This is a genomic window from Actinomyces sp. zg296, assembly GCF_009829695.1.
Lineage (GTDB): Bacteria > Actinomycetota > Actinomycetes > Actinomycetales > Actinomycetaceae > Actinomyces > Actinomyces marmotae.
The window spans coordinates 1-57,671 of the sequence record NZ_VWPG01000001.1; the positions used below are offsets into that span (position 1 = coordinate 1).

A 57,671-nucleotide genomic window follows, 5' to 3' on the forward strand; every position below is an offset into this window, starting at 1 on the left:
ATACAAGCCCAGAAAAAAAGACCAGGCCCAACCCACACCACCACCAAAACAGCAGCAGCACAGGCCAAACAAAAAACAAGACATAAACAAGCATGACACGCTATCGAGTTCTCAAACAACACACCCAGGAGAGCGATCCAAAGAGCCTTTCGCTCCTCGCGTCGCTCTCAAGGCGACTCGACCAACTTAACCAGATGATCGCGGTGATTGTCAATCTCAGGCTCTGTGATCCCGATCTCGACCCCGGATCGTTCGTGAACGATCTGGGCGATAGGAGACCCGAGCCTGACAGCCCGGGTCTCTACCGGTGGAGCTAGGGGGATTCGAACCCCCGACCTTCTCATTGCGAACGAGACGCGCTACCAACTGCGCCATAGCCCCAGGTGCCGGACGATACTAGCACCAGCACTCCGGTGCGCCGCAAGCTGACGCGCCGTGAGCCGCGCCACCGAGCGGTTTCAGCGGGCCGTCACGCTCCAGCGGCGCGGCGCCGCTCCAGGACCTCATCGAGGTTGATGGGCTTGAAGGCCTGTTCCTCGTCGAGGACCGGTGCCGGCACATAGGCGCGCGCGTTGCGCGGCCGCACCGGGGATGGCACCGATTCCGCCTCCGGCAGGTCCAGGTCCGGCACCGCACGGCGGCGGGCCCGCGCGGCGAGCGTGTACGTCGGCGCGGGCACCGCCACAGGACGCCAGCCCTGGGGAGGGGTCGACGTCGCGTCGCGGCGGACCGGCGGGGTAGTCACCGATCGTGGCGCCGCTGACTCGGGGCTAGCCGCGCCCTCCTGTCGGCGCTCCGCCGAGGGAGCGCCGTCGGACTCGATGCGCCCGCTCGCGGCAGCGGTCGCGACGCGGCCACGATCGATCGTGGCCTTTTTACCGGACTCAGCCTCGTCGCGGTCAGCGCGATCGATGTCGGCCGCCTCCAGCGGGCGAGGCTCCATCATCCATTCCATGGGCTTCGCCGCATCAGCCGCGGCCGGCGCTGTTGCAGCGGACGGGGCCAAGGACGTCAACGAGGCCTCGACGACGCCGCTCGCCGGCTCCTCCGTCTCACCGGGAGCGACCGGCTCAGCACCGCTCGCGGCGCTGAGCGCGGCGGCGGTCGAGGCGCCGGCGGGCCCAGCGGCCTCCTCTTCCACGAAAGCGGCCCGTCCCAACTCACTCGACCCGAGGATGGCCCCGGCGGCGGGCGCGGCCACGGGCCTGGGCGCGGCGGGCTCGATCCTGGTCTTGGGGCGGGCGCCGGTGAGGGTGTCGAGCTCGCGCTGCAATGCGGCGATGCGGCGCCGCTCAGCGCGGTCAGCGGCGCGGGAGGCCTCAGCCGCTTTATGCCCGGCGACCATCGACCCCATTAGCAGCGCCGTCGGCAGCAGCGCGGGCCACCACGGCATGACGGTCATGAATCCCACCAGCCACAGCCCGAGGCTCACCCCGAGCAGGCCGGCGGCCACACGCGCGCGGTTGGCGGCGGCGTCCTGGCGGCGCGCGCGAGCGGCATCGCGCGCACGTCGGGCCTGCACGAGCTCACGCTCGACGCGCAGCGCGCGGACGTTCCTCACAGCTGGCCTGTTCATCGCCCTCACCTCCGGGAGCTGTCGGAAGATCCTCGCGTGCCCGCCCTGCTCGCAAGCCTCGTCGGAGGCCGCGGCCGCGTCGCCGGTCGCCAGGATCCGCAACTCGGCGGAATAGCGATCCTCGGAGCGGGACAGGCTCATCACCTCGCGGCGCCCGACCAGAAAGGGCAGGAGATACGCGGTGAGAACGACGACAAGGGCGAGGAGCGCCCAGACTTCAATTCCCACAGCGCCACGGTACGGGCCGCCGAGCCCCGGTCAGGAGAGATTGTCGGCGTGTTGTCACCCGGAATGACACCAATCCAGCCACGGCAGTCCCGCTATTCCCAACAGTCACTCAAAGCGCATGGGCCACTCCCCGAGCGCGCGCCGGGGCTCTCGGGCATCCGGGCTATCTCGCCCCCACGGAGACCGTCACCCCGATCTCAGTGGCCGGGCATCAGGCATCGAGGAGGAGGCAGTGGAGCGTGTCCCCGACCGACACGCCGCGGGCCTCCTCTGGGACGACGGCGATGGCGTTGGCCCGCGCCAGGCCCATGAGGCGGGTGGTGCCGGGCTCCGCCGTCGGCTCGGCGCGGTAGCCGCTGGAGGGCGAGCCGGTCAGGCGCACGGGAACGAACTCTCTCCTACCGGCGGGCGAGGCCCACCCCCGCGTCATCTCGGCTGGCAGGCTCGAGCGGTGAAGCCCCTGCCAGCCGGCGATCTCTCGCAGCACAGGCCGCACGAAGGTCTCGAAAGCGATCTGAGCGCTCACGGGATCACCAGGGAGGCAGAAGATCGGCGTGCCCTCCACGGTACCGACGCCGAGCTGACGCCCGGGGCTCATGGCGACGGCGTCGAAGCGCACCGAGCCCAGGGGCGCGAGGGCCTCCTTGACGGTGTCCCCCTGCCCCACGGACAGGCCCCCGGTGGTGATGAGGACGTCGGCGCGCACGAGCTGATCCTCAAGGGTCTCGGTCAGGGCGCCGAGCTCGTCGGGGACGGCAGCGACGCGGAATGCCCGCCCGCCGGCATCGGTAACGGCGGTGGCCAGGGCGTGCCCGTTGGCGTCGTAGACGCTGCCGTCCCGGCCCGGCGATCCGGGCTCGACAAGCTCGTCGCCGATCGACACGATCACGACGCGCGGCGCGGGATGCACCTTGACGCGCAGCCGCCCCACCCCGGCCAGGAGCGCGATCTGCCGGGCGGACACGCGCGAGCCCTGCGGCAGAACCGTCGTCCCGGCGGCGACATCGTCAGCGCGCCGCCTCACGTTCTCCCCCTCGACGACGACGGAGCGGACCTCTACCCGCTGGGCGCCGCGGTCGGTGTCGATCCAGGGGACGACGGCATCAGCGCCGACGGGCAGGGGGGCGCCGGAGTCAATGAGCATGGCGGTGCCGGGGACGAGCCGGGCGCTGCTGGTATCGCCGGCGCGCACGGCGTCGATGACGTCGAGACGGGCGGGCTCGCTCGCCGTCGCTCCCCGGATGTCGGCGGCGCGCACCGCGTAGCCGTCAAGGCCAGCCAGGTCCGCGCCGGGAAGGTCGAACTCCGCAACGACGTCCTCAGCCAGGACGCAGCCGACGGCGTCGAGAAGGACGACGTCGAGCGGCGGCGCCGGCTGCGCGATCTCGAGGCACGATGCGAGGTGCTCGGCGACGGTTCTCATGGGTTCCTCCCTGCCCGCAGGGCCCGGGACCTCGGGGCGGCACCGGGGTGAGGCCTGCGGCTCCAGGCAGTCAGGCTACCCGCAGGGGCCCATCTCCCCACCCCAGGGGCGGCTCGGCGCGCCCGGAGCGAAAGAGAACCTGAGAGAATCGGGGGGTGAGTTCTCAGGCGCGCCCATCCCCTGCTCCCGCTGGACTGGAGACCAGTCATGACAAGGGCCGCTGGCGCCAGATCCTGCGCCAGCGGCGCCGCAGAGAACACCCCCACCCCAATGCGGGCCACTGCCCTGCCTGCGAGAGCCTCATGGAGCACGCCCTCCAGGCCGTCGAGGGCATGAGAACCATCGCCGCCTACGTCTCGGTGGGCAACGAGCCCTGTACCCGGCTCCTGCTGGAGCACCTGGAGGCCGAGGGCCGCGAGGTCCTCCTGCCCGTCCTGGGCCCGCAGCTCTCCCGCGGCTGGGGGCGCTTCACGGGCATCGCTGATCTGGCCGAGCGCGCGCCGGGGCGCCCTCCCGAACCAGGCGGCGCGCCCCTCCCGGCGGAGGCGGTCTCCGACGTCGACGCCCTGATCATCCCCGCGCTCGCCATCGACCGCGCCGGCAACCGCCTCGGTCAGGGCGGCGGCTGGTACGACCGCGCCCTGCCGCTGAGGCGCGAGGGGGCGCTCGTGCTCGCCGTGGTCTACGACGATGAGCTCACCCCGCACCAACTCCCCACCGAGCCGCATGACCAGCGGGTGGACGCCGTCATCACGCCCGAGCAATGGTTCCTCCTGGAGCGCTCCGTCTTCGCCTCCGGGTCCTAACGGGGCGGCGGGGAGGCGGCTCGCGCAACCACCCCGGGAACCACAGGCGCGCGTGCGCACACCCGCGGCCGCGCCCTGTGGACGAGGGGAGCCGTCTTCCGGATGGAGGGCCCACCCTGGGGTCATGAGCCCCCACCCGCGCCTGAAGCGCTCCCCCGCCATTCGCCCATCGTTGCGCCTGTGGAGGGCGCGCCACCTAGTCATCGCCGCCTGCGTGGGGGCGGCCGTACTGCTCGCGCTCTCCGTGCTGCGCCCCTCACCGCAGGAGGACGGCAGCGCGCTGGTCGTCGCCCGGACAATCGGCGCCGGGGAGCGGATCGAGGCCCGTGACGTGGAGCGGCGCCCGATCCCAGGGGCGGCGCTGCCCGCCCGGGGGAGGGCGGATGAGAGCATCATCGGGAGCAGGGCGGCGGTCCGCTTGGAGGAGGGCACCGTCCTGACGGAATCGATGACGAGCTCGGCGCGCGCCCGGGGGATCGCCGACGACGAGCGGATCGTCCAGGTTCCTGTCGCGGTGGGGGGATCACTGGCGGAGCCGGGCGCGATCGTCGACATCATCGGCGAGAGCCCAGTCACAGCCGCGAGCGCGCCCGCGAGCCCCGCCACGCCCCGCGATCAGGCGGTTGATTCCGCGCCATCGCCGGTTTCGACGGGTGAGGGGACCAGGATCCTCTGCTCCGGCGCACGGGTCGTCGCTACCACAACAGAAGGTGACACTTCTAGGTTACTTTCAGGGAATAAGATCACAGTAGTAGAACTTGCCGTCCCAGCGGACACCGTTACCCTAGTCGTCGGTGCGGCAACGCAGGGCGCCCTCGGCCTCGCGCTGAGCCCCTGACGACCTCATCACAGTCGGGATGATCATTGATCCGATCATTGATCCGCCGGCGCGTTCAGCCGGCGCCGACTGCCCGATGCAGCCAACCGGCTGTCGATCATCGTCCCGGCCTCGCGCCTGTCGCCCCTGCGGGGCGCGCACTCACCGAAAGGTTCTCCCCTCATGATCAAGGGATTCAAGGAGTTCATCGCTCAGGGCAACGCCCTGGAGCTCGCCGTCGCCGTCATCATCGGTGGCGCTTTCAAGCCCATCGTTGACTCGATCACCAAGGTGATCCTGGACATCGTTGGTCAGATCGTCGGCTCCCCGAACTTCGACTCCGTCCTTCAGTTCAAGATCGACAGCGGTTCGGGTACCTACATCCAGCCCGGTACGATCCTGACCGCGCTCATCAACTTCATCCTGGTCGCCGCCGCCGTCTACTTCTGCATCGTCGTCCCGATGAACAAGATGAGGACCCTGCAGAAGAAGCAGGAGGAGGAGAAGCCCGCCGCGCCGACCGACGTCGAGCTGCTGGGCGAGATCCGCGACCTGCTCGCCGCCCGCAACCACTGAGAGCGAGCGCGCCCGGCAGCGCCGGAAGCCGCGCCCCAGTGACCCTCTGAGCCCCGCCGACCCAAGTGGTCGGCGGGGCTCAGTGCTATCCGCTCCGCTTCGCCCCCGCCGCGACCGGTCTCGCTCATGTTTTCGACCGGTCTCGCTCGTAATTTCGACCGGTCTCGGTGAAGGGGGCGGGGTCAGGACCAGTGGGGCGGAACCTCGGCGCGCAGGCGCGCGTCGTTGGCGCTGCCGCCGCCGGGCGCGTCCTCCCGGCGGGCACGGGCCTCGGTGAGGGCATCGATTCCACGGCGCCGCGCGTTCTCCTCGTCCTCCTCAGTCATCTCGCCACGCGCCACCCGCGCGGCGTCCTGAGGGGACAGCAGGACCACTCGGCGCCTGCGGGGCCCACCCGCCGCGGAAGCGCTCATCGGCCCCGCCGCACGGCGTTGCCGAGGACGGCGTCCACACCGGTCCCCCGGCGGGTCAGGGCGAGGGCGGCGCGAAGCTCGGCGAGCTCCTCCTCCTCGCTGCGCGCCATCCCATCGGAGCGGATCCAGGCGACGAGGTCATCGAGCTCGTCGTCGGAATAAGCCTGGAGGGGCAGCCCTTGCGCGATCGGCGGGCGAGCCCTGCGCGCATCCGCCCGGGCAGCGCCCGCGGACGCGCCCGGGGCAGTGGCACTGGCGGGCGCGGCCTCCCCGGGAGCGGGCGCCGGCCGGTCGCCTGCGGGCTCCGTCTCGCGGGCCCCGGCGACGCCCGGGGAGGAGGCGCCCTCACCGGCGGTGTCGTCGATGCGCTCAGGGAGCTCGGGGCCCTCCGGGCGGGCCTGGGCGGCGGAGCGCTCATCGAGGAGCTCATCGATCATGATCTCGATGGCGCGGGCCTCGGCCTCCGGGTCAACGAAGACGCCGGCTGAAAAGGAGCGGTGGACCCGCCAGCCGCGGTGCTCAAGGCGCTCCACCCAGTGGCGGTCGCGGCGCCGCAGGCTCGGCTCGGCCACGTAGTCGTCGTCATCGGTCAGGACGGCGACGAACAACTCCTCGGGATAGTCGGGGTGGCCGATGGCCAGGGGGATGCGGGGGCCGCCGTCGGCTCCCCACTGGGGGACCACCACCAGTCCCTTGCGCCACAGGTGCCAGGCGAGATCCACCAGGAGGCGATCGGGCTCGGCGTTCTCCGTCGGGCCCACGGGGGTCCCTCCCCCGGCGGCGCGGGCGAGAACCTCGCGCAGCAGTTTGGCGCCGGGCGCCCGCAGCCGATCGGGATCGAGGTCCTCGGCCCCGATGGAGGAGATGACGGTCGTGGCGCCCCGGGAGGCGCACAGGGCCTCGACGAGAGCGACCATGCCGCCCTGCTCGCCGAGCTCGCCGAAGGCGTGAATGGTGCGCCCGTGCGGGGTCTTCGCGAAGCCGACGGAGAGGATGACGCGGTCGCGGCGCAGGGAGCGGGCCTCGCGCAGGTCGATGACCGTGAAGGGCTCCTTGACGCCGACGGAGAAGAAGTCGTCCAGGGCGGGGGACTCGGCGGCCGCCACAGCCACCGCTCGACGGATCTCGTCGGCGTGGCGGGTGTTGAGGGCGATGACGCCCAGGCTCTCGTCGGGGCGGGTCAGCGCGTGCTCGATGACGACGTCGACCACCTGGTCCACCTCGTCCGGCACGGTCTCCACAGCGCTCTTACCGGGCGCGGGCATGCCGCGGCCATCGACGCGGATAAGGGACAGGGTGGACTCGCCCGGCGGCCCGGGGATCACCTCGACAATGCCCTCATAGCCGTTAGAGGCGAGGAAGGAGGCGATCCCGGCGTCGAGCTGGTTGCGGCCGGTGGGCAGGGTCACCGAGGGCAGGAGCGGCCCGAGCTCAGCGGCGAGCCCCTTCTCCGCGCGGCGCGGGTCCCCGATGACGAGGACCTGCTCGGCGCGCACGAGGGCCGGCAGGGCCTGGGCGACCGGCATGCTCGCAGAGGCGTCGAGGATCGCCAGATCCACGACGGCGCTGGGGGCAAGCACCTGCGGCACGAGGGTCGGTGGGACGATCCAGACGGGGCGGGCCAGCCAGGCCACCGGGTGGGCGTCGAGGATGTCGCGCAGGGGGACGCCGTTGTCCTTGGACAGGGCGATGTACAGGGAGCGGGCCTGCTGCTTGTCGGCCTCGACAGCGGAGCGCACGCGGCGGGCGCAGGCCTGCGCGACGGGACCGGACAGGGAGGCGGACTGGGCGGCGTCAAGCCGGCGCAGGCTCTCGGAAAGTTCGTTGAGGGCCTTGGCGTCCAGCCCGCCCATATCCGGATCCTCCCGCAGGGCCTGGGCGAGCACGGAGGACCACCAGCAGTAGGTGAGCTCGTCATCGAGCTCGTCATCGGGCACCTGGCGGGCGCGCAGATCCGCGACGAGCGGGCCCATGCCCAACTCGTCGATGGCGATGGTGGTCTGGTTGCGCTCAGGTTGGGCCTGCGCGGTCTCCGGGTCATCGGCGAGAGCCCGCACACGGGTGGTCAGCTCCGCGAGGGGCGTGTCCACGAGCGCCGGGGAGCCGTCGTGGCGGTCGAGGAGGGACTGGAGCTCGGTGAGCGCGTTCATGGCGCGCTCGCAGGTGCGGCGCATCTCGTCCAAGCCCTGCGGGAGGGTGGGCCAGCCGCCGTCGGGATCGTGGTGGCGCCACTCCTCGCGACGCCGCTGCACCTTGACGAGCTCGGCGTGCAGGTCCTCGACGACGCGGCCGGGGCGCACGAGGTCCTTGGCCTGCCGGGTGAAGCGACGGCGCGCGGAACCGCTCATGACGATGCTGCGCTCCTCGCGCCACCGCTTGGTGGCCGTGGCGATGACGAGGTCGGCGGCGGAGCGCTCGAAGACCTCGGGGAGGAAGACATCGAGGGAGTCGCGCACGCCGTCGAGCATGTCGAGCTGCTCGGACCACATGGCCGGCGTCGTGGCGCGCCGCAGCCCGGTGTAGGAGGAGACCTCGCGGCTGTGGGTCTCGATGGCGGGCAGTATGTCGTCGGCGAGGCGGCCCAGGCGCCCCAGGGCGTCGGTGACCTCGTCGAGGTCGGTCAGCGCCAGACCGCTCCAGGGCGAGGGCGCCTGGACCGGGTCGAGCATCCCGAGGGAGTGGGCGCGGTGGAGGATGCGAGAGGCACGCTCGCGCCCGGCGTCGTCGAGGCGCTCAAGCCGTCCGGGGACGATCCTCGCGGTGGTGCGGGCCTTCGAGCGCGACGAGGTGAGTTCAGCGAGTGTCTGAAGCGCCTCGTAAGCGGAGACGTTCCAGGGCGCGCGCCGCGTGTGCAGAGCCGTCACGTAGCGGGACAAGCGCTTGCGCACGGCGGTGAGGCGCTGGCGGACCCGCAGGATCTCGGGGACGTCGATCTGGGGCGGCTGGGAGCCGAGCCCGGATTGGACGGCCTCGGCGGCGTGACGGCGCCAGCTGGCGTCCTCCGTGAGATCGACGACGAGGTCCCCCAGGCCGAGGTCCTCCAGGGCCTGGGCGACGGCGTGGCCGTCCCCGCTCGTGGCCGGGATGTGGATGGCGGTGCGCCCGGTGGCGGCGGCGTCGGCGAGGACGGCGGCCAGCGTGGCGGCCACATCCGATCCGGGGGGCGCGTCGAGGAGGAGGGAGGCGCCCAGGCTGACGGATTCGACGACGTCGAGCTGACCGGGGTCGAGATCGCCCGCGCCGCGCTCGGCGTCGGGGGCGCGGTCCTCGCGCCGGAGGGCGGGCAGATCGACGGCGAGGGCCCGCTGGGCGGGCTCGACGCCGGCCAGCGCGGCCACGATCGCGGAGAGGCGCGCGCGGTCGACGACGGCGTCGAAGTCCTCGACGAGCGCCTGGCCCGGGTGAACGAAGGCGCCGACGACGAGCCGCTCGCGCAGTTCGAAACCGGGCAGGTAGTCGCGGCAGGCGGCGGCGATGCGGGTGAGGGCGGCGCGCGGGGTGAACCCCTCCGCGGTCAGGGCGGCGCGGGCCAGGGCCTGGATGTCGGCCGTCGATCCATAGCGGCGCAGGGCGCGCGTAAGAACGGGGTTGACCTCGATGGAGGGGTCGACGGCGATGGTCGCGTCCGCGGAGGCGCTGGCCAGGCGGACCGGCCGCATGAGCACGGGGGCGTTGACGGTGCGGACGGTTCCCGGGGGCCCCGCCGGCCGCGAGGAGAGCGCGCTCTCCAGGGCCGAGGCGAGGACGGGGTCGGAGATCTCATGCCCGGGCGCCTCAGCCTCATGGTCGGCATCGGAGTCGCCGGGCCCGCCTGGGCCGCCGTTCTGGGCGCCCCCTGCGCCGCCGGCCGCCGCGGCGCCGGTGCGCCGGGAGTCCTCCCGGATGGTCTCAGTCCAGGTCGCGATCCCGATGGCGAGGTACACGGGGGCGACGCCGAACTGCCTGGCGAGGATGTCGGTGCGCCCGGCGACCTTGCGCACGGACTTGCGGGCGGCGGCCAGGGCGGTGGGCTCGCGGATGAGGCTGGACAGGGGGGTGGGGCGCCCGGCGTAGAGCTGAGCGAGCCCTGAGGGATGCGCGGTGGTGAGGTCGACGGCGCCGTCAAGCAGGGAGACGTCGTCGAGACTGGCCACTCCCCCGAGCCCGACGAGTTCCTCTCGCCATCCCGCGAGCGCGGCGTCCACGCGGGCCCGGCTGGCGTCGTCGAGGTCCGTGGGGGACGCGGGGGCCTCCGGCGCCGTCGGCGCGGGCTGGGGGCTGATGGCACCGGGGACGCGCGGCTCGCGCCCGTTCCCGTTGGCTCGCCCCTCGGCGGTGCCCACGCGATCGCCTGCTGCGTGGCCCGCGCTGTGCCGAGCGCGGCCGAAGGAGAAGAGTGAAGGCGCCATGCTCTGACAATATCCGCGCGCGGCGCGCTCCTGCCCGAGGCGCCCCGGGGTGGCGCCGCGTCAGCACGCGAGCGGGCGCTCGGCGACGACGACCGCGGCGGGATGGCGGGCGCGCCCCTCGGGTCATGGACCTGCTGCCGGAGCGCGTCGGCCTGCCCGCGGCGCGTTGGCGAGCCCTGCCGCCAGGGGCGGACCACGGGCCGCGAGGGCTTCCACGGCCCCGGACCCCGATCCGTGTGATAGGCCGTGCAAAGCGCCGTCTGGAGGCCTTGGAGGGGCGCATGACATGGACGACCGTCGGGCGGGGCGAAGACTCTCATCGCGATGGCCACGCTCGGCGGGGTCACTGGATTTACGCCGGTCGCGGGGAGGCTCGCAGTACGGCTGCGTGACGAGTTCGGCTCGTGTTGAGAGAGAAAGGAGGTGAGGGCGGTAACAAGACCCTGGTCACCGCCACGGCGACCGCGGGTTCCTTCAGTCTGGACACTGCGTGACGGTAGGCCCGGAAAATATCTATCGCCACTAAAGTAGATCTTTGTCTAATACACTTGGTCTCATGCATGAGCCACCGTACGCACACGAGGAGATCGCCCCTCTCCCCACCGTTGAGGGCGGGTTTCAGACCATCTTGGCCGATCCTCCGTGGCGTTTCACCAACCGCACGGGCAAGGTTGCGCCAGAGCATCGTCGCCTCGGACGCTACGGCACTATGTCACTGGACGAGATCAAGGCTCTACCAGTAGGCGATGTCACCGCCAAGTCCGCTCATCTGTACCTGTGGGTGCCCAACGCCCTCCTACCCGAGGGTATCGAGGTGCTCCAGGCATGGGGTTTCCGCTACGTCTCGAATATCATCTGGGCAAAGCGTCGTAAGGACGGCGGCCCCGACGGCCGTGGAGTTGGATTCTACTTCCGCAACGTCACCGAGCCGATCCTGTTCGGCGTTAAAGGATCGATGAGGACTCTCGCGCCCGGACGCTCGACGGTGAACATGATCGAGACCCGCAAGCGCGAGCACAGCCGCAAGCCCGACGAGCAGTATGGTCTCATCGAGTCCTGCTCTCCAGGACCCTACCTGGAGATGTTCGCACGATATGCACGTCCCGGTTGGTCCGTGTGGGGCAATGAATCCGACGATGAGATCGAGCCTCAGGGTAAGGCACAGAGGGGCTACGGCGGGGGCGAGATCGCTCGATTGCCGATGCTGGAGCCGAATGAGCGCATGAGTGACTGGCTTTCTGAGCGCGTGAGCCAGATCATGGCGGACGAGTATTCTCGCGGCACCTCCGTCCAGCAACTTGCCAAGCAGTCTGGGTACTCGATTCAACGAGTGCGCACGCTCCTGACAAAAAGTGGGGTGCCCCTCAGAAGGAGGGGTCACCCAAAGAAGCCGGAGAAACTGTCCGCGTAGGCGAATTCTTAAGATTCGTCGTTGTCGTCATTGCAAGCATCTTCTTTGCTTCAGACTCAGACATGCCATAATCCTAATATCGCGATCCAGATTGCCGTCCTTAGCGTTCCATTCCAGATCGAGGGCCACTCGCCCCTTGAAGTTGTCAACCTTGCAGCCCTTGTTGGACACCGGACTTGAGGTCACCGTTGGCTTCGTCTCACCAGCGGGCTTGTACGGCATGATCCGGAGTTTGAGTTCAATGTCAGTGTCGACGCGAGCCTCACGCCATCCCAGACTACGGAATCCTTCATTGAAACGGCGTGCGAGCGTTGATTCCTGCCCACCCGCCAGAAGGAGATCTTTCGAAAGAATCTCAAAATCGTTGAGCGCCTTGACGAGCTCATCGAAGAGGTTGGGGTTCGTAGCTCGGACGATGAAGACGCCCAGGTTCAGGGCTTCAACGACGGTGCAGCCGTGACAAGAGTCTTACTCCCACTTCTCCCAGTCGAAGTACCTCATAGCCTCCTCGGGCCAGCCGTAGAACATCCCGCAGTCGTCGGCCCCAGGCGGCTGAGCCACACGCCGAGCTGGACCTTCGCGGCCGCGTCGTGGCTCGTCGGATTCAGAACTACGAACGTGGATCGGGGTCCCGATCGCTTCCGCGACCCGAGACCCCGACCCGTTCTCCCTGGTGAACCAGGGTTTTGGTGCCCCCGAGACGATTCGAACGTCCGACACCCGCTTTAGGAGAGCGGTGCTCTATCCCCTGAGCTACGAGGGCTGGGCGCGATAAGCCTACCAGCGTGCCGCGCCGATCGGGGACCGACGTGCCCCTGCTCGCTCAGGCGCGCTCCCAGGGCACGTTGGAGCGAGTGACCGCCGAGTCGTCGTCCTTGGCGCGGGCGGGCACCACCATGATCGGACAGGCGGCGTGCGAGAGCACCGCCTGGCTCGTGGAGCCCAGGAGGAGTCCCGTGAAGCCGCCGCGACCGCGCGAGCCGACGACGACGAGGTCGACGGCCGTGGAGAACTCGGCGAGGAGCTCAGCGGCGTTGCCGTCCAGCGCGTGGCGGCGGACCGTCACCCCGGGGTGCCCCTCGAGGGCCTCGGCGACGGCGTGGTCGAGGCCCGCTCGCACGTCGGCGAGGACCTGCTGGCGGTCCACGGCGGCCGGCAGCCATGCGAGGGCGCCAGTGCCGGTGCTCATGGGCACGGCGGCCACGGCGGTGAGCTCAGCGCCCCAGGCCTCGGCCTCGCGCACGGCCCGTCGCGCGGCCTTGCGGGCGGAGCCAGAACCGTCCACGCCGACGACGATCCGCTTGACCGGCGTGAAGGCCGCGCCGGTGGTGTGGCGGGGGACGATGACGGTGGGGCACTTGGCATGCGCGGGGAGGGCGGAGGAGACGGTGCCGAGCAGGCGGTCGGCGAAGCCCCCGCCGCCGCGGGTGCCGACGACGGCCAGGGCGGCATCGGAGGAGAGGTCCACGAGCACTCCGGCGGGGTCGCCCGTCTCAAGCGAACTGCTCACCGCGACGCCGGCCTGCTGGGCGCGGGCCACGGCCTCGTCGACGACGGCCTGGGCGCCGGCGCGTATCGCGGTGTCGTCCAAGGCCGCGTAGCCGCCGTCGAGCGAGGCGGCGGTGAAGGACGGAAGCGAGTAGGCGCACAGGATGTGGACCCTCCACCCCTCGCGCGCCGCGCGGGCGACCGCCCAGTCGACAGCGCCGAGAGACTCGGGCGATCCGTCGACGCCAACGAGGACGACTTTGTCTTCAGCCATGGTTCCCTGCCTTTTCCATCGGAGGCCCCGGCCCTCCGGGGTCCGGCGAACCAGGTGCCCCCAAGCATACCTGTGGCGCAGCGCACGGCGGTGAGGTTCAGTGGACGTTGCCCCGGCACGCGCTTCGAGGGGGCGGCCGCCGTGGCGGTCGCCCCCTCGAAGCGGTGGCTGAGGTACGAGCCGGTGTCAGCCGATCCGGATGAACGAGGTCGGGCTGCCCCAGATCTCGCGGTACACGACGCCGGTGGACTCGTTGCCGGCGTCGATCATCATGCCGTTGCCGGCGTAGATGCCGACGTGGTAGCCGTAGTAGACGATGTCGCCGGGGCGGGCCTCGGCCATGGAGACGGCCCTGCCCGCGGCGGCCTGAGCGCCGGAGGTGCGGGGCAGGCTGATTCCGGCCTGGGCGTAGACGTACTGGACGAATCCGGAGCAGTCGAAGCCCGAGGGCGAGGAGCCGCCGTAGACGTAGGCGGCGCCCACGTACTGCATGGCGATGGAGACGATGCTCGAGCCGGAGGCGGCGGGGGCGGCGGCGGGCCGCGCCTGGGCGGCCGGGGCGGCCTGAGCGGTGGTCCGCTGGGCCGAGGAGCCGCCCTGGGCCGCGCCCTGCTCCGGCTGGGCGGCCGGTGCCTGCTCGGGAGCCGCCTCCTCGACGACGGGCTTGGGAGCTGCGGCGACGGCCTCGGCCGCCTCTGAGCCGTGGCTGAAGGCATCGGCCTGGACATCGGCGCCCACGACGATCGCGGCGTTTGTCGTCGCGGCTGCGTGGGCGTCCAGGCCGAGGTAGTTGAGGCCGGAGGCGTCAAGGGAACCCGCGGAGGCCTGGGCGGGCTCCGCGACCGAGGCGGTGGCGGCACCGGAGGCGACCATGGTCAGGGCCAGGCCGGAGGAGGCGGCCAGCGCGAGACCGCGGCGAGTGGCGGGCACGACCTCGGCGAGGGGAGTCGTGGGGCGCGTCGCGGCGCGGTGACGAGCCGGGGAATGGGTGGTCATGTTTCTCTCCTATGGCCGCCGAGGTGAACTGTCTGGTTCGGGCTGGAGACGCCCTCGCCGCGTCAAGCGGGACTCGCCCCGAGGGCCGCGTTCAGGGCCGCGACCCATGAAACGGTTCCCCCGTCCCCATCGCTGGTTGTTCGCCAGCCCGGGCCGGACGATGGGACTGGGCCCCGGCTCGGGCGCCGCGAGGGGGAGGCCCCGCGACACCTGAGAGGCTACCGGAGCGCCGACGGCAAGTCACGGAAAGGTAAACGACACGATCGTGACCTGCCACACAATACCACCCCTCTTTCCCCGTCGTTCCAACGGGTTCCAACCAGTTCAGAGCCCCATTCGGGCACTCTCGAATGAGCGGCTTCACGATGAGAGCAACACCACATAAAACATCTCGGCCCCGCTCCCACGGGGGAAGCGGGGCCGAGAGCGGACTCAGAGTCGATGCGGCCCGACCGCCGGTTCGCTCAGAGGCGGAGGTACGTGGCGCCACCGCGGACGGCCAGGTACTGCACGCCGACGCTCTCGGACTCGGCGGAGACCATCATGCCGTTGCCGGCATAGATCGCGACGTGGCCGGGCCACCAGAGGACGTCACCGGGCTGGGCCTCGGCGGCGGAGATGACGGTGCCGACCGAGCGGATGCCGCCGGAGGAGTGCGGGACGCTGATGCCCGCGACGTTGGCGTACACGTAGGAGACGAGGCCCGAGCAGTCAAAGGCGCTGGGGCCGCCCGCGCCGTAGACGTAGGCCTTGCCGACCTGCGCCATCGCGAGACCCACGATGGAGTTTCGGGCGACAGGGGCGGCGGCCGGGGCGGCCGCGGCCTGGGAGGTGCGGGCCTCAGCGGTCGCGGCCTGGGTCGCCTCAGCGGTGGAGGCCTCAGCGGTCGCGGCCTGGGTCGCCTCAGCGGTGGGGGCGGGAGCCGGGGCCTCGGCGGCGACGGCCTCGGCGGTGTGGTTGAAGCCGTCCACCTGGGCGTCACTGGCGACCTTGACGGCCGCGTTGGCGATAACGGCCTCGTGCGCCGGGGCGGCGAGAGCGGCAGTGCCGACATTCTCTCCGAGGGAGCCGGCGGACTCGCTGAGCTGGGTCGTGTCGCTCGCGGCATTGGCGCCGGAGGCGATCATGGTGAGAGCCAGACCGGAGGACGCGACGACGGCGATGCCGCGACGCGCGGCCGGACCGGTGCTCGACAACGGGGTGATCGGTCGAGTGGCTTTGCGGTGGCGTGCCTTGACGCTGGAAGTCACTGGATTTTCTCCTGGAGAGCCGTCGAGGTTAGCTGTCGGGTTCGGGCTGGAGACGCCCTACCCGCCGAGGCGGGATTCACCCCAAGGAGGAGCGAGCACGAGGCTCGTTCTCATCCGGGGAATGGTTCCCCCGTCCCTGCCGGTGATCTGGGTGGGAATCAGGAGTGAGGGGCGCCGGCAGGGTTTGGCTCCGCCCGTCTCTCCACAACCGGGGCATCGGCTGCACCGCTGACACTAGTCGAAGTCCCGCGCCAGAGTGAAGCCTTGATGTCCGCGACCCCGTGTGGCATCCCTCTCCTAGGGGTCCCATAGGCATATTCACACTGGTCAGGCCCACTGACGGCCTGACCGGCCGCGGGCGCTCACCACCCGGGCTTCAGACAGCGGGAGCGCCCTGCTCCAGGAAGAGGTGGCGGGCGACATCGTCCGGCAGCACGATCGGCATGCCCGTGGGCCCCACGATGCGCACACCCCCGGCCGATCCGCGCAGCTCCACGCGCGCGCCCGCGCAGATCCCTGCGTCCTCCATCCGGCCCAGGAGCTCGCCGTCGGCCTGGATCGGCTCGCCGATCCGGCGCACGACGGCAGATCCGACGCCGTCGCGGACCGCGCGGTTGGCGCTTGACTCGTCCTTCCCCGGCGCGGGGTGGTCGGCTCGCCTGCCGGGGATGGGATTGCCGAAGGGATCGGTGGCCACGTCCCCGAGGATCTCGGCGAGCCGGTCCTCGACCCTCTCGCTCATCACATGCTCCCAGCGGCAAGCCTCGTCGTGGATGTAGCGCCGATCGACGCCGACGACGTCGAGCAGCAGCCTTTCAGCAAGGCGATGCTTGCGGATCACCTCCGTGGCCCGGCGCCGGCCCTCCTCGGTGAGCTCCAGTGAGCGGTCCTCCGTGACCCTGATGAGCCCGTCGCGCTCCATGCGCGCCACCGTCTGGGAGACCGTGGGGCCCGAGTGGTCGAGACGATCGACGATCCGCGCGCGAAGAGGGGTGACGCCGTCCTCTTCCAACTCGTAGACGGTCTTGAGGTACATCTCGGTGGTGTCGATGAGTTCGCTCATATTCGCTCGCGCCTCCTGCGACGACGGTTCCCCACCCAGGCGGGCGGCCAGGCCCTCGCGCCGCCGCTCTCGTAGGGCGCGGGGACTAGGAGAAGGATATCGGTCACTCGCGCGCGGGGTCCTCCGCGAGCGCGGAGGACCCCGGGGTCGTGCTGGCAGTGCTGGGCGGCTCAGGACAGGCCGAGGATCTCCTTGATGGGCGCCGTCGTGAAGTAGACCGCGAACAGCGCGGCGGTCAGCCACATGAGCGGGTGGATCCTGCGCGCGCGGCCGACGGCGGTCTCGACGAGCACGTAGGTCAGGAAGCCCGCCCCGATGCCGTTGGTGATCGAGTAGGAGAACGGCATCATGATGATGGTCATGAAGGCGGGGATGCCCAGCTCGGGCCGCTTCCAGTCGATGTCGGCCACCTGGGTCATCATCAGGAAGCCGACGACGACGAGCGCGGGGGTGGCCGCCTCGTAGGGGACCATCGCGACGAGCGGCGACAGGAAGACCGAGGCGAGGAACAGGGCCCCGGTGACGACATTCGCCAGGCCCGTGCGCGCGCCCTCCCCGACGCCCGCCGCGGACTCCACGTAGGAGGTGTTGGAGGACACCGCGCCGACGCCGCCGACGATGGCGCCCACGGAGTCCACCACGAGGATCTCGCGGGTGCGCGGCGGGTTGCCGTTCTCATCGAGGAGGTCCGCCTCGGCGCCGATGGCCACCATCGTGCCCATCGTGTCGAAGAAGTCGGCGAGCATCATGGAGAAGACGAGCAGGACGATCGACACGACGCCCGCCTTCTCGAAGGAGCCCAGCAGGGAGAAGTGGCCCAGGCCCGACAGGTTCGGCACGGAGACGGGACTGCCGCTCAACGAGGGGACGCTCAGCGCCCAGCCCGTGGGGTTGGAGCCCTCCTCGAAGGCGCCCAGGCCCTGGATGGCCTCGATGATGACGGCCAGGAGCGTGGCGCTGACGATGCCGATGAGGATGGCGCCGCGGACCTTGCGGATGTGCAGGATGATCGTGAGGAACAGGCCGAGCAGGAAGACGACCACGGGCCAGCCCTTGAGGGAGCCGCCCAGGCCGAGCTCGAGGGGCGTGCCGCCGGCGCGCACAACCTTGGCGTCCACCAGCCCGATCAGGGCGATGAACAGGCCGATGCCCACGCTGATCGCGGTGCGCAGGAAGGGCGGGACAGCCCGGAAGACGGCCTCGCGGAAGCCGGTGAGGACGAGGATGAGGATGATGACGCCCTCGATGACGACGATGCCCATGGCATCGGCGAAGGTCATGCCGTGGTTGCCGACGATCGTGTAGGCGACCATCGCGTTGATGCCGAGCCCGGCGGCCATGGCCAGCGGGTAGTTAGCGACGACGCCCATGAGGATCGTCATGACCCCGGCGATGAGCGCGGTGCCGGCGGCGATCTTCGCCTTAGCGCTGGTCACGTCGCCGTCGCCCGCCAGAGCGCCGCCGAGGATCAGCGGGTTCAGCACGAGGATGTAGCTCATCGTGAAGAAGGTGACGACGCCGCCGCGGAGCTCGCGGGCGACGGTCGAGCCGCGCTCGGTGATGCGGAAGAAGCGGTCGAGGGCTGGCAGGGCGGTGGAGGGGGTGGGGCGTGAGGGCGCGGCGCGCCCGGGAGAAGTGGTGCTCACGTTGCCTCATTGTCACAGACCCCGGCGTCGGCCACGAGACCGTATCAGGAGTCGAAAGCGGCACGGGCGAACCATAATGGGCCCATGAAGATCCTGCTCACGTCCACCTCCCACCTCGATCCATCGCCGCTGGTCGCCGATGGTCACGAGGTGGTCGTCTTCGATGAGGCCGCCCCGGTTCCTCCCGAGCACCGCGATGCGGAGGCGATGATCCTGTGGGGCATGGGCGGAGCGCGGGCCCTGGCGGCCCTGCGGGACACGGCCGGCCGCATGACGAACCTGCGCTGGATCCAGACCCTCGCCGCCGGGCCGGACGCCATCCTCGCCGCGGGCTTCCCCGACTCCGTCGCGATCACCACCGGGCGCCACTTCCACGACGCGACGGTGGCCGAGCACACGCTGGCGCTGGCCCTGGCCTGCGCGCGATCCCTGCCCCGGGCGCTGGAGGCTCAGCGCGAGCACCGGTGGGACCGCGAGCTCGGCGGGGCGAAACCCCTGCACGACCCCGACCGCCTGACCACCCTCATCGGCGCCCGCGCGCTCGTCTGGGGCTTCGGCGCGATCGGCCAGGCCACCGCGCGGCTGCTGACCGCCGTCGGCGCCCAGGTGCGCGGGGTGGCTCGCAGCGCGGGAACGCGGGCGGGCTACGAGGTGATCGCCGTGGACGACATCGACGCCGCCCTGCCCACCACTGACCTGCTCGTCTTGATCCTGCCCGCCACGCCGTCCACGGCCGGGGCCCTCGATGCCCGACGGCTGGCCCTGCTGCCCCGGCGCGCCATCGTGGTCAACACGGGGCGAGGATCCACGGTGGACACGCCCGCGCTGAACGCCGCGCTGCGCGAGGGGAGGATCGCCGCCGCCGGCCTGGACGTCACCCATCCGGAGCCGCTCCCAACCGATTCCCCGCTCTGGGACGCCCCGAACCTCATCCTCACCCCGCATGGCGCGGGCGGGCGCCCCGTGGGAGCGATGGAGCGGATCGTGCGCAATGCCAGGATCGTGGCCAACTCGCCCGCCGGCGAGCCGATCGAGGGGCTGTCATGACGCCGTCGCCCACGGCCCCCGCCCGGCGCCCCTCCGCCCGGCCGGTGCGCGTCCAGCGTCATGATCCCGCCCAGCGCCCGATGCTCGTCACCTGGGAGGCCACCCGCGCCTGCGCCCTGGCCTGCCGCCACTGCCGAGCCGAGGCCGTGCCGCTGCGCAGCCCCTTCGAGTTGGGCCTGGATGAGGCGAAGGCGCTCATGGATGAGGCGGCCGCCTTCGGCAAGCCCGCCGTCATCTTCATCATCACCGGGGGCGACTGCTTCGAGCGGCCGGACCTGGCCGAACTGGCCGCCTACGGGACGGAACTGGGGCTGCATGTGGCGCTCTCGCCGTCGGGGACGGACAAGCTCACCAAGGAGGCGCTCGCCGAGCTGCAGGAGGTGGGGGTCAACGTCATCTCCCTGTCCGTCGACGGCGCCACCGCCGCCACTCATGACTCCTTCCGGGGGCTGGAGCGCACCTTCGACCGCACGATCGCCGGCTGGGAGGCGGCCCGCGAGTTGGGAATGAAGGTGCAGATCAACTCCGTGGTGGCGCGCCACAACGCCCATGAACTGCCGGATATCGCGGCGCTCGTGCGCGAGCACGGGGCGATGACCTGGTCCGGGTTCCTCCTGGTGCCCACGGGGCGCGGCGTCGACTTGGGCGCTCTGGACGCCGATGAGGTGGAGGACGTGCTCGGCGCCTTCTACGACATGGGCGAGGCCGTCCCCGTGCGCACCACCGAGGGGCACCACTTCCGGCGCGTGTGCTTCCAGCGACAGGTCCTCGCCGATCGGGGCGTCCCCGACGAGGAGATGATGCGGATCATGGGGTACGGACCCCTGTACCGCCAGTTGCGCGAGCAGATCACCGAACTCGGGCTCGACTCGGGGCCCCGGCGGCGGCGTCCGCCGATCACCGTGAGCTCGGGCAGCGGCTTCGTGTTCGTCTCCCACACAGGGGAGGTGACGCCCTCGGGCTTCCTGGAGAAGAGCGCCGGGAACGTGCGCGACTCCTCCCTGACCGAGATCTACCGCCGCTCCGAGGTGTTCACCGGCGTGCGCGACCCGGGGCTGCTGAAGGGCCGTTGCGGCGCCTGCGAGTACAAGGCCGTGTGCGGCGGCAGTCGGGCGCGCGCCTACAACACAACCGGCGATCTCCACGCGGAAGACGCCTCCTGCAACTACCGCCCCGGCAGCTTCCCCTTCCCCGACGAGGTCGCCGCGCTCATGAGCGGGGTCGGCGGGGGCTCAGGCGCGGGTGGGCATAAGGGCCTCAAGGTCGGCGAGGCTGTTCACGCCGGCCACTGAGTCAGCCGCCTCTTCCTCGGCATCGGGCCCGTCCGAGGGCCCGGCGGACGCTGCGGAGCGCTCCTGGCCGAGTTCGTCGGCCAGGCCCGCGACGGCGTCGCGCGCGGCGACGGCGCGGTCCTCGCCGGCATCAGCGGTCTCCGGCGCGTCATCGACCGTCGGATCCGCCTCGGCCCCGGGCGCGGCGCCGACGGGGGCCTGCGGGGCCCGCGGGGCCTCATCAGCGGCGGGTTCCGCGGCAGCATCCTCGGCAGAGCCCTCGGCGGCCGGCACCGCCGCCTCCTCGACGGCGCCCCCGGCGATCTCGTCCAACGGAACGCCCCCGCGCAGGTCCTGGCCGTCGGAGGCGACGACCTCGATGCGGCCCTCGTCGACGCGTGAGGGCGTCACCGGCCACTCCGGCCCCTGGTCGGGCACATCGGTCTCGGAGTGGGCGCCGCAGCCGTGGTCGAGGGAGACGACGACGCCGTCGTCGGGGGCCCACTCGTTGGCGCAGATCCCGAAGGCCTGCCGGAAGGGCCCCGCCATGGGGATGAAGAAGCCGCATGTGGAGCAGGTGGCGTGGGCCTTGCGGACACCGTCGGCATGGGGGCCGTGATCGCCGTCGTACCAGCGCTGGGCGGCGCGCTGGACGCCCTCGGGGCTGAGGACCCGCGCGCGCCCGAGGTCGAGCTCATCGAGGGCGACCCTGTCCCCCTCCTCGTCGCCAGTGGCCTCCCAGCCCGGCTCAAGGCGCTCGTCGGTCTCGCGCAGGGGGAGCCGGTCGGAGCGGCTGACATCCCCGGGGGCCAGGCGGTCCGCCCAGGGCACCCACACGGGGGCGAGGAGCGCGTCCTCGCCGGGCAGCAACTCGAGCTCGACCACGGTGGCCGTCCGCGAGCGCGGCGCGCGGCTCATCGTGACGGCCCAGCGCCAGCCGCTGTAGCCGGCCAGGGTGCACTCGAAGAGGTGGGTGACGAGGCGCTCGGCGTCCGCGCGGGCGGCCGTGTGGGCCCCGATGGTCTCGGGGATCGTGATCTCCATGAGGGCGGTCCGCGCGAGCTCGACGGCGGTCGCGCTGGTCAGCGTGCGGTCCTTGGCGGCGAGGGCGGCCTGGGACGCCGTGGGCAGCGAGCCCCCGCGGACCAGGGCGGCGGTGGCGGGGTCGGCGGCGGTCCCGACGCTCCCCCGGGGGACCTCGGGGGCCTCAGGGCTCTGCGGGGTCGCGCTCATCTCGGGGGAGGTCGCGCCTGCCACGGCGCTCTCGGTTCCAGTCACGCGCCCCAGTGTAGAGGGGGTGTCCACGCCCCGCCCGCCAGCGCTCCCGTCGCGGGACGCGCCCCAGAGGCCCGGGGGCTGGTCAGTCCCGGCTGAGCGGCTCCACGGAGACGATGCGGTGGACGGCGACGGTTAACTCGGTCTCGCGCGCGACGTCGGCGAGCCTGACCCGCCCGGGCTCGACGGAGCGCACCCGCACCCGCCTGTCCTGGACCTCGCCGTCGGGCCCCGCCAGACGCAGGCGCAGCAGGGAGCGGTTGGCCTGCCCCTGCCGCAGGACCGCCAGGGCGTGGACGGGGTCGTTCGCGGCAACGGCCGGCCCGGCGGCGTCGAGGGCCTCCTGGCCGGCGCGCATCCTGCCGACCATGACGGCGAGCTCCCGGCTGGCGGGGACGCGGCGCCGGGAGGCGATGACGTGGCCCGGCCGGGTGGGCTCGGGCGCGGCGCCCCGGCCGCGCGCGCCAGCAACACCGCCCGGGGCGCCGTCGATGACGAGGCGGCCCTGCCCGTCCTCCAGGACGGGAGCGAGCCCCGCGGCCCGCAGCTCGCGCAGGACCTGCCCGGCGCTGGCGGTCGCGGTGATGATCCCAGGGGCGGCCTCGTCCAGGCCGAGGCCGGCCAGCCGGGGCTCGGCCAGGAGGCCCGCGGCGGCGGCCGGGTCGGGGACGCGCAGGATCGAGGCGATGGGGCGCACGCGGATCGCCCCGTGGCGGCGGGCGGCGTCCTCGACAAGGGCCTCCAGCGCCCCCGGCAGGGGGGCGGGGCTGTAGGCGCCGAGCGCGTCGAGGAGCTCGGTGGCGCTCAGACCAGCGTCGAGGGCGCCTCGCACCGAGTCGGGGGTGAAGCGGAGGGTGAGGGCACCGCCGCGCGATTCGACGACGGCGCTGCGCTCCAGCAGGGCGGCGAGCGCCGCGACGGGGCGGCCCGGGACGATCGCGGTGAGGTCGGATTGGACCAGCAGCATGGGCACCGGCTCGGGCAGGTCGGCGGCCAGCGCGTCCTCCAAGGGCCCCAGGGAGGCCGGATCCGCCTCGGCGTCCAGGGACTCGCGCTCGGCCAGGGCGCGGCCCGCGCGCGAGAGCGCTCCGGCGCCCGTGATCCCCAGGAGTTCGGCCTCGGCGAGGATCGCGGTGATGGCGCCGTCGGGGATGGGGCGGCGGGGGCGGGCCGCGGTGAGGGTCGCGCGCACGAAGCCGGGGGTGGCGGAGGCGCCGTCGGGCAGCGCGGCCAGGAGGCGCAGGACGCGGTGGCGCAGGGAGCGGGCCCAGGGGGCCTCGGCGGCGTCGCCGAGCACTGCTCTCAGGGCCCCATCCTCACCGCGGCTGCCGACCAGCCACGGGGCGCGGGCACTGGAGGCCCAGGCGGCGGCGAGGGCGGCCCAGCGCTCGGGCAGGGGCGGGGCGTCGTCGTGGGAGAGCCAGGCCAGGGCGGGGGCGGCGGGGAGCCAGGCGGCGCCGTCGTCGTCGAGGCCGAGGAGGCCCGCGGCGGCGGCGATCTCGATGACGGTGGCGGCCTGGGCGGGGGCCAGGCCGAGGGCCTCAGCGGTGCGGGCCAGGGGGCGCACGCCGACGCCGCCGGCGCGCAGGAGGGGGCCGGGCTCGCGCGACCACTCGCGCAGGAGCGCGGTGACGAGGCGGACGGCCTCCTCGGCGCGCTGGGCGGACTCGGCGGCGATGGCCCGGGGCTCGATGATGGTCAGCGAGTCGGGGCTGGGGCCGGTGAGGCTCTCGGCGGGCGGGGGCCAGGAAGCGGTGCCGGGCGCGAGGGCCTCGGCGAGGCCGGGGGCGGGCCGGTTCGAGATCGTCAGGGCGAGGCGGGAGAGCTGGGAGAGCCGGTCGGTGACGGTGTCGAGGGGCAGGGAGAGGCGGTCGGCGAGGATGGCGGCGAGGTCATCGACGGCGCCAGCGGTGCCGGCGGCGCCAGCGGGCCCTGCCAGCCCGGCGACGGGGCCGACGAGGCCCTCGGCGACGGCGATGGCGGCCGCGTCGAGCTGGGCGAGGGCGAGATCGGTGCTGGTCCGCCCGGCGGCGCGGGCCGCGAGCGCGGTGAAGGAGGGCGAAGGCGGGGAGAGGAGGTCGGGGCGGGCCAGGAGGAGGGCGGCGATCTCCCGGTCGGGCAGGCCGGTCAGGCGCGCGACCAGGTCCTCCACCGTCGCTGGGCCTGGTGCGCTTGCCTCGCGCCGCTGCGCCTCCTCACCGCTCATCCCACCAACGGTACAGCCCCGCGCCACCGGGCCCCGCGCCGATGACATCTACCGTCGTCTACACGTGTATCTAGACACAACATTCTAGGCTATACTCCTGCATACGCGCTATGCACCAATATACTCAGCTAGAGACCTAGAGATTCGGAGGGTGTCATGGACCCTGTGCTCAACCCCTATGTTCCCGGGGCAGGCCGTCGTCCCGCCGCGCTCGTGGGACGCGATGACGTCATCAGCGTCTGGGACGTCATGCTGCGTCGCGCCGAGCGCGGGACGACGGACCAGCCGCTCGTGCTCTACGGGCTACGAGGAGTCGGCAAGACCGTCCTCCTCACCCGCCTGCGCCACGATGCGGACACCCGCGAGTGGATCACGGTCCAGGTCGAGGCCGGAACCAGCAGGGGCCTTCGCGAGATCGTGGGCGAGGGGCTGTACGGCCCCCTGAGCGACCTCGCGCGCCCCTCCGCCGGCACGCGCCTGCTGCGCGCCCTCAAGACCGCCCTGTCCTTCAAGGCCTCCTACGACCAGACGGGCTCATGGTCCTTCGGCATCGACCTGAGCGGGCACAGCGGCGGCGGCGCCGACTCGGGAGTGCTTGAGACGGACCTCAAGAAGATCCTCAAGGACGTCTCGCTCGCAGCCGCGGAGGCGGGCAGCGGGCTCGCGCTCCTCATCGACGAGGCACAGGACCTCTCAGCCGAGGATCTCACCGCGTTGGTGGCCGTCTCCCACGCCGCCGCCCAGGACGACTGGCCGGTGCTCTTCGCGCTCGCTGGTCTTCCCAGCCTCCCGCAGACGCTCGCTCAAGCGCGGTCCTACTCTGAGCGCTTCCGGTTCGTCAAGGTTGAGCGCCTCGACCCGGACGGTGCTGCCGCAGCGCTCGCCGATCCGGCCACGGCGGAGGGCGTGACGTGGGACGACGACGCTCTGTCACACGTCGTGGACCGCTCCGGGCGCTACCCGTACTTCATCCAGCAGTTCGGGCAGGAGGCGTGGAACGCCGCATCCGGCACACGCATCGACGCTCGGGCGGCTGAGCTCGGCGTCGCCTCAGGTCTGACCCAACTCGACAACGGGTTCTTCCGCGCCCGCTGGGACCGCACGACCCAGGCGGAGAAGCTCTACCTGCGGGCCATGTGCCCCGAAGGCGAGGACGGCATCCGCAGCGGCGAGGTCGCCAGCCGGCTGGGCCGGACCATCCAGAGCCAGAGCGGGGTGCGCAACTCCCTCATCCGCAAGGGCGTCGTCTACGCGCCCGACCACGGCGTCGTCGCCTTCACCGTCCCGGGCATGGCCGAATTCATCTCCCGGCAGCACGGGGAGTAGGGGACGGCTCCACGGACGCGGGCGGGCGCTCGTACCCTCCTTGGCGCCAGGAGCGCGATACTCACCCCTATGCCCACCACGCCCAACCCATCCGCTCCCCCAGCCCCGGACGGCCCGCTCATCGTCCAGAGCGACCGGACGGTCCTGCTCGAGGCCGCCCACCCGGCCGCCGACGACGCCCGCCGCGCCATCGCGCCCTTCGCCGAGCTGGAGCGGGCCCCCGAGCACATCCACACCTACCGGATCACGCCCCTGGCGCTGTGGAACGCGCGGGCCGCGGGCCTGGACGCGGAGACGGTCGTCCACGTGCTCGTCACCTACTCCCGCTTCCCCGTCCCCCACGCCCTGCTCACCGAGATCGCCGAGACGATGGGGCGCTACGGGCGCCTCCAGCTGGTGGCGGATCCCGCGCACGGGCTCGTCCTGCGCGCCACCGACTCCCCGGTCCTGGAGGAGGTCCTGCGCTCCAAGCGGACCGCGGGGATGCTCGGGGAGCGCCTGGGGGACGCCGACGTCGTCGTCCATCCCTCTGAGCGGGGCCGCCTCAAGCAGGCCCTCATCAAACTGGGCTGGCCCGCGGAGGACCTCGCGGGCTACGTCGACGGCGAGGCCCACCCGATCACGCTGGTCGAGGACCCGGCCGGCGCGGCTGCCGGCTCCCCGGGGGCCTTCGCGCTGCGCCCCTACCAGCGCCAGGCGGTGGACGCCTTCTGGTCGGGGGGCTCCGGCGTCGTCGTCCTTCCCTGCGGGGCGGGCAAGACGCTCGTGGGCGCGGCGTCGATGGCGCGCTCATCCACCACCACTCTCATCCTGGTGACCAACGCGGTCTCGGCGCGCCAGTGGAAGGAGGAGCTCATCCGCTTCACCACCCTTACCGCCGACGAGATCGGGGAGTACTCGGGGGCACGCAAGGAGGTCCGGCCCGTCACCATCGCCACCTACCAGGTGCTCACCATGAGGCGGAAGGGCACCTACCCGCACCTGGACCTGCTCGACGCGCGCGACTGGGGACTCATCGTCTACGACGAGGTCCACCTCCTGCCCGCTCCCGTCTTCCGCATGACGGCGGACCTTCAGGCGCGCCGCCGCCTGGGGCTGACAGCCACGCTCGTGCGCGAGGACGGGCGCGAGGATGAGGTCTTCAGCCTCATCGGGCCCAAGCGCTACGACACTCCCTGGAAGGACCTGGAGAACCAGGGGTGGATCGCGCCGGCAGTGTGCACGGAGGTCCGCCTCACCCTCGACGCCGGGGAGCGGATGTCCTACGCCACTTCGGAGTCGGAGGACCGCTACCGGCTGGCCGCCACCAGCCCGCGCAAGCGGGATGTGGTCGAGCGGATCCTGGCGCGCCATCGGGGCGAGGAGGCGCTCGTCATCGGCTCTTACGTCGACCAACTCGAGGATCTGGCCGAGCACCTGGGCGCGCCGATCATCACCGGGGCGACGACGGTTCGCCAGCGCCAGCGCCTCTACGACGACTTCCGGGCGGGCAAGGTCCCCGTGCTCGTGGTCTCCAAGGTCGCCAACTTCTCCATCGACCTGCCCGGCGCCTCCGTGGCGGTACAGGTCAGCGGCTCCTTCGGGTCGCGCCAAGAGGAGGCGCAGCGCCTGGGGCGGATCATGCGCCCCAAGTCCGACGGCCGCCAGGCGCACTTCTACACCGTCGTCGCGCGCGACACCAAGGACCAGGAGTTCGCCGCCCACCGCCAACGCTTCTTAGCCGAGCAGGGATACGCCTACGAAATCGTCGAGGCCGACGACCTGTGAGAGGAGGGCGGGTCGGGGCGCTCGCGCGTCCCGACCCGCCCTGGCTCCCGTCAGCCGATCCACCTCCCGGACTCGGAGAATCGGTGCCAGTCGGGCCCCAGTTTGCGCCAGCCGGTGACCATCGCACCGTCATCGCCCAGGTAGTACCAGTCGGGCCCGTGCTTGAGCCAACCAGTGACCATCGCACCGCTGTCACCCAGGTAGTACCAGTGGGGCCCGTGCTTGAGCCAACCAGTGACCATCGCGCCGCTGTCACCCAGGTAGTACCAGTTGCCCGCGTCGAGCGCCCAGCCCGTGCGCATCGTGCCAGCGCCGTCCAAGAGGTACCAGGTGCCGCGATCATTGAGCCATCCGGTGGCCCAGGAGCCGTCCGCGCGCTGGAACCCCCACGTCCCGTCGGGTTGGAGGACCCAGTGATCCATGGCCTCCGGCTGGGGGCGCTGCGGCGGTCGTGGCGCATCACCCTGCCCTTGGGCACTGGCCTCGCCCGAGGCCACTCGGACCGGGGAGCCGGTCCGGTACGCGACGGCCGTGGCGACGTAGGAGGAGGCATTGGGGAGGCTCTCGAAGACGGCCTCCGCCTGCCCCGCCGGGACCACGCGGGTGACCGACCATCCCTCGTCCTTCCCGGAGACCGTGACAGCGATGTCGCCAATCGCGCCGACCTGCGGCCGCGTGAACGGCTGGAGGTCAACGGTAGCCGTGGTCCCCGAGGCGGCCGCGCTGGTCGTGATCCCCGGCGCGGGCGCCTGGGCCGCCGAGATAGCCGGCTCGTACTGGAGCGCGGCCTGCTCATTGTCGGGGGCCCACAGGCCGAGGGCACTCAGGAAGAGCCTGGCCATGTGGCGCTGGCCGTTGAACCCGGGGTGCAGGTTGTTGCCCATGAGGATCTGGTCGACCTTGTTGGCGTCCGCGGGGTCGCTGATGAGCCAGGGGTAGCGCTCCGCGGATTCCTGCCATCGGGTGAACTGATCGACGACGATGAGCCCGTCGTCCTCGGCGCCGAGCTGCTTCATGATGGCGACATAGGGCTTGACCCGCTCACTCCTGCTGCCCGGCGTCGGGGTGCGCAGGATGATGACCGCGTCGGGGTTCTTCGCCCGGATACGCTCGATGATGGTCCGGAGGTTCTTCCGATAGGTCTCAGGAGGCGTGGCCGCACTGGCGGAGTCATTCGTGCCGATCATCAGGGAGACGACGTCGGCCGGGTAGTTGTCCAGGCGCGGCCCGATCTGCGCCAGAGTCTCAGCAGTGTCGGCCCCGGACACGGCGGTGTTGACCACCACGTCATCCTTGCGGCCCAGGACCTCATGGACGTACTTCTCCACGACCTGGGGGACGGCGTCGTAGCCCTTGGTGTGCAGCGCCCCGTGGGTGATGGAGTCCCCCATGAACAGCCAGGTCAGGGGGCGCCCCTGCCCCAGCTTGCCCGAGAGCCTGTCGATCGGCGAGACGACGGCGGGGCTGAAGGAGCCCGATGCGAGCTCGCCGCGAAGCGTCGCCAGCCGCTGGGCGCCGTCGGTCGAGGCGGTGGTGATCTCCACGCGCCCGGCGTTCGGCAGGCCGCGAAGCAATGCGGTGCCCCCGGCGTCCACCGTGGCGGAGGAGAGCGTCGTGCCGACCTTCGACGGGGCGAGGTCGGCGTCCTCATCGGACAGGATCACCCGGGCCTCGACGCGCCAGCGCCCACCGACCTCCTGGGGGATCGAGACCGACAGCGCGCCGGAGCGGAGGGAGGCGGTCGGCGCCTCGGCCCTGAAGGCCGCGGGCGCGGGGCTCTCCTTGCGATCGAGGGTCACGCCCCTCCCGGGGAAGGCAGTGGGCAGGCCGATCGTCGCATCGGCGAGCTGGCGGCCCAGGATGAGGTGGCCCTGAGCGGTGAGCGTGGAGTCGGCCCTCAGCCCCGCGGAGGCGAAGGCGCTGTCGGCCTTGGTCTGGGAGAAGTGGTCCACGACGATGATCCTGCTGTGGATCGCGGGCTTGGCCGCGTACTCGTTGACGACGTCCTTCGCGGCCGCCGCGTAGCGCTCAGCGAGGTCAGCCTTCTCCTTGGGCCGGTAGGGGAGTTGGACGACGGCGAAGGCGCCGGATCGCACGGCGACCGCCTTGTCGATGAACTGCCGGAGAGCGCCCTGGAAGGCGGGCACCCCGGCCTCACCGGCGGCGTAGTCGTCAGGGCTGATGAGGTAGGCGGTGGCCTTCGGTCTCAAGGGCGCGACCCGGGTGTCGAAGTCCGCCACGACATCGGACAGGACCGTGCCGGGGCGGGCCAGGTTGACGGTGTAGCGCTGCCTCGCGTGGAGCTTGTTCCCGCTCTGGGCCCGGTCCCAACGGATGTACTCCTCGAACTGGCCGACGTAGTTACGGGCCCCTCGCGTCTGCGAGAAGCCGCCGGCGACGTCGGATCCCCCGGTGAACGCCCAGGTGTTGTCCGGGGAGTCGTCGAAGAGCTCGGCGCGCGCCGAGCCGGGGCCGTCCGAGCGGGCGCCGGCGAGCGTGATGGTCTTGGCGTCCTCATCGGACACCGCCTGCGAGGTCACCATGACATCGGAGATTTCGCCGGTGAAGCCATGGCGCACCGCCCCGTCGGCCTCCCGGTAGCCGCCGACACTCACCTCATTGATCTCGGTGAGGGCGCTGAGCAGGCCGTCGAAGGCGGCGTTCGTGGTGCTGAACACCTCGCGCCCGTCAACCGTCAGGCGCATCGCCTTGGCGTCGGTCGAGCTGAAGGCCGCCATGTGCCACTGATCGCGCCCTGCCCCGAGGGGCGACTCGGCCTGGACCTGCGGGAGGGCGTAGCGCACGACGCCTCCGTCCTTCTTGACGAAGAACGACGCGACGTCCGGCACCCGATCGAGCTCCTTGCCGGGCGTGGATCCCAGGGTGGCTCCGGCCTTCCTGGCACCCAGGAGGAGCCCGGGCGCATTGGCCCCCTGGCTGCGGAAGCGGATGAAGACGGTGCCATGGCGCAGTCCTCGCAACCGCTCGGCGCGATCATCGAGGCTGAGGGCCCTGGTGCCGTCGAAGCGGGAGTCCTGGCCGGTCATGGCGATGGAGACCTCGGCACTCGCTTTGAGCGGCTCAAGGAGCGGGTTGTCGTGGGTCGGCTGGCCGACGGCCGCCGCGGCCTGCTGTCGCGGTTGGCCACCGTGGACCTCCCCGGCGGCCGCGGGCGAGGGGGTGAGGATCATCGCCAGCGCCAGGGCGGCAGTGGCGAGGACCCTGGGGGGCCTGGCGGACACGAGCGGGAGGGCGGCATTGCGCCGCTTCGATCTGTGCAGCATGACATCGTTGTCCTTAACTATGCGCGTGGGAACTCAGGGTGGCAGATGGGGAACCCTGGGTGCCGGGGATCGTAGCATTCATCCGACGTCCGACCGGACGGGGTGTCATCTGCCGCCCATCGGGGCCAAGCCCCCGAGGCCCTTCAAAGCCGGCCGCCCGCGAGCGGATCGCTCAGGCGTGGGCGAAACGAGTTGCCCTAGGCGCGCTCCGACGGAGACGATGGACCGCGATGCTATCGACAGCCCGCCCCTCGCGCCGCCCGTGTCACGCTCCGCGCCTGGCCATCCCGATCCTCCTCGCCCTGGGCGCGGGGGCCCTCGTCGCGCCCACCGCCACCGCCCAGGCGCCGGCATCCACCGCCATCAGCGGTCCCGCCGCGATGACGGCTGGGGCGCTGGCATCGGGCTCCACGGCCAGGGGGGCGGCCGCCCGCGTCGTCGACGGCGCGAACATCCTGGACGACGCCGCGGCCGCCTCCGCCGTCGAGAAGGCCGCGAAGGACGGCATCACCCTGTCGATCCTCACGGCCACCGATGAGACGAGCAAGGCCGAGGCCCTGGCCAAGAAGGAGTGGCGCGCCAAGGGCATGGGGGCCTCCAACGCCCTGCTCGTCATCAACATGCCGGCTTCGGGCTCGAACTCCTACTACCTGGCCACGGGCAGCGACATCCCGGCCTCCAAGCGCAGCGAGCTGGGCAGCGAGATCGGCTCCTACATGCGCTCCCGCGACTTCGACGGCGCCGTCGCCGCCCTTCCGGGGCTCCTGGCCAAGGCCAAGGGCGGGAGCGGGACCGAAGGCTCATCGGGCGGGTCGGCCACGGGCCTGGTGCTGCTGGCGGGCGGGGGCGCGGCCGCCGCGGGGGCGGCCGCCTACGCCGTCTCGCGCCGCCGCAGGTCGGGAGCCTCATCCCCCCAGGAGGACAACGTGTTCTGGAATCGCAAGAAGAGGGCGCCTGAGCCGGTCGGTCCGGTGCCCCTGGACCAGCTCATCGCCCAGGCGGGCGCCGCCCTGGTGACCGCTGATGACGCGATGCGCGCCGCTGACGAGGAGTTGTCCTACGCCCAGGCACAGTTCGGCCTGTCCGCGACCGACTCCTTCACCGAGGCGCTGGGCCAGGCCAAGGCCCACCTGAGCCGCTGCTTCGAGCTGCGCAAGATCCTCGACGACGACATCCCCGAGACCGAGGCCCAGCAGCGCCAGATGTACGGGGAGATCCTCGACCGCTGCCAGCAGGCCATGGGCGCGATCCGGGCGCAGAACCAGCTCTTCGAGGAGCGGCGCGGCATCGAGTCCGCGCTGCCAACCTCCATGTCCGAGACCGCCCAGCGCGCTGACGAGACCGAGCAGGCCATCACCATGGCCAAGACGCTCCTGGTGACGCTGCGCGCCACCTACCCCGCCTCAGCGCTCACCTCGGTCTCCGAGGCGCCCGCGCGCGCCGAGAGGCTGCTGGCCGCGGGCCGCACCGCCCTGGAGCAGGCCAGGGCCAGCGCCGACGCCGGGCAGCAGTCCACCGCCGTCGAGCAGGTGCGCATCGCCCAGGGCTCGATTGCCCAGGCCGGCACCCTCGCAGCCCAGGTGACCAGCGCCAATGCTCGCTTGAGCACGGCCTCGGCCGACCTTGCGGCGGCGATCGCCTCCCTGTCCTCCGATCTCGTGGACGCCAAGCGCCTGGCCGACCAGGTGCCCAGTGCCACCCTCTCCCCGCTCGTGGCCGACGCCGAGGCCGCGATCGCCGAGGGCCGCGCTGCCTCCGGGAAGGCCAGCACCGACCCGTCCGCCCCGGCCACCGGCGATCAGGTGGTCGGCGACCCCCTGGCTGCACTGGACCACCTCAGCCGCGCCGAGACCGCGATCGACGCCGCGCTCGCCCCGGCGCGGGCGAAGGAGGAGAACGACTCGCGGGCCCGCAGCCAGTTGGGCTCGCGCCTGTCGCGCCTCAACTCGCAGGTGCAGTCCGTGACCACCTACATCACCACCCACCGCGGCGCCGTCGGCTCTTCGGCCCGCACCGCCCTGTCCGAGGCGGCCCGCCACGCCTCGGCGGCCACCATCGCTCAGTCCACGGACCCGCAGGCGGCCCTGGCCGAGGTAGCCGCCGGAGAGCCGCTGGTGGCGCAGGCGCAGGCCCTGGCGGAGGCCGATGTGCGCGACGCCGGCAACGCCTGGGGCGCCGGCTCCAGCCACTCCGGGGGATATGGCCGCCGCGGCGGCGGCCTGGACCTCGGTTCGCTCGTGCTCGGAGGGATCCTCATGGGCGGCCTGTTCGACGACGACCGCCCCCACCACATCGGAGGTTGGGGCGGCGGCGACTTCGGAGGCTTCGGCGGGGACTTCGGAGACTTCGGCGGCTCCGGCGGGGACTTCTGAGCCCCTCACCACTGTTCAACCCCATCACCTCAACCACCACCCGAAGGGAACCCCCACATGGCTGAGAAGCAGTCGATCCTGGGCCGCATCGCCCAACTGACCCGCGCGAACATCAACGCCCTCCTCGATCGCGCCGAGGACCCGGAGAAGATGCTCAATCAGCTCGTGCGCGACTACACGAACTCCATCGCCGAGGCCAAGCAGGCGGTCGCCCAGACGATCGGCAATCTGCGCCTGACCGAAAAGGACTACGAGGCCGACGTCGCCCAGGCCAAGGACTGGGGGGCCAAGGCCCTGGCCGCCTCCCGCAAGGCCGACGAGATGCGCGCCGCCGGTGACGCCGCGAGCGCCGACAAGTGGGACTCCCTGGCCAAGGTGGCCATCACCAAGCAGATCACGGCGGAGAGGGAGGCCAAGGAGGCCGAGCCGATGATCGCCTCCCAGCGCCAGGTGGTCGAGCAGCTCAAGACGGGGCTGAACCAGATGGAGGTCAAGCTCGGCGAGCTCAAGTCCCGCCGCGACCAGCTCATCGCCCGCCGGAGGACCGCCGAGGCGCAGGTCAAGGTCCAGGGAGCGATCAGCTCGATCAACGTCATGGACCCCACGTCCGAGCTCTCCCGCTACGAGGAGCAGGTGCGCCGCGTCGAGGCGCAGGCCGCCGGGCAGATGGAGTTGGCGAGCTCCTCCCTGGAGTCCCAGTTCGCCGAGCTGGAGGCCTCAGACACCCAGATCGAGGCCGAGGCCCGCCTGGCAGCCCTCAAGTCCGGCGGCAAGGCGGCGCTGCCCTCCGCGTCCGCCGCCCCCGCCCAGATCACCGATGGGGACGACGCCGTCAACGCCGCCTTCGAGGCCCTCAAAGCCCAGAGCAGGCCCGTCGCCCAGGGCGCCACCGACGAGGACGCCTCCTCGTACTGACGCCCTGGCCAGACGGAGGGGCCGTGGTGGGATTCGGTCCGCGGGGCCGGCATCGGGTCTGGCCGAGGCGCCGGAGGGCGCCCGACGGCCAGGGGGGACCGGCCCGCGGATCGAATCCCACCGCCTCAAGCGCATCGCCATGCCCTCACCCATGCGCCGCCCGGCTACCATAGGCGCATGAGCAGCCCCACCTACCTCCTCATCGATGGCGAGAACATCGACGCCACCCTCGGCATGAGCGTTCTCGGGCGCCGCCCCGAGCCCGATGAGCGCCCTAGGTGGGACCGCGTCCTGTCCTTCTGCGACTCCTTGTCGGACGCGACGTCGTCGGACGGCCAGGGCGAGGACGCCCACGGCCTGTTCTTCCTCAACGCCACAAGCGGTCACATGCCGATGGGCTTCATCCAGGCGCTCATGGCGATGGACTACCGCCCGATCCCTCTGTCGGGCTCCGGCGCCGCCGATGAGAAGGTGGTGGACACCGGTATCCAGCGGACCCTCGACGCCTTGGCCGAGCGCCTCGCCGCTCAGCGCGCCGAGGATGCCTCCGCCCGTCTCCAGGTGCTCCTGGGAAGTCACGACGGCGACTACATCCCCCAGGTCGAGCGGCTCCTCGACGGCGGCGCCCAGGTCGGCATCCTGTGCTTCCGCGAGTTCCTCAACTCCCATCTGGCGGCCCTGGAGACCAGGGGCCTGAGGATCCACGACCTGGAGTACGACGTCGACGCCTTCACCTCCGTACTGCCGCGCATCCGGATCATCCCGCTGCAGGAGTTCGACCCGCTGCAGTTCATCTGAGCGGCGGGCCCAGCGCCCCGAGGCGCCCCGCCATCCAGGATTCCCAGCGACCATTCAGATACCTTCCAGGAATCTTGCGACAATGGGCGCATGGATCTCGACACGCGCACCGGCACGCCTCAGGCATCCACCGAGGCCAAGCTCCTCGTTGTCGACGACGAGCCGAACATCCGCGACCTGCTCGCCTCCTCCCTGCGCTTCGCGGGGTTCGAGGTCGTCACCGCCACCGATGGGAATCAGGCGCTGCGCGCCATCGAGTCCAACGATCCCGACCTCATCGTCCTGGACGTCATGCTCCCGGACATGGATGGCTTCACGGTGGCCAGACGGGTGCGGGAGCGGGAGATCGCCACGCCGATCCTGTTCCTCACCGCCCGCGACGACATGGATGACAAGGTCCAGGGCCTGACGGTGGGCGGGGATGACTACGTCACCAAGCCCTTCGGCCTGGAGGAGGTCGTGGCCCGCATCCGCGCTATCCTGCGGCGCACGAACGCCGTCAACGAGACCGATGACGGCACGCTGCGCGTGGCCGACCTCATCCTCGACGAGGACGCGCACGAGGTCCACCGTGCCGGCGTCGAGGTCGAGCTGTCCCCCACCGAGTTCAAGCTGCTGCGCTACCTCATGATCAACGCGGGGCGCGTGGTCTCCAAGACCCAGATCCTCGATCACGTCTGGGAGTACGACTGGAGCGGGGACGCCGCGATCGTGGAGTCCTACATCTCCTACTTGCGCCGGAAGGTCGACCAGATCGAGGCGATCGACGGCACCACCGTGACGCCCCTCATCCAGACCCGTCGCGGCGTGGGCTACATGCTGCGCGAGCCCAAGGGTGAGTGATGCCGCCATCCCGGAGGCGGGGCCGCTTCCACCCCATCATCGAGTCCAAGCGCTACTGGCACTCCCAACCGCTGCGCACCCGACTGGCGCTCATCACCACGGGCCTGCTCACCGTGGGGCTCCTGGCCACATCCCTGGTCACCACCCAGTTGCTGCAGACCCACCTCATAGGGCAGGTCGATAACCAGCTCAAGGTGACCTCCCGAACGATCGGCGACCGGGGCCTGGAGTACCTCCAGCAGGATGGCAGGAGCTCGCAGGCCCCCACCACCTATTACCTGGAGGCCCAGTACTCCAGCGGCAAGATCGGCCGGATGGTCAATGACAAGACGACGGCGGAGTACGGCATCCCGTCCCTGGGAACCCTGTCGCTGGACAACCGCGAGCCGTTCACCGTCCCCTCCTCGTTGCCGGGCCACTACTGGCGCGTCCTGCCCCTGGAGATCAAGGATCAGGATGGCGACTACGCCGGCATCGTCGCCATCGCGCTGCCACTGCGCAATGTCCGGGACACCGTGGAGCAGACCAGGGTCGTGGTCGCCGTGACGGACGTCGTCGTCGTCCTCGTCGGGGCGGCCCTGGCCACCTACCTCGTCCACCGGTCCTTCGGCCCGCTGCGGCAGATCGAGGGCGTGGCGGGGCGCATCTCCCGGGGGGACCTGTCCGCTCGCGTGCCGGTGACCGAGCCGCCGATGACGGAGGTCGGCTCGCTGCAACAAGCCCTCAACACGATGCTCCAGCAGAACGAGCACGCCTTCTCGGTGCAGGTCACCGCGCAGGTGCGCATGACGCGGTTCGTCTCCGACGCCTCCCACGAGCTGCGCACACCGCTGTCGGCGATCCAGGGCTACGGCGAGCTCTATCGCATGGGCGGCGTGCCCGCGGAACGCACGAGCGAGGTCATGGGGCGCATCGAGTCCGAGGCCACCCGGATGGGCCGCCTCGTCGAGGACCTGCTCCAGCTGGCCCGCATGGATGAGGGCCGCAAGATGGACACCGCCCCCGTCGATCTCACGGCCGTGTGCGCCGGAGCGCTCACGGACATGGTGGTCCTGGCCCCCGAGCGCGACTGCGCGCTGCTGAGGCTCGACGGCGGCCCCGAGGCCCCCCAGCCCCTGACCGTCATGGGGGACCGCGACCGGCTTGCCCAGGTCGTCACCAACCTCCTGGGCAACGTGGTGCGTCACACGCCCGCGGGGACCCCGGTGGAGATCGCGCTGGGGCCGATCGGCGGCCGCTCGGCCATCATCGAGGTGCGAGACCATGGCCCGGGCATCGCCCCCGCGGACGCGAGCAAGGTGTTCCAGCGCTTCTACCGGGCGGACACCTCCCGCAACCGGGAGACCGGCGGATCGGGGCTCGGCCTGTCGATCGTCGCCGCGATCGTCCAGCGCCACCACGGGACGATCGGCATCACCCCCACCCCGGGCGGTGGCGCCACGGTGCGCATCGAACTCCCTCTGGCCCAACCCGAGCAGGCCCCCGTGCCGGCGGGCGACGGGCCGCGCGCGGGTAGGCGCGGGTAGGCACGGGTAGGCACGGGGCGCCGCAGCAGGTCAAAGGCCCCCGCGCGGGCCCCGATGGGGAACGCTGCCCGGGGTGGCAGGTGGAACACGATCGCACTTCGACTTTCCCGCCCCGCAGCCCTACGATGACAGCTGTTCTGTAACTCCTGTGAGGCATCGGAGGCATGGCATGGCCGTCAGCGACGCGCCGCAGTGGCTGCTCCCCGCCTTCGTGCGCAGCCTCAAGGCCCTGGGCACGACGGCTGATCCGGAGCGGCTCCGCGCTGCCGGTCAGGAGCTCATCGAGCGCTGGTCCACGCCGGACCGCCGCTTCCACAACCTCAAGCACGTCATCGACATGCTCGCCCGCGTGGACGAGCTCGCGGATGAGTCCCACTACCCCGATGTCATGCGCATCGCGGCCTGGTACCACGGCTGCGTGTTCTCCGCGGAGACCAAGGAGACCTACCAGCGCAACGGCGGCGAGGACGAGGTCGCCTCGGCCGCCCTGGCCGCCAAGGAACTGTCGGCCCTGGGCGTCCCGGACGCCACGGTGGATCGGGTCTGCGCCCTCATCCTCAACCTCAAGAGTCATACGCTGCCGGCCAACGACATGGACGCCAGCGCCCTCAATGACGCGGACCTGGGAACCCTCGCCGTCGAGCCGCAGATGTACAAGAAGTACCGGATGGCGGTGCGCGAGGAGTACGCCCACATCCCCGACGAGCGCTACTACGAGGCGCGCCTGGCGATCATCACCCGGCTCCTGGATCGGGACCGCCTCTTCTCCTCGCCCCTCGGTGAGCGCTGGGAGTTGCCCGCCCGGCAGAACCTGGCCGCCGAGAAGAGCAGGATCGAATGCGCCCTGGCGAAGATGCCCGATGGAGGGGCCCTGCCGAGCAACGACCCTGCTGTCGTCCCCGCTCCCGCCGGCGGCGCCGCCGCGCCCACCGCCCCCGAGCTTGGGATGAGGGCCGTCCCGGCTCCCACCGAGGCGACCCCGGCGTCCACGGCTCCGAGCGCCCCGGCGCTCTCGACGGCGGCCCCGGAGCGCGTCGAGCCCGCCGAGCCGACGGAGGCCCCAGTGCCTCCGTCCCCCTCCCGCCCCGCCGCGCAGGCGCGCCCCGAGGCCGTGCCCTCCTCGGTCCCGCCTGAGCCCCCGGCGGAATCGGGCTCAGTCCCATCGGCGCCGTCCACGCCGTCACCGCACACGCCCCCACGGGGGGTGCCGCGCGCCCGTGAGAGGCAGCGCGAGCATGATGAGCACGCCACCTCGATGGAGACCTGCGCCGAGGACATCGACCGCCTGCTGTCGTCCCCCCGTGCCGGGGAGGTTCCTGAGCCGCGCGGCCGCCAGGCGATGGCCCAGGCGGAGCGCGAGCGCATGGCCGAGCGCCTGCGCCTCAAGACCGAGGAGGCCAAGATCGCTCGCGAGGCCCGTACCGGCGAGTTCATGCCGATTCTCGACGAGATCATCGACGACGGGGCCGGGGGTCTCTGAGCCCCGCGCCCCTGTGCCGCTTAGCGCTCCTCTGAGCGCCTCCTCCGCCCCTCGCCCTCGGCGACTTCGTGCTTTTGGTGACGGCCTCGGCGGGAGGGGCGCGAATTAGTCACCACAGGCATGACCTCGCGGGCCAGGGCGTCGCACGACCCCGGGCGCGCAGCACCACAGGCGGCCAGGCGCGGGGTGCCCGGGCTCTCTTGTGGAGGGCGCGCCAGCCCGTCCCCCACGCGCGCCTACCGTGGATCGACGGCGCCGCCCGGCGCCCACCCACGCAGGAAAGGCCCCATCATGCCCATCTTCTCCGTCGACACCCAGGCGGTCTCCGATACCGCCAGCCGGACCGCCACCCGCATCTCCACCATCCAGGCGGAGGTCGACGCCATGAACAGCGACATCGCCACGCTGGAGACCACTTGGTCCGGCACCGCCTCCATGTCCATGAGCGCGGCGGCGGCCTCCTGGCACCTCACTCAATCGCGGGTCCAGAACAGCCTCGACATGCTCCGCGCCGCGCTTGGCATCTCGGCCGACTCCTACTCCAGCGCCGAGTCCGGCAACCAGGCCCTCTTCGCCCCCCAGTGAGCCGCTCCGCGCGACGGCGGGCCGCCCCACTGAGAACCAGTGGAACGGCCCGCCGTCGATGGGCCCAGGGGCTGACGCCCCTGAGAAGTCCCCCGCGTGGGGAGGAGCGGATCAGTACATGCCGCCCATCTCGTCGCCGCCGCCGGCCGGGGCGGCCGGGGGCTCCGGCTTGTCCGCCACGACGGCCTCGGTGGTGAGGAAGAGGCCCGCGATGGACGCGGCGTTCTGCAGAGCGGAGCGGGTGACCTTGACCGGGTCGGCGATGCCGGCCCCGAGCAGGTTCACGTACTCGCCGGTGGCGGCGTTGAGGCCCTCACCGGTGGGCAGGTTGCGCACGCGGTCCACCACGACGCCGCCCTCGTAGCCGGCGTTGACGGCGATCTGCTTGAGCGGGGCCTCCAGGGCGACCTTGACGATCGCGGCGCCGGTGGCCTCGTCGTCGGAGAGCTCCAGGCCCTCCAGGGCGGCGGCGGCCTGGATGAGGGCCACGCCACCACCGGCGACGATGCCCTCCTCCACGGCGGCCTTGGCATTGCGCACGGCGTCCTCGATGCGGTGCTTGCGCTCCTTGAGTTCCACCTCGGTGGCAGCGCCGGACTTGAGGACGGCGACGCCACCGGCCAGCTTGGCGAGGCGCTCGGAGAGCTTCTCACGGTCGTAGTCGGAGTCGGACTTCTCGATCTCGCCGCGGATCTGGGCAACACGGGCCTCGATGGCCTCCTTGTCACCGGCGCCCTCGACGATCGTGGTCTCGTCCTTGGTGACGACGACCTTGCGGGCCTGGCCCAGGTCCTCGATGGTGGCGTTCTCCAGCTTGAGGCCGACGGTCTCGGAGATGACGGTGCCCCCGGTGAGGATCGCCATGTCCTGCAGCATCGCCTTGCGGCGGTCACCGAAGCCGGGGGCCTTGACGGCCACGGACTTGAAGGTGCCGCGAATGCGGTTGACGACGAGGGTGGCCAGGGCCTCGGCCTCGACGTCCTCGGCGACGATCGCCAGCGGCTTGCCGGCCTGCATGACCTTCTCCAGCAGCGGCAGGAGGTCCTTGACGTTGGAGATCTTGGACTCCACGAGCAGGACGTAGGCGTCCTCGAGGACGGCCTCCTGGCGGTCGGCGTCGGTGACGAAGTAGGGGGAGATGAAGCCCTTGTCGAAGCGCATGCCCTCGGTGACCTCAAGCTCGAGGCCGAAGGTGTTGGACTCCTCGACGGTGATGACGCCCTCGTGGCCGACCTTCTCCAGGGCCTCGGCGATGAACTCGCCGATCTGGGAGTCGGCGGCGGAGATGGAGGCGGTCGCCGCGATCTCGTCCTGGGTCTCAACGTCCTTGGCGTCGGCGAGCAGGCGCTCGACGACGGCGGCCACGGCCTTGTCGATGCCGCGGCGCAGGGCGATCGGGTTGGCGCCGGCCGCGACGTTGCGCAGGCCCTCGCGCACGAGCGCCTGGGCGAGCACAGTGGCGGTGGTGGTGCCATCACCGGCGACGTCGTCGGTCTTCTTGGCGACCTCCTTGACCAGCTCGGCGCCGATCTTCTCGTAGGGGTCCTCGAGCTCGATCTCCTTGGCGATGGTCACGCCGTCATTGGTGATCGTGGGGGCGCCCCACTTCTTGTCGAGCACGACGTTGCGGCCCTTGGGGCCGAGGGTGACCTTGACGGTGTCGGCGAGGACGTTGAGGCCGCGCTCCATGCCGCGGCGGGCCTCCTCCTCGAAAGCGATGATCTTGGGCATTGTGTTCCTCCACTGCGTGGTGGGTGGCTGGTCCGCGCCCGCGACGGACGGATCGACACCGGGCGTTCACGTCACGCCCAGCACCGGCCCTCACGTCCCAGCCGGGTCAATTGTCACTCGAAGGCTCCGAGTGCTAACGGCAATGCTGGCACTCTCGGTGCCCGAGTGCAAGATGCCCGCCGCGCCACGCGCCCGGCTTCCCCCGACGGCGAACCCGCCCCCTTTGGTGGGCGCCCCGGGCAGGCGCGCCGAGCAGGCGCCCCGGCGGCCCCGAGTCGGTCAGCCGGCGAGCTCGCCAGCCGCCAGCAGCACGAGCGCGCAGGTCCATGCCAGGGGCGCGGGGCCGGCGGGCCGTCCATCCGACAGGACCTTCTCCGCCAGGGCGCCCGCCGCCGTGCGGTGCGATTCCAGCCAGGTCATGAGCTCCTCGGCCTCGGTCCGCTCCCCCAGCGCCGCTGCCGACCATGCCAGGAGCGCTGTCTCCGGGGTCCAGGAGACGCCGTCGTCGCGCCAGCCCGAGCCCGGGGCGAGGCCGCCCGCCGCGCGGGTCATCCGCGCTCGGGCGCTGGCGCGGGCTCGCGCGCTGCCGGCAAGGGCCCGGGTGAAGGGCGGACCAACGAGCGCGATCGCGGCGTCGACGTCGTCATCGCGCACGTGGCGGCCCCATCCGGGGTTGAAGGAGAACTCGATGGCGGCCCGTGTCTGCCCCACCCGCTGGGCGAGCGCCTCGCGGCTCGGGATGGCGGGGGATGAGCCGGTGGTGGGGGCTCCCGTCGGCGCGCCCACCACCGGGCCAACGCGATCAGCCAGGAGCGAGCCCGCGAGCGCCACCGCCCCCTCCAGCCCCAGGAGGACCGGCGCGGCCAGGCCGAGGGTGGTCCGCTTCTCGGGCACCTCCCAGTAATCGGGGCCGGCCGGGGGCAGGTGGGAGGGCGTGGAGGTGAGGGTCATCAGTCGGCCGGCGGCCCGGCCGGCGGGATCGGCCAGGTCTCCCAGGTCTCCCAGGTCGGCCGGGTTGAGCGGGGCGCCTCCGCCGGCGGGGACGGCCCCTCCCCCCGCGATGACCCGACCGAGTGCCCAGAGGAACCAGCCCGCACCATCCTCTTGGCGGGGGCGGCTATCCGGCACCTGGCCGGCGGCGTCATAGCGGGCCTCGAATCCGCCGTCGGGCAGTTGCAGCGCGGCGAGCTGGCGGAGGATGGCCAGGGCTTCCTCCCTCAGTCCCACGGCGTCGAGGGCGACGGCCGCGAAGGAGGCGTCGCGCGGCCACACGTAGCGCCAAGCGCCCACGGGGCCGGCGACGACGGCGCCCACCGGGAAGCCCTCCGCCTCGGCGGATGGGGCCGCCGCATCCGTGGCGGGCGCGGGCTCGACGGCGAGGGAGGGGCTCGTGAGCGCGAGGAGGTCGGCCAGGGCGTCCGCGGCGAGATCCCGCCACCGGCCCCGCGGAAGGCGGGCGCCGGAGGCGCGCCGCTGGAAGGCGGTGTGGGCTGCGGCGCGCGCGGCGTCGTCGAGGGCCAGGGGGTCGGCGGAGGAGGCGGGCACGCGCGTGCCGGCGAGGTAGTCGACGGAGGCTCCGGGGGCGAGCGGGCGGACGAGGCCGCCGGCCCCGACGGCGAGCCCCTCGCTGAGGAGGGTTGGCTCGGGGCGCGCGGTCAGACGCGTGATCGCGGGGATGGCCGCGAGCGCGCCCCCCGCGAGGAGGGGCAGGGCGATGGCGCTCCGGCGCCGCAGGGTCCCCGTGCCGCACGACGGCTCCTCAACCGGGGCGGCGGGGTCGGGCGCGCACGCGTCACCCATCAGGCGCTCATCAGCGGTTGCCGCCCCTGCCGTTGCCGTTGCCGCCGTTGCCCGGCCTGGCGGCGGCGCCGTTGGGGCCGTCCTCGGAGGCGCCCGGGAAGTCCTCGCGCAGGATGATGACGATCGGGTTGGACTGGGCCTGCCCCGGGTCCTCCACGGCCTCGCCGCCTCCAAGGACGGCGACGATCGCCTGGGCCGTGGCGGCCCGCTCGGCCGAGTCGTAGTACACGGTGGTCTTCGTGGGCCGCTCAACGGTGTAGGCGCCCGGTGAGACGGTGACCTGCGTGTATCCGGCGGCGGACAGCTTCTCGCCGGTGCGTCCCGCCAGGCCCTGGATGGTGGTGCCGTTGTAGAGCGTGATGCCGGTGGACATGTTGACCTCGCCCGTCGGCGTGGCGGAGGCCGTGACAGGGGCGGAGGCGCCACCCGCGCCGTCACTGGGGGTGGCGGTGGGGGACGCCGTCGACGTTCCCGCCGTGCTCGTGGAGTTGTTGCTGGAGTGGCCCAGGAGCTTGACCGCCCCCCAGGCCAGGATCGGGACCAGGATGAGCACAGCGAGGAGGGATACCCAGCTCCGCCAGGCGGGGAGCTCGGCACGGTGAACGCCGATCGGCGCGGGTCCAGCGCCCCTGCCGTCGTCGAACTCGTCGGCGGGGTAGTCGTAATGGCTCACGCGGGCAGAATACCGGCCCGCCACCCCCCGGCGCACCGGACACGACGAGGGCGCGGTCATACCTGCCCGCTGCTCCATGCCTTCCCGCTGATCCATGGGCGCGAGCGGCCCGGCGGGCTCAGGGGCGGGTCGGCCGGGAAGCGCCCGCGGGATCTCGCTCATGCGTCCTCGGCGGCGATGACGCTCTACGCTCGGGGCATGAGCGAGTCCCGTGAGCCCCAGCCACTCGACCGGATCATCGACCCCTCGTGGGCGCGCGCCCTGGCGCCCGTGGAGCAGACGATCCATGAGATCGGCGCGCGCCTGCGCCAGGAGATCGCCGAGGGGCGCGGCTACTTGCCGGCGGGCACGGATGTGCTGCGCGCCTTCACATACCCGCTCGACGACGTGCGCGTCCTCATCGTGGGGCAGGACCCGTACCCGACGCCGGGCCACCCCATGGGGCTCAGTTTCTCCGTGACGCCGGGCGTGCGCCCGCCCCGGAGCCTGGAGAACATCTTCACCGAGCTCGTGAGCGATCTCGGCGTGCCGCGGCCGACCTCCGGCGACCTCACCCCGTGGTCTCGCCAGGGGGTCATGCTGCTCAACAGGGTGCTGACGGTCCGGCCGGGCTCGCCGGCCTCGCACAAGGGATGGGGCTGGGAGCAGGTGACTCAGCGGGCGATCGAGGCGCTGGTGGAGCGCGGCGGACCGCTGGTGGCGATCCTGTGGGGCCGGCCCGCGCAGTCGCTGACCCCGATGCTGGGATCGACGCCGATCGTCGCCTCGCCGCATCCCTCGCCGTTGAGCGCTTCCCGGGGGTTCTTCGGCTCACGGCCGTTCTCGCGCGCCAACGCGCTGCTGGTCGAGCAGGGCGCGGCCCCCATCGACTGGCGCCTCCCCTAATCCAGCGAGACCGGTCGAAAACAAGAGCGAGACCGGTCCGCCCACGGCGCTCCGCATCCCTCCCGTCGAGGTCAGGACGGAACTCGGTGCAGATGCATGCGTCGGCCGGGGCCGATGCCGGGAAGGACATCGAGCATGTCTGTTTCCAGACCGCGGTCCGCCACCCAGCCGGTGATCGTGTCGACGCCGAGGTCGAGGAAGAGCGGGTGCATCGGCGTCGACGGCCCCACGAGGACCGTGTGCGCTCCCCCGCCGACGGCGATCTCGATGAGCCGGGGCATCGTCTTATTGACGAGGCTCGACGACGAGATGAGGACGGCGTCGCAATCCGCGAGCACGTACTCGCAAGCGGTGTCGGGGTAGTCGCCGGGGCGCGGGTCGCGCTCCAGGATGAGGACCTCCGCGGCGCGGGTCAGCGCGCCCCGGGCGAAGGGGAAATGCCCGATGACGCCGATGCGGCCTCCGGCGAAGCGCTCGTTGTAGGGGTCGAAGACCTCTCGCCACCCCACTCCCTCCCCCGTGGGCGCGAAGCCATTGGCGACGGCGGTCTCCTCGCGGGAGTACCAGGAGTTGATCGCGGCGAGGCCCACGCTCGCCTCGGCCAGGTTCCAGGACTTCGCCAGTGAGGCGATGTCGCGAAGCGGGCGGCCCTCCGCCGGGGAGTCAGCGCTGAGCGCCGGGCGCGAGTGGGCGTCGATGGTGTAACCCGCGCCGCAGCCGCCACGGTCGTTGAAGACGCGCGTCCACTGCGGGCCGCGATGGACGGCAGTCACGCGCGCGTCATCGGGGAGGTCGTCGATGAGCGCGTCGTAGATCTCCCAGGGGTTGGTCATGCGAGGTCTCTCCACCAGTCGGCCGATAATCAGGTGAGCCTCACCGTATCTACGGGCTCGTGCCGGGCGCCGGGCCGACCGCCTTGCGGAATCACTGCGTCACCATCCGACGCCGCGCCGCGGCCGCGCGGCGCTTCGATCGGTACAGCCGCGCGACCCCGAACCGGTCTCGCTCGTATTTTCGACCGGTCTCGCGCCTGTTTTCGACCGGTCTCGCGCCTGATCAGGGGGCGGGGGAAAGCGAGAGCATTCCCCAGGCGGCGAGATCCCGGCACTGGGCCACGAGCTCGGCGGTGAGCGCCTCGGCATCGGCGTCCAAGAGCGCGGCGACGGCGCCCGCGATCTGGGCGATGGACAGCTCGCCGTCGGCCACGCCAATGAGCGCGGCCAGGGCGGTGCCCGCCTGGACGGAGCGCCCCAGCCCGCCGCCCTGGCGCAGGAGGATGACGCTGGGGTCGGCGCGCCCGGGCACGAGGTAGCGCTCCTCAGTGACGTCAGCGGCGACGACCGGCCTCAGGGCGGCGACGTCGTCGTCATCCAGGAGGGCGAGCCGGCCGCGGACGGCGATCGACGCCGCGACATGAGCCCCCAGGGCCCCGGACGGACTCGTGCTCACCTCCTCCAGGACGCGCCAGGGCCCGCGACGGGAACTTCCGGCGCCCACGGCCTCGGGCCGATGCGCCAGGAGGTAGCCGAAGCCGATCGCCTCGACGCCGCGTGCCTCGAAATCGCCGATCCAGGCGCCCAGGGCGGCCTCGAAGGCGTCGCGCTCGCGCTCAGGGGCCAGGCCGCCGTCGCGCAGCCACATGGTGGCGTACTCGACCGGGTCCTGGGCGTCGCGCTCGATGACCCAGGCGTCGACGTCGTCGGGGAACCACTCCCCCACGCTCGCCCGCCAGTCGGCACCGGCCCCGTGCTCCCAGTTGCCGAGCATGACGAGGGTGCCGCCGTCGGCCAGCATCCCGGCGAGGCCCGGCACGAGGCGCGGCAGGACGGGCCCACCGGCATCGCGGTACTCCATGAGCGGCAGGCCGGCCTCCCGCACGGCGGGTGGGGTGAGGACGAAGGGCGGGTTGGAGACGATGAGGTCGTACCGGCGTCGACCGAGCGGCTCTAGGAAGGAGCCCGCGAGGAACTCGAGGCGCTCGGGGGCGATGCCGGCGAGCGCGGCGTTGAAGGCGGTGAAGGCCAGTGCGCGCTCGGAGATGTCGGTGGCGGTGATGCGCTCGGCGTGTCGGGCGAGGTAGAGGCTCTGGATGCCGCAGCCGCAGCCCAGGTCGAGCGCGTCGCCCACCGGCCGCCGCGGCGCGAGCCCGGCCAGGGTGAGGCCGGCGCCACCGATGCCGAGCACGTGATCGGGGGCCAGGGCCTGCCCCGAGACGAGCTCCCCGACGTCGGAGGCCACCCACCAGCGCGCCTCTCCAGCGTCGTCGCGGGCCTCGTGTGGACGCAGGTCCACCAGGGCGCGCGCGAGGGCGGCTCGTCCCGGGCGGTCCCCGCGGGCCTCGGCCTCCTCGCGCCTCTCCAGCGCGACGAGGCCGATCCGGGCGGCGCCGCGAGCCCCGGTGCGCGGGAGGGCGCTATCGAGTTCTGCCGCCCTCACGGGCTCGCCGAGCATGAACAGCGCGGTGAGGACGGCGACCGGGCTGGGCCCGGCATCCGCCTGGCGCCCAGCCTCCAGGGCGGCCCTTACAGCGCGCAGGGCGGGCAGGCGGATCTCCCGGCGCAGGGCGGCCTCGGCGACGCTTCCGATGAGGACGGCCACGGCGTCGACGCCCCATCCGGACTCCTCCAGATCCGCTCGCAGATCGGCGGCCTGGCGCGCGGTCAGGACGGGGGCGGGAGGGGAGGTCGGCCGTGCCGGGGACGCGGGGGCGGGCGGCGCGGTCCGCCCGCCCGGGGCGGAGGAGGGGCGCGAGTCGTGGGCGGTCATGGGCCCAGTCTCCCGCGTCACCGCCTCATTCCCGGCATCCGGCGCGGGACTCGGGGGCCCGAGTGGGTCAGGCCCGGAGGCTGCGCCCTACATCCAGGCGCTGGGATCCGCGGCGACCCCCTCCAATAGCGCCCAGGCCGCGCCCGTGGCCCCGGACATCTGGTCTTTGTCGGCCCTGAGCACCTGCGGGGGGGACCACGCCGAGGCCAAGACGCGCACGCGCAACTCCTCCTCCAGTTCGGGGCGCAGCACCTCTGTCAGCGGGGAGAGATGGCCGCCGAGCACGACGATGGGGATGTCGAGGATGTTGATGGCCGCTCCCAGGCCCACGCCCAGGGCGTGGGCCGCGTGCGAGACAGCGGCCCTGGCCCGGGGCTCCCCCGCCTCCCAGGCCGCCACGAGTCTCTCCGCGGGCGCGTCGTCGGCCAACCCGGCCGCGGACAGGATGATGCGGCGCCCGGCGTAGCGCTCGAGGCATCCGCGGTTGCCGCAGCTGCATTCCGGGCCGCGCGGATCGACCTGGACGTGCCCGATCTCCCCGGCGAACCCGTTCGCGCCGTCGACCGCGGCCCCGTCGCGCACGAGTCCCGCGCCGATCCCATTCTCCCCCGACAGGTAGATGTAACTGGGCCAGGCGTGGACCATGGCGGGGCGCCGGCGCCCGACTGTCAGCGCGCCCAGGCTCGCCTCGTTGCCGACCTGGATAGAGGTCAGCCCGGCGGGCTCGAGCACCGGCGCCAGGATGTCCGACGGGCGCAGGTCCTCCCAGCCCAGGTTCGGGGCGCGCAGCAGCCGGTCCCCGGAGACCAGGCCGGGCAGGGCGAGCCCCGCCCCCACGATCGTGGACTGCCGGACGGCCGCGATGGTCAGCACATCGGTGGTCAGGCGCGCGAGGGCGCTGAGGACCCGCGCGGGATCCGAGCCGGCGAAGTCGTCGACGACAACGCGCTCCGCGAGCAGGTCACCGGACAGGTCGATGGCGCGCACGGCCATGTAGGCGACGTTGACCTCCAGTCCGAGCGCCACGAAGGTGCCGCTCGGCGCCACGAGCGGGACGGCCGGGCGGCCAGGACCGACGGAGGGGGCCGGCTCCAACTCGGCGATGATGCCGGCCGCCACGAGGTCGTCGGCCAGGCGCGAGGCCGTTGAGCGAGTCATCCCCGTCGAGGCGGCGACATCGGCCCGGGAGACCGGCGTCGGGGCGGACAGCACCTGGTGGGCGACGAGTGCGAGGTTCGCGGTGCGCAGCGTCGACTGGCGCGCCGAGGAGGCGGTGCTGGCGGCAGGTGACGACGATGCCGCCGAGATGGTACGAGCGGGCACCCCTTGACCCTACCTCATCGGCATGCCATAGTTGTTCCGCCAAACAAATACGGGCGCATGTCCGGCTCGAGGAGGAGATCATGGCTCGCAAGCCCACGAAGGAAGACAAGTTCTCATTCGGCCTGTGGACTGTCGGCTGGCTGGCGGCCGACCCCTTCGGCGACAAGACTCGCGCCGCTCTCAAGCCGTGGGAGTACGCCGAGAGGCTTGCCGAGCTCGGCGCGTGGGGCATCACCTTCCACGACAACGACGTCTTCCCCTTCGACGCCACCGACGCCGAGCGCGACGAGATCGTGTGCCGGCTCAAGGAGACCGTCGACGCCACCGGCCTGGCCATCGAGATGGTCACGACCAACACCTTCACCCACCCGATCTTCAAGGACGGCGGCCTGACCAACAACGACCGCTCCATCCGCCGCTTCGGCCTGCGCAAGGTGCTGCGCAACGTCGACCTGGCCGCCGAGCTAGGCGCCACGACCTTCGTCATGTGGGGAGGACGCGAGGGCGCCGAGTACGACTCCTCCAAGGATCTCAACGCGGCCTTCGACCGTTACAAGGAGGGCCTGGACACCGTCGCGGGCTACATCAAGGACAAGGGGTACAACCTCAGGATCGGCCTGGAGCCCAAGCCCAACGAGCCCCGCGGCGACATCTTCCTACCCACCGTTGGCCACGCCCTGGCCCTCATCGCCGAGCTCGACAACGGCGACGTCGTGGGGCTCAACCCCGAGGTCGGCCACGAGCAGATGGCGGGCCTGAACTACACCCACGCCCTGGCCCAGGCCCTCAATACCGGCAAGCTATTCCACATCGACCTCAACGGCCAGAAGGGCCTGAAGTACGACCAGGACCTCGTCTTCGGCCACGGCGACCTGCTCAGCGCCTTCTTCACCGTCGACCTCCTCGTCAACGGCTTCCCCGGGGGCGGGCCCCGTTACGACGGGCCCATCCACTTCGACTACAAGCCCTCGCGCACCGACGGCATGGACGGCGTGTGGGAGTCGGCCGCCGCGAACATGGAGATGTGGCTCCAGCTGGCCGAGAAGGCCAAGGCCTTCCGCGCCGACGCCGGGGTCCAGGAGGCCCTGAGGCTCTCCGGCGTCTACGAGCTCGGCGAGCCCACCCTCGCCGAGGGCGAGTCCATCGAGGACTTCCTGGCCGACCGCTCCGCCTATGAGGACTTCGACGCCGAGGCCGCCGCCGCCCGCGACTACCACTTCGTCGACCTCTACCAGAAGGCCGTCATGCATCTGATCGGCTGATCATCCGGGACTCCCGTCAGATCCAGCCGACCCGAGCGCGTCAGGGGCGGTGGCGCCCACCGGCGTCGCCGTCCCTGACGCGCTCGGTCCCGACGGCGGGCCCAGCCGTCCTCGTCCACACTCCCACCCCGCGCGGAAGGAACACCCGTATGAGCGCGACCCTGGTTGCCGGCGTCGACTCCTCGACCCAGTCCTGCAAGATCGTCATCCGCGATGCCGCCACCGGCGCCCTCGTGCGTGACGGGCGGGCTTCTCATCCCGATGGCACCGAGATCCACCCCGATCAGTGGTGGCGGGCCCTGGGCGAGGCCGTTGACGCCGTTGGGGGGCTTGATGACGTGGCGGCCCTGAGCGTGGGCGGCCAGCAGCACGGCATGGTCGTGCTGGACGAGGACGGCGAGGTGATCCGCCCGGCCCTGCTGTGGAACGACACCCGCTCGGCCGGCGCCGCGGCCGACCTCATCGTCGAGCTGGGCGGGGGCGACCAGGCGGCCGGGCGCGCGGCGTGGGCCCGGGCGGTGGGATCGGTGCCGGTGGCCTCGCTGACCGTCACCAAGCTGCGCTGGCTGGCGGACCACGAGCCCGGGGCGGCCGCGCGCGTCGCGGCCGTGTGCCTGCCGCACGACTGGCTGACCTGGCGCCTGCGGGGCACCGGGCGCTTGGAGGACCTAGTCACGGACCGCTCCGACGCCTCGGGCACGGGCTACTTCGATCCGGTGGCCAATGCCTACCGGCGCGACCTGCTGGCCCTGGCCCTGCGCATCAGCGAGAAGGAGGCCGAGGCGATCATCCTGCCGCGCGCGCTGGGGCCCCACCAGGCCGCGGGCCCCGGCGGCCGCGATGTCCTGGGACGCGACCTGTCCCACCTGGTACTGGGCCCGGGGTGCGGGGACAACGCCGGGGCGGCCCTGGGCCTGGGCCTTGGCCCCGGTCAGACCAGCGTGTCCTTGGGCACCAGCGGCGTGGTCGCGGCGGTGTCGACCACCCCCGTCCACGACCCCAGCGGCCTGGTGGCCGGCTTCGCCGACGCCACCGGGGCCTTCCTGCCACTGGCCTGCACCCTCAACGGCGCCCGGGTCCTGGACGCCGCCAAGACGGTGCTGGGGGTGTCCTACGAGGAGTTCGACGCCCTGGCCCTGGCGGCCGCCGAGGGCGCGGGCGGCCTGGTGCACGTGCCCTACCTGGAGGGCGAGCGCACCCCCAACCTGCCCGGGGCCACCGGGATCCTGACCGGCATGACCCTGGCCAACCTCACGCCCGGCAACTACGCGCGCGCCGCCGTCGAGGGCCTGCTGTGCCTCATGGCCGACGCCCTGGACGCCGTGCGCGCCCAGGGGGTGGGCATCAACGAGGTCACGCTCACCGGCGGCGGGACCAGATGGGCCTGCACCAAAGCCCTGGCCCCCGCCATCCTGGGCGTACCGGTCAACGCGCCCGCCCCCGCCGAGCGCGTCGCCGACGGCGCCGCCAAACAAGCCGCCTGGGTTCTGACCAACACCGACCAGCCCCCCGCCTGGACCCCCAGCGCCCCCGAGCGCCTCACCGCCACCCCCCAACCACGCATCCGCGCCGCCTACCACACCGCCGCACAGCTCCTCCTCACCCACAGCTGAACAGCCGAGACCCCACAACCCCATCCACCCCGATCTCGCGGGCGATGGAAGCGCGCATCGCCCCGGGACGCCGACCGCGCCCCCATTAACAGGTGCCCTGCCTCAGGACGTCGTTGACTGCCATACCTCTGTCTTAAGGATGAACTGTCACCGGCGATTGGAAGCAGGGCACCCTTGTTTACAGGTCATCCTTCAAGTGCTACGGTGAAACAAATAGGCGGCTTGTCGGGCCGCCCCTCACATAGCAGGCAAGGAGGCCCTATGTCGAACCTGACCCGCAGGTCGTTCGTGGCCGGTGGGGTCGCGAGTCTCGCCACCGCCCTCGCGGCGTGCACGGCCGAGCGCACCGCCGATTACTACGGCTCGTCCTCCGGAGGGCAGGGCGCCCTCGTCGGCGTGTCGATGCCCACCAAGAACCTCGAGCGGTGGAGCCGCGACGGCGAGAACCTCAAGACGCTCCTGACCGGCCTGGGATACCAGGTCGAGCTCCAGTTCGCCGACAACAAGGTCGAGCAGCAGAGCTCCCAGCTCCAAACCATGATCAACAAGTCGCCGAAGGTCATCGTCGTCGGCGCGATCGACGGCTCGGCCCTGGCACCGGTCCTCCAGTCCGCCGCCAACCTCGGCATCACGATCATCGCCTACGACCGCCTCATCCGCGACACCGAGGCCGTGGACTACTACGTCACCTTCGACAACTACAACGTCGGCGCATTGCAGGGCAAGTACCTCGTCAATGCGCTCGGCCTGGAGTCCGCCAAGGGGCCGATCAACATCGAGCCCTTCTCCGGGTCCCCGGACGACAACAACGCGCGCTTCTTCTTCTCCGGGGCCTGGGATGTGCTCGCCCCCTACGTCAAGGCCGGTACCCTCGTGTGCCCCTCGGGAAAGATGCCCGCGTCCGTCGACGACTGGCAGTCCATCGGCATTCAGGCCTGGTCCAACACCACGGCCCAGGCGGAGATGGAGAACCGCCTCAATTCCTTCTACAGCGCCACCACCCGCGTCGGAGCGGTACTGGCACCCAATGACGCCATCGCCCTGGGCGTGTCCCAGGCGCTGGACTCCGCGGGCTACGGGCCCACCGACTGGCCAGCGCTTACCGGCCAGGACGCCGATCAGGCCAATGTCGCCAATATCGTGGCGGGCCGGCAGTCGATGACCGTCTTCAAGGACACGCGCAAGCTCGGCGAGCGCTGCGCGGCGATGGTCGACCAAATCATCAAGTCCGAGCAGGTCGAGGTCAACGACACCGACTCCTATGACAACGGCGTCAAGGTGGTCCCGGCCTACCTGCTCGAGCCGGTGACCGTCGATGCGGGCAACGTCAAGGAGGTCCTCGTCGACTCCGGTTATTACAGCGCCGGGGAGATCGGGCTATGAGCCCGGTGTGCGGACGCATGGAAGGGGAGCGGTCATGAGCCCCGAATCGACGTCGTCTCCCGCCATTGCCGGCGCCCCGGACGGCCTTATCCTCCAGATGAGGGGCATCACGAAGTCCTTCGGGCGGTTCACCGCCCTCCAGGATGTCACCTTCGATGTGCGGCGCGGTGAGATCCACGCGATCTGCGGGGAGAACGGCGCGGGAAAGTCCACCCTCATGAATGTCCTGTCGGGGGTGTGGCCGCGCGGCACCTACGACGGCGACATCGTCTACGACGGAGCGGTCCGCGAGTTCCGCTCCGTGCGGGACTCCGAGGCGCTGGGAATCGTCATCATCCACCAGGAGCTGGCGCTGAGCCCCTACCTATCGGTGGCTGAGAACATCTTCATGGGCAATGAGAAGCAGCGCGGGGGCGTCATCAACTGGGACGACACCAATGACGAGGCGGCCCGCCTCCTGGCCGAGGTCGGCCTCGACATTCAGCCGCGGACGCGAGTGGCGGACTTGGGCGTCGGCCACCAGCAACTCGTCGAGATCGCCAAGGCCCTGTCCAAGGACGTGCGCCTGCTAATCCTCGACGAGCCGACAGCCGCGCTCAACGACGAGGACTCCGAGCACCTGCTCGGCCTCATGCGGGGCCTGCGCGAGCGCGGCATCTCCATGGTCATGATCTCTCACAAACTCGGGGAGATCTCCCGCATCGCGGACCGCACGACGATCATCCGCGATGGCCGGACTATCCAGACCGCCCCGTTGCACGGCCCCGGGGCGATCACCGAGGACGAGATCATCCGCCTCATGGTGGGCCGCTCCCTCGACAACCGCTACCCCGAGCGAGCGCCGAGCATCGGCCAGGAGATCCTCCAAATCCGTGACTGGACGGTCCACCATCCCATCGACACCGCGCGCAAGGTGGTTGACGGGGCGGCGCTGAGCCTGCGGCGTGGTGAGATCGTGGGCCTAGCCGGCCTCATGGGCGCCGGGCGCACCGAGCTAGCGATGAGCGTGTTCGGGCACTCCTACGGCACGGGTATCTCCGGCACCGTCCTCAAGGACGGCGTTGAGGTCTCCACCTCCTCGGTTGCCCGGGCCATGGATGAGGGCCTGGCCTACGTCAGCGAGGACCGCAAGGCGCTGGGGCTCAACCTCATCCAGGACGTCAAGACGAACACCACCGCCGCGGCGCTGCGGAAGATATCTCGTCGCGGCGTCGTCGACGAAAGCGCCGAACTCGAGATCGCCGAGCGCTACCGCCACGAACTGCGGACGAAGACCGCCTCCCTGTCGACCCCGGTCGGCTCCCTGTCCGGGGGCAACCAGCAGAAGGTCGTCCTGGCCAGGTGGATCTTCACCGACCCCGATGTCCTCATCCTCGATGAGCCCACGCGCGGGATCGATGTAGGCGCCAAGTACGAGATCTACCAGATCATCGGCGAGCTGGCGGACTCCGGCAAGGCGGTCCTCGTCATCTCCTCCGAGCTGCCCGAACTACTGGGCATCTGCGACCGCATCTACGCCATGAGCCACGGGCGCATCACCGGCCAGCTCCCACGGGGCGAGGCGGACCAGGAGAGCCTCATGCGGCTCATGACCATCGAGAAAAACGACCGCGATCGATCAGCGGGAAAGGACGGCGCGAAGTGAAGGGCGTCAACGCATACCTGGGGCGCAACCTGCGCCAGTACGGCATCCTCGCGGCCCTGGTCGCGATCATCCTCTTCTTCCAGGTCCTCACCGGCGGCCTCCTGCTGTCACCCAACAACGTGGCCAGCCTCATCCAGCAGAACGCCTACGTCATGATCCTGGCCGTGGGCATGGTCATGGTCATCATCGGGCGCCATATCGACCTGTCCGTCGGCTCCCTCGTGGGATTCATCGGCGGCATCATCGGCCTGCTCATCGTCAACCAGGGCCTGCCCTGGATCGTGGTAGTCCTCATCGCCGTCGGCATCGGGATGCTCGTGGGGTGCTGGCAGGGCTTCTGGGTCGCCTACATGGAGATCCCCGCCTTCATCGTCACCCTGGCGGGCATGCTCATCTTCCGCGGTCTGACCGTGGTCCTGGTCCAGCGCACCGTCTCCGGCATGCCCTCCAGTTTCGTTTCGATCGCGAATGGCTCCCTGCCGCCCTGGCTGGGCTACTTCCAGGACTACGACGGCGTGACGATCCTCATCGGCGTCGTGGCAATCGGCGGATTGGTTCTGACGCAGACGCGGGCCCGAAGGCGCGCAGTGACCGCGGGCCGCCCCGTCAAGCCCCTGAGCGCCTTCCTCCTGCGCGAGGGCGTCTTCGCGGCCGCGATCGCGGCGCTCACGGCACTGCTCGCCTACTCGGCCGGGGGCACGCCGATCGTGCTGGTCATCGTCGGCCTGGTCATCCTGGTCTACTCCTTCATCATGGGGCGCACGGTCTTCGGCCGACACGTCTACGCCGTGGGCGGCAACCTCAAGGCCGCGCGCCTGTCGGGGGTCGACGTGCGCAAAGTCGATTTCCTGCTGTTCGTCAACATGGGCTTCCTCGCCTCACTGGCAGCCATCGTGACCACATCCCGCGCGGGGGCCGCGGTCTCCACGGCCGGCAACCTGTATGAGATGGATGCGATCGCGGCCGCCTATATCGGGGGCGCCGCGGTCTCCGGGGGAATCGGCAGGGTGTCCGGGGCGATCATCGGAGCGCTCATCATGGGCGTGCTCAACATGGGACTGTCGATCATGGCGGTCGACTCCGCATGGCAGCAGGCCATCAAGGGGCTGGTCCTCCTGCTCGCCGTCGCCGTCGACATCGTCGGCAAACGGCGCGCGGGGGCCTGACCCACGGAATAGCGCCCCTCCCGCGCATCGACGCGGGAGGGGCGCGCGTCCCGATCCGCATGCCGCTGACGGCCGATGGGCGTGGAGCCGCGTGCCGGGTTCGAACCGGCGACCTGCTGTTTACAAGACAGCTGCTCTACCAACTGAGCTAACGCGGCGTGCGGGCCTCGGCACGAGGCCCGGGCGCAAGTGTGGCACATGCGCCGAGGATCGCGGGACGCTCTCAGGCGCCGGGTGTCGCGGCGCCCTCCTCGGGGGCGGGCTCATCCGAAGCGGCGGGCGTCTCAGGGGCGGGGGTCTCGGTCGGCGTGGCGGGCGCTGCGGTCGGCGTGGCGGGCGCTGCGCCGCTCTGCTGGCCGTTGACGTAGTCAGCCAGGCTGTTCTTGGCCTGGAGCAGGTTCAAGTCGACCTGCTTCCCGTCGTAGAGGATCGTCGGGGTGGCACGGAAGCCGCCGTCCTGGAAGGACTTGGTAGAGGCGTCGATCCACTTCTGATAGCCGGAGTACTTCAGCGCCTTCTTGATGGCGCTCCGGGTGTCCGAGGACAGGCCCGCCTCAGAGGCGACCTCGTTGATGGCTGTCTTGGTGATCAGGCTCTTGTCCTTCTTGGAGAACGCGACGCCGAAGCGGGCGAGAAGGGCGTTGTGGTAGTCGAGGGCCTTGTCGGGCTCGTTGTCGAGAACGGCGCCCATGGCGTGGTAGGCCATGTTCGTCCAGTCCTGGTTGAGGAACTGCGCGGGGTGGAGGGCGAGGGTGATCTTGCCGTCAGAGGCGAGCTTCTTCATCTCCTCGGAGTGGTCCACCTCGAAGTTGGCGCAGAAGTGGCAGGCGTAGTCGAAGTAGACGTCGAGGACCGGGGCGTCAGCGGTGGAGGAGCCCACCGCGAGATCCTTTCCGTAGGTCCACGAGCCGTCTTCGCGGACAGCGGAGGGAAGGCGGCTGTTCTTCTTGGCGTCTTCAACTGACTTCGCGTGCCAGACCGTCCCGGCGACTCCACCAACGACGGCGACGGCACCCGTCCCGATGAGGGCGCGGCGCGTGAGGGCAGCGCGGTGGGACTTGCGGGCCTGCTCCTCGCGCAGGGCCTGAGCCTTGACACGGGCGGCCTCCCGGCGCTCGGCCTTGGTTGGGCGGGGATCATTCGAGGCCATGATCGGCTCCTCCGAATCTGCGTGGATGTCGTAGCGCAACGGTTCGCACAGACAATAATTGAAAATTCACTATTCTGGAAGGGGCGGCGCGAACCGCGACCGTCACGGGGCGCCGGGGAAGCGGCCCCAGCGGCGAGGCCCGCCCCAGTCCCACGCCGCGTCCTGCGGCGATCACCGACGACGCCGCCCTCACTGGAGGGGGCTAAGGGTCGCCGGCGGAAGGCGCATGAGCACCTCCAGCACGAGGCACCCGACGCCGAGAGACACGAGCACGACGGCCCACAGCGCGCGGATCGGCCGACCGGGCATGAAGGCGGACACGATCTTGGCGCCGCCGCGCCGAGTGGAGGCGCCCCAGGGGACAAACCACACGATGAGCAGGAAAACGAGCTCGCAGCCCGCCATGAGCAGGGCTCGGCGATGGCGCAGGCGCATATCCTCGAGGAACGACGGATCCACGCCGACCTCCGCGCCCATCGGATCCCGCAGCAAGAAGTAGAGACCGCCAGCGACGACGCCGGCCAGGAGGATCGCGGGCAGCGCCGCCCCGGCGGAGCGAAGCAGGTAGAGCGGGCTCGTGGCCCACATGCGAGCGGTGTCGGCCGCCGTCGCGCTCCCCTTGTGAAGCCTGCGCCAGCGCCGGTCGTCATCCCCGCGGCCCACGGCGCCGGCGATGACCACGAGAATGGACGCGGCCAATGCCACCCAGACAGGCGCCCACATGCCGAGCATGACGAGGAGGAAGCCAACGCACAGGATCATCGTGCGACGGCGCTGGGGCTCGCGGGCCCAGTCGGGCAGCGCCGCGGCCGGGGCATCCGCGACTCCGGAGGTCCCGACCGAGGCGGGGCGGGCCTCGTGGCTCGCGGGGTCGAGCGCCCCGGCGGAGGCAGTCCCCACACCCGTCGGCCCGGTGTCGGTGGGACCGGTCGCCCAGCCCGACGCGGCCGGGCCGGGGGTCCCCGGGGCCCCTGACCCCTGGGCCTGGGGGGAGATCGCGGGCGGCATCGGCTGGGCGGCCTGGGCGGGGGCCCAGCCGGGGGTCGACCCTCCGGCCGGAGAGACCGGCCCGCCGGAGGGAGGAGTCGGCAGCGCGGGCGGCGAGGCGGGCCGGCTCATGGGAGACGCCCCGCCGGGTCCCGCCCCGCCGGAGCCCGGGGCGTAGGAGACGGGCAGCGCCGTTCCGCCGGCCCGCGCATCGGGGGCGGCACCCTCGAAGGGGCT

The 57,671-nt window shown here is 71.6% G+C and carries 42 protein-coding genes, 3 tRNA genes and 1 riboswitch (1 of these 46 running past the window's edge); of the genes, 21 read left to right on the forward strand and 24 right to left on the reverse strand.

The window, feature by feature from the left end; all coding sequences use genetic code 11:
- Positions 1–308: 308 nt before the first annotated feature.
- The 3 genes from GVV76_RS00005 to GVV76_RS00015 all read right to left on the reverse strand — a co-directional run bounded on the left by GVV76_RS00005 (position 309) and on the right by GVV76_RS00015 (position 3,227).
- A tRNA-Ala gene (locus GVV76_RS00005) sits at positions 309–381 on the reverse strand.
- 88 nt (positions 382–469) lie between these two features.
- A complete protein-coding gene (locus tag GVV76_RS00010) occupies positions 470–1,804 on the reverse strand; it encodes a hypothetical protein (protein WP_159624007.1) in 1,335 nt (444 codons plus the stop codon).
- A gap of 211 nt (positions 1,805–2,015) precedes the next feature.
- Entirely contained in the window at positions 2,016–3,227 is a 1,212-nt protein-coding gene (locus tag GVV76_RS00015; protein WP_159624009.1) for a molybdopterin molybdotransferase MoeA, read from the reverse strand.
- A 155-nt stretch (positions 3,228–3,382) separates the two neighbouring features.
- On the opposite strand from GVV76_RS00015, the gene GVV76_RS00020 reads away from it, so the two are divergent.
- The 3 genes from GVV76_RS00020 (at position 3,383) to mscL (ending at position 5,426) form a co-directional block, all read left to right on the forward strand.
- Positions 3,383–4,033 (forward strand): 5-formyltetrahydrofolate cyclo-ligase, encoded by a 651-nt coding sequence (locus GVV76_RS00020; RefSeq protein ID WP_159522580.1) that lies wholly within the window; start codon positions 3,383–3,385, stop codon positions 4,031–4,033.
- Between the two features lie 124 nt (positions 4,034–4,157).
- Positions 4,158–4,871, forward strand: a complete 714-nt coding sequence (locus GVV76_RS00025) for an SAF domain-containing protein (RefSeq protein ID WP_159624011.1) — start codon at positions 4,158–4,160, stop codon at positions 4,869–4,871.
- 162 nt (positions 4,872–5,033) lie between these two features.
- Entirely contained in the window at positions 5,034–5,426 is a 393-nt protein-coding gene (mscL, locus tag GVV76_RS00030) for a large conductance mechanosensitive channel protein MscL (RefSeq protein ID WP_159624013.1), read from the forward strand.
- Positions 5,427–5,608: 182 nt separating this feature from the next.
- On the opposite strand, the gene GVV76_RS10235 is transcribed toward mscL, so the two are convergent.
- The gene (locus GVV76_RS10235; protein ID WP_236263119.1) at positions 5,609–5,752 is read right to left on the reverse strand and encodes a transcriptional regulator; all 144 of its coding nucleotides are present in this window, start codon (positions 5,750–5,752) and stop codon (positions 5,609–5,611) included.
- An 83-nt stretch (positions 5,753–5,835) separates the two neighbouring features.
- Entirely contained in the window at positions 5,836–10,227 is a 4,392-nt protein-coding gene (locus tag GVV76_RS00040; RefSeq protein ID WP_159624015.1) for a DNA helicase, read from the reverse strand.
- A gap of 556 nt (positions 10,228–10,783) precedes the next feature.
- Here GVV76_RS00040 and GVV76_RS00045 point away from each other — a divergent pair.
- The gene (locus GVV76_RS00045; RefSeq protein WP_159624017.1) at positions 10,784–11,638 is read left to right on the forward strand and encodes an MT-A70 family methyltransferase; all 855 of its coding nucleotides are present in this window, start codon (positions 10,784–10,786) and stop codon (positions 11,636–11,638) included.
- Between the two features lie 27 nt (positions 11,639–11,665).
- On the opposite strand, the gene GVV76_RS00050 is transcribed toward GVV76_RS00045, so the two are convergent.
- The 7 genes from GVV76_RS00050 to GVV76_RS00080 all read right to left on the reverse strand — a co-directional run bounded on the left by GVV76_RS00050 (position 11,666) and on the right by GVV76_RS00080 (position 18,355).
- Positions 11,666–12,073 (reverse strand): BglII/BstYI family type II restriction endonuclease, encoded by a 408-nt coding sequence (locus tag GVV76_RS00050; RefSeq protein WP_328703553.1) that lies wholly within the window; start codon positions 12,071–12,073, stop codon positions 11,666–11,668.
- 252 nt (positions 12,074–12,325) lie between these two features.
- Positions 12,326–12,401 (reverse strand) — tRNA-Arg (locus tag GVV76_RS00055).
- Positions 12,402–12,461: 60 nt separating this feature from the next.
- The gene (locus GVV76_RS00060; protein WP_159522566.1) at positions 12,462–13,400 is read right to left on the reverse strand and encodes a universal stress protein; all 939 of its coding nucleotides are present in this window, start codon (positions 13,398–13,400) and stop codon (positions 12,462–12,464) included.
- Between the two features lie 186 nt (positions 13,401–13,586).
- The gene (locus GVV76_RS00065) at positions 13,587–14,396 is read right to left on the reverse strand and encodes a C40 family peptidase (protein ID WP_159624019.1); all 810 of its coding nucleotides are present in this window, start codon (positions 14,394–14,396) and stop codon (positions 13,587–13,589) included.
- A 464-nt stretch (positions 14,397–14,860) separates the two neighbouring features.
- The gene (locus GVV76_RS00070) at positions 14,861–15,646 is read right to left on the reverse strand and encodes a C40 family peptidase (RefSeq protein ID WP_159624021.1); all 786 of its coding nucleotides are present in this window, start codon (positions 15,644–15,646) and stop codon (positions 14,861–14,863) included.
- A 3-nt stretch (positions 15,647–15,649) separates the two neighbouring features.
- A riboswitch (cyclic di-AMP (ydaO/yuaA leader) is annotated at positions 15,650–15,809 on the reverse strand.
- Positions 15,810–16,022: 213 nt separating this feature from the next.
- Positions 16,023–16,709 (reverse strand): metal-dependent transcriptional regulator, encoded by a 687-nt coding sequence (locus GVV76_RS00075; protein WP_159522560.1) that lies wholly within the window; start codon positions 16,707–16,709, stop codon positions 16,023–16,025.
- Positions 16,710–16,879: 170 nt separating this feature from the next.
- Complete coding sequence (locus GVV76_RS00080) at positions 16,880–18,355, reverse strand: NCS2 family permease (protein WP_175994067.1); 1,476 nt, start codon at positions 18,353–18,355, stop codon at positions 16,880–16,882.
- A gap of 84 nt (positions 18,356–18,439) precedes the next feature.
- Between GVV76_RS00080 and GVV76_RS00085 the strand changes: the two genes are divergently transcribed.
- Both GVV76_RS00085 and GVV76_RS00090 read left to right on the forward strand, forming a co-directional pair.
- Entirely contained in the window at positions 18,440–19,402 is a 963-nt protein-coding gene (locus tag GVV76_RS00085; protein ID WP_159624023.1) for an NAD(P)-dependent oxidoreductase, read from the forward strand.
- A complete protein-coding gene (locus tag GVV76_RS00090) occupies positions 19,399–20,694 on the forward strand; it encodes a TIGR04053 family radical SAM/SPASM domain-containing protein (protein ID WP_236263121.1) in 1,296 nt (431 codons plus the stop codon). The genes GVV76_RS00085 and GVV76_RS00090 overlap by 4 nt, the downstream gene beginning before the upstream one ends.
- Here GVV76_RS00090 and GVV76_RS00095 read toward each other — a convergent pair.
- Both GVV76_RS00095 and GVV76_RS10500 read right to left on the reverse strand, forming a co-directional pair.
- Positions 20,635–21,951 (reverse strand): DUF3027 domain-containing protein, encoded by a 1,317-nt coding sequence (locus GVV76_RS00095; protein ID WP_236263122.1) that lies wholly within the window; start codon positions 21,949–21,951, stop codon positions 20,635–20,637. The genes GVV76_RS00090 and GVV76_RS00095 overlap by 60 nt on opposite strands.
- 82 nt (positions 21,952–22,033) lie before the next feature.
- On the reverse strand, positions 22,034–24,154 hold the full coding sequence (locus GVV76_RS10500; RefSeq protein ID WP_159624025.1) for a helicase-associated domain-containing protein: 2,121 nt from the start codon (positions 24,152–24,154) through the stop codon (positions 22,034–22,036).
- 156 nt (positions 24,155–24,310) lie between these two features.
- On the opposite strand from GVV76_RS10500, the gene GVV76_RS00105 reads away from it, so the two are divergent.
- Positions 24,311–25,480, forward strand: coding sequence for an ATP-binding protein (locus GVV76_RS00105; protein WP_159624027.1), 1,170 nt, complete (start codon positions 24,311–24,313; stop codon positions 25,478–25,480).
- Positions 25,481–25,549: 69 nt separating this feature from the next.
- The gene (locus GVV76_RS00110) at positions 25,550–27,247 is read left to right on the forward strand and encodes a DNA repair helicase XPB (RefSeq protein WP_159624029.1); all 1,698 of its coding nucleotides are present in this window, start codon (positions 25,550–25,552) and stop codon (positions 27,245–27,247) included.
- Positions 27,248–27,297: 50 nt separating this feature from the next.
- On the opposite strand, the gene GVV76_RS10245 is transcribed toward GVV76_RS00110, so the two are convergent.
- Positions 27,298–30,531, reverse strand: a complete 3,234-nt coding sequence (locus tag GVV76_RS10245; RefSeq protein ID WP_159624031.1) for a GDSL-type esterase/lipase family protein — start codon at positions 30,529–30,531, stop codon at positions 27,298–27,300.
- Between the two features lie 230 nt (positions 30,532–30,761).
- Here GVV76_RS10245 and GVV76_RS00120 point away from each other — a divergent pair, with 230 nt between their 5' ends.
- From GVV76_RS00120 to GVV76_RS00150, 7 genes are all read left to right on the forward strand, one after another.
- Positions 30,762–32,903, forward strand: coding sequence for a TPM domain-containing protein (locus GVV76_RS00120; protein WP_236263123.1), 2,142 nt, complete (start codon positions 30,762–30,764; stop codon positions 32,901–32,903).
- Between the two features lie 57 nt (positions 32,904–32,960).
- On the forward strand, positions 32,961–33,818 hold the full coding sequence (locus tag GVV76_RS00125; RefSeq protein WP_159522552.1) for a PspA/IM30 family protein: 858 nt from the start codon (positions 32,961–32,963) through the stop codon (positions 33,816–33,818).
- Positions 33,819–33,995: 177 nt separating this feature from the next.
- The gene (locus tag GVV76_RS00130; RefSeq protein ID WP_159522550.1) at positions 33,996–34,616 is read left to right on the forward strand and encodes a nuclease; all 621 of its coding nucleotides are present in this window, start codon (positions 33,996–33,998) and stop codon (positions 34,614–34,616) included.
- Positions 34,617–34,706: 90 nt separating this feature from the next.
- Complete coding sequence (locus GVV76_RS00135; RefSeq protein ID WP_159522548.1) at positions 34,707–35,459, forward strand: response regulator transcription factor; 753 nt, start codon at positions 34,707–34,709, stop codon at positions 35,457–35,459.
- A complete protein-coding gene (locus GVV76_RS00140; RefSeq protein WP_159624033.1) occupies positions 35,459–36,985 on the forward strand; it encodes a sensor histidine kinase in 1,527 nt (508 codons plus the stop codon). Before GVV76_RS00135 ends, GVV76_RS00140 begins: the two co-directional genes overlap by 1 nt.
- A 169-nt stretch (positions 36,986–37,154) precedes the next feature.
- Complete coding sequence (locus GVV76_RS00145) at positions 37,155–38,465, forward strand: hypothetical protein (protein WP_159624035.1); 1,311 nt, start codon at positions 37,155–37,157, stop codon at positions 38,463–38,465.
- A gap of 291 nt (positions 38,466–38,756) precedes the next feature.
- Positions 38,757–39,050 carry a WXG100 family type VII secretion target gene (locus GVV76_RS00150; RefSeq protein WP_159522542.1) on the forward strand — a complete coding sequence of 98 codons (294 nt, stop codon included), beginning with the start codon at positions 38,757–38,759 and terminating at the stop codon, positions 39,048–39,050.
- A gap of 111 nt (positions 39,051–39,161) precedes the next feature.
- Here GVV76_RS00150 and groL read toward each other — a convergent pair whose 3' ends face one another.
- From groL to GVV76_RS00165, 3 genes are all read right to left on the reverse strand, one after another.
- Positions 39,162–40,781 (reverse strand): chaperonin GroEL, encoded by a 1,620-nt coding sequence (groL, locus tag GVV76_RS00155; protein ID WP_159522540.1) that lies wholly within the window; start codon positions 40,779–40,781, stop codon positions 39,162–39,164.
- Positions 40,782–41,060: 279 nt separating this feature from the next.
- Positions 41,061–42,581 (reverse strand): glycoside hydrolase family 15, encoded by a 1,521-nt coding sequence (locus tag GVV76_RS00160; protein ID WP_159522538.1) that lies wholly within the window; start codon positions 42,579–42,581, stop codon positions 41,061–41,063.
- 10 nt (positions 42,582–42,591) lie between these two features.
- Complete coding sequence (locus GVV76_RS00165; protein WP_159522536.1) at positions 42,592–43,254, reverse strand: LytR C-terminal domain-containing protein; 663 nt, start codon at positions 43,252–43,254, stop codon at positions 42,592–42,594.
- A 198-nt stretch (positions 43,255–43,452) separates the two neighbouring features.
- Between GVV76_RS00165 and GVV76_RS00170 the strand changes: the two genes are divergently transcribed.
- A complete protein-coding gene (locus GVV76_RS00170) occupies positions 43,453–44,139 on the forward strand; it encodes a uracil-DNA glycosylase (protein WP_159624037.1) in 687 nt (228 codons plus the stop codon).
- 71 nt (positions 44,140–44,210) lie between these two features.
- Here the strand turns inward: GVV76_RS00170 and GVV76_RS00175 are convergent, their stop codons facing one another.
- The 3 genes from GVV76_RS00175 to GVV76_RS00185 form a co-directional block, all read right to left on the reverse strand.
- Positions 44,211–44,972 (reverse strand): Rossmann-like domain-containing protein, encoded by a 762-nt coding sequence (locus GVV76_RS00175; protein WP_159624040.1) that lies wholly within the window; start codon positions 44,970–44,972, stop codon positions 44,211–44,213.
- Between the two features lie 223 nt (positions 44,973–45,195).
- Positions 45,196–46,905, reverse strand: a complete 1,710-nt coding sequence (locus GVV76_RS00180) for a DUF7059 domain-containing protein (RefSeq protein WP_159624042.1) — start codon at positions 46,903–46,905, stop codon at positions 45,196–45,198.
- 87 nt (positions 46,906–46,992) lie between these two features.
- Positions 46,993–48,228, reverse strand: coding sequence for an ROK family transcriptional regulator (locus tag GVV76_RS00185; protein WP_159624044.1), 1,236 nt, complete (start codon positions 48,226–48,228; stop codon positions 46,993–46,995).
- An 80-nt stretch (positions 48,229–48,308) separates the two neighbouring features.
- Here GVV76_RS00185 and xylA point away from each other — a divergent pair, with 80 nt between their 5' ends.
- The 5 genes from xylA to mmsB all read left to right on the forward strand — a co-directional run bounded on the left by xylA (position 48,309) and on the right by mmsB (position 55,297).
- Positions 48,309–49,490, forward strand: a complete 1,182-nt coding sequence (gene xylA, locus GVV76_RS00190; protein WP_159624046.1) for a xylose isomerase — start codon at positions 48,309–48,311, stop codon at positions 49,488–49,490.
- Positions 49,491–49,639: 149 nt separating this feature from the next.
- The gene (locus tag GVV76_RS00195) at positions 49,640–51,103 is read left to right on the forward strand and encodes an FGGY family carbohydrate kinase (protein ID WP_159624048.1); all 1,464 of its coding nucleotides are present in this window, start codon (positions 49,640–49,642) and stop codon (positions 51,101–51,103) included.
- Positions 51,104–51,364: 261 nt separating this feature from the next.
- Positions 51,365–52,486 carry a multiple monosaccharide ABC transporter substrate-binding protein gene (chvE, locus tag GVV76_RS00200; RefSeq protein ID WP_159624050.1) on the forward strand — a complete coding sequence of 374 codons (1,122 nt, stop codon included), beginning with the start codon at positions 51,365–51,367 and terminating at the stop codon, positions 52,484–52,486.
- Between the two features lie 34 nt (positions 52,487–52,520).
- On the forward strand, positions 52,521–54,131 hold the full coding sequence (gene mmsA, locus GVV76_RS00205; RefSeq protein WP_159624052.1) for a multiple monosaccharide ABC transporter ATP-binding protein: 1,611 nt from the start codon (positions 52,521–52,523) through the stop codon (positions 54,129–54,131).
- Positions 54,128–55,297 (forward strand): multiple monosaccharide ABC transporter permease, encoded by a 1,170-nt coding sequence (mmsB, locus tag GVV76_RS00210; protein ID WP_159624054.1) that lies wholly within the window; start codon positions 54,128–54,130, stop codon positions 55,295–55,297. The genes mmsA and mmsB overlap by 4 nt, the downstream gene beginning before the upstream one ends.
- Positions 55,298–55,379: 82 nt before the next feature.
- Here mmsB and GVV76_RS00215 read toward each other — a convergent pair.
- The 3 genes from GVV76_RS00215 to GVV76_RS00225 all read right to left on the reverse strand — a co-directional run.
- A tRNA-Thr gene (locus tag GVV76_RS00215) sits at positions 55,380–55,455 on the reverse strand.
- A 65-nt stretch (positions 55,456–55,520) separates the two neighbouring features.
- Complete coding sequence (locus GVV76_RS00220; RefSeq protein WP_159522518.1) at positions 55,521–56,447, reverse strand: DsbA family protein; 927 nt, start codon at positions 56,445–56,447, stop codon at positions 55,521–55,523.
- Between the two features lie 189 nt (positions 56,448–56,636).
- Positions 56,637–57,671: the final stretch of a protein kinase domain-containing protein gene (locus GVV76_RS00225; protein WP_159624056.1), read on the reverse strand. 1,086 nt of this gene lie beyond the right edge of the window; the window shows 1,035 of its 2,121 coding nt (coding positions 1,087–2,121); the start codon falls outside the window, past its right edge; it ends in the stop codon at positions 56,637–56,639.

Coding starts and splice junctions, on each gene's coding strand:
- GVV76_RS00015 (WP_159624009.1), bottom strand. CDS start 3,227: ATGAGAACCGTCGCCGAGCACCTCGCATCGTGCCTCGAGATCGCGCAG.
- GVV76_RS00025 (WP_159624011.1), top strand. CDS start 4,158: ATGAGCCCCCACCCGCGCCTGAAGCGCTCCCCCGCCATTCGCCCATCG.
- mscL (WP_159624013.1), top strand. CDS start 5,034: ATGATCAAGGGATTCAAGGAGTTCATCGCTCAGGGCAACGCCCTGGAG.
- GVV76_RS10235 (WP_236263119.1), bottom strand. CDS start 5,752: ATGACTGAGGAGGACGAGGAGAACGCGCGGCGCCGTGGAATCGATGCC.
- GVV76_RS00040 (WP_159624015.1), bottom strand. CDS start 10,227: ATGGCGCCTTCACTCTTCTCCTTCGGCCGCGCTCGGCACAGCGCGGGC.
- GVV76_RS00045 (WP_159624017.1), top strand. CDS start 10,784: ATGCATGAGCCACCGTACGCACACGAGGAGATCGCCCCTCTCCCCACC.
- GVV76_RS00060 (WP_159522566.1), bottom strand. CDS start 13,400: ATGGCTGAAGACAAAGTCGTCCTCGTTGGCGTCGACGGATCGCCCGAG.
- GVV76_RS00065 (WP_159624019.1), bottom strand. CDS start 14,396: ATGACCACCCATTCCCCGGCTCGTCACCGCGCCGCGACGCGCCCCACG.
- GVV76_RS00075 (WP_159522560.1), bottom strand. CDS start 16,709: ATGAGCGAACTCATCGACACCACCGAGATGTACCTCAAGACCGTCTAC.
- GVV76_RS00085 (WP_159624023.1), top strand. CDS start 18,440: ATGAAGATCCTGCTCACGTCCACCTCCCACCTCGATCCATCGCCGCTG.
- GVV76_RS00090 (WP_236263121.1), top strand. CDS start 19,399: ATGACGCCGTCGCCCACGGCCCCCGCCCGGCGCCCCTCCGCCCGGCCG.
- GVV76_RS10500 (WP_159624025.1), bottom strand. CDS start 24,154: ATGAGCGGTGAGGAGGCGCAGCGGCGCGAGGCAAGCGCACCAGGCCCA.
- GVV76_RS00105 (WP_159624027.1), top strand. CDS start 24,311: ATGGACCCTGTGCTCAACCCCTATGTTCCCGGGGCAGGCCGTCGTCCC.
- GVV76_RS00110 (WP_159624029.1), top strand. CDS start 25,550: ATGCCCACCACGCCCAACCCATCCGCTCCCCCAGCCCCGGACGGCCCG.
- GVV76_RS10245 (WP_159624031.1), bottom strand. CDS start 30,531: ATGCTGCACAGATCGAAGCGGCGCAATGCCGCCCTCCCGCTCGTGTCC.
- GVV76_RS00120 (WP_236263123.1), top strand. CDS start 30,762: ATGCTATCGACAGCCCGCCCCTCGCGCCGCCCGTGTCACGCTCCGCGC.
- GVV76_RS00125 (WP_159522552.1), top strand. CDS start 32,961: ATGGCTGAGAAGCAGTCGATCCTGGGCCGCATCGCCCAACTGACCCGC.
- GVV76_RS00130 (WP_159522550.1), top strand. CDS start 33,996: ATGAGCAGCCCCACCTACCTCCTCATCGATGGCGAGAACATCGACGCC.
- GVV76_RS00135 (WP_159522548.1), top strand. CDS start 34,707: ATGGATCTCGACACGCGCACCGGCACGCCTCAGGCATCCACCGAGGCC.
- GVV76_RS00140 (WP_159624033.1), top strand. CDS start 35,459: ATGCCGCCATCCCGGAGGCGGGGCCGCTTCCACCCCATCATCGAGTCC.
- GVV76_RS00145 (WP_159624035.1), top strand. CDS start 37,155: ATGGCCGTCAGCGACGCGCCGCAGTGGCTGCTCCCCGCCTTCGTGCGC.
- GVV76_RS00150 (WP_159522542.1), top strand. CDS start 38,757: ATGCCCATCTTCTCCGTCGACACCCAGGCGGTCTCCGATACCGCCAGC.
- groL (WP_159522540.1), bottom strand. CDS start 40,781: ATGCCCAAGATCATCGCTTTCGAGGAGGAGGCCCGCCGCGGCATGGAG.
- GVV76_RS00160 (WP_159522538.1), bottom strand. CDS start 42,581: ATGGGTGACGCGTGCGCGCCCGACCCCGCCGCCCCGGTTGAGGAGCCG.
- GVV76_RS00170 (WP_159624037.1), top strand. CDS start 43,453: ATGAGCGAGTCCCGTGAGCCCCAGCCACTCGACCGGATCATCGACCCC.
- GVV76_RS00175 (WP_159624040.1), bottom strand. CDS start 44,972: ATGACCAACCCCTGGGAGATCTACGACGCGCTCATCGACGACCTCCCC.
- GVV76_RS00180 (WP_159624042.1), bottom strand. CDS start 46,905: ATGACCGCCCACGACTCGCGCCCCTCCTCCGCCCCGGGCGGGCGGACC.
- xylA (WP_159624046.1), top strand. CDS start 48,309: ATGGCTCGCAAGCCCACGAAGGAAGACAAGTTCTCATTCGGCCTGTGG.
- GVV76_RS00195 (WP_159624048.1), top strand. CDS start 49,640: ATGAGCGCGACCCTGGTTGCCGGCGTCGACTCCTCGACCCAGTCCTGC.
- chvE (WP_159624050.1), top strand. CDS start 51,365: ATGTCGAACCTGACCCGCAGGTCGTTCGTGGCCGGTGGGGTCGCGAGT.
- mmsA (WP_159624052.1), top strand. CDS start 52,521: ATGAGCCCCGAATCGACGTCGTCTCCCGCCATTGCCGGCGCCCCGGAC.
- GVV76_RS00220 (WP_159522518.1), bottom strand. CDS start 56,447: ATGGCCTCGAATGATCCCCGCCCAACCAAGGCCGAGCGCCGGGAGGCC.